The following is a 49,054-nucleotide window of genomic DNA, read 5'->3' as shown; positions in this document are numbered from 1 at the left end:
GCGGGGGACGGCGGCGGCACGGGTCTGTCGGCGGGGCTGACCGGCCCGGCGGGGGACGGCGGCGGCACGGGTCTGTCGGCGGGGCTGACCGGCCCGGCGGGGGACGGCGGCGGCACGGGTCTGTCGGCGGGGCTGACCGGCCCGGCCGGGGACGGCGGGGGCACGCTCTTCGTGGCGCTCGCCCGGCTCACCCGGGACCCGGACCCGTCGCCCCTGCCGGAGCTGGTCTCCGTGGCGGTACGAACCGACGACGGGCGGCACGGGGAGCACGGGGGGCATGGGGGGCGTCGGGGGGACCGTGGGCACCGGGGCTACGAGATGCGGGTGACCTGGTCCGACGGCCCGGCCGCCGCCTTCCGGTTCACGGCCGCGGACGGGCCGTCCGCGGTACCGGTGTGGTCGGTGGCGCCCCTGTGACGGGCCGTTCGCCGTCCGGGCGCCGGCAGCCTCCTCTACGCCGACACCCCGGCGCCGGAGTGCAGCGTCTCGGTGAGCAGGTCCGCGAACTCCACGGGGTGGTCCAGTGTGCCGAGGTGACCGCCCGGGAACGCGGTGATGCCGTTGCCCAGCCGCGCGGCGAGGGACTCGGCCGTCCGGTGCAGGAGCTGACCGCGCGAATCGGAGCCGAAGGCGATCGTCAGCCGGCCCGGCGGCGGGGTGACGGCGGGTGCGTACTGCGTGAACGGACGCAGCACCCGGGCGAGGAAGACGCCCATCGGGGTCGCCGACCCGCCCTCGGCGGGCGGCCGTCCGGGTCCGTCCAGCTGCCGGATCAGCTCCGCCCGGCGCGCCGCCCCGTCGGGCAGGAGCGTCACGCACGGCGGCTCGTGCGCGACCACGTGCGCCAGCCGCCCGGGGTGCCGGGCCAGCAGGTCCAGCGCCGCGATGGCGCCGGAGCTGGTGCCGAACACGAACGCCGGCTCGTCCGCCGGCAGCACGGCGTCCAGCACCCGCCGGGCGCCCTCGCTCCAGTCCGCCACCCGCTGCTCGGCGACCGGCCGGCCGAGCCGGCCGTGCGCGAGGCCCAGCGGGTCGTACGTCACCACGGTGAAGCGGGTCGCCAGCCGCTCGGTCAGCGGGCCGAGCCCCATCGGGTGCCCGGCCCCGCCCGGCACGAGCAGCAGCACCGGGCCGTGGCCCGTGGCGTCGAAGTACGGGGTGTCAGCCATTGCCGTCGCTCTCCCGGGGCCAGTGTTCGAGGGTGATGTGCAGGGCGTCGACCGCCTTGTCCCAGGAGGCCCGCACGTCCCGGTCCGCGCCGAAGCCGCCCGCGCTCTCCAGGACGCAGTAGCCGTGGAAGGTGCTGCGCAGCAGGCGCACCGCGTCCGTCAGGTCCGGCTCGTGCAGGCCGTACGCGCGCAGCATGCCGTAGGTGATCTCCGCGGTGCGGCGCAGCGCCGGGGAGCCGGCGACCAGGGCCTGGTCGATCCGGATCTGGGTGGCCGCGTACCGGCCCGGGTGGCGCAGGGCGTAGTCCCGGTAGGCGCCGGCGAACGCCGTCAGCGCCTCCTTGCCCGCGCGCCCGGCCACCGCGGCCGCGATCCGGTCGATCAGCTCGGCGCCGGCGTACAGCGCGAGCCGGGTGCGCAGGTCCTGCAGACTGCGGACGTGCGAGTACAGACTCGCGTCCCTGACGCCGAAGCGACGGGCCAGCGCGGAGATGCCGACCTGGTCGAAGCCGACCTCGTCCGCCAGCTCGGCGGCCGCCGCCACCAGCCGCTCGGCGGTGAGTCCCACCCGGGCCATATTCCACCTCCTTGGATGCCTAGGTAGAATCCTAGAGTACCTAGGAAAGTCGGTGCGCCCCCGACAGCGTGCGGCCCCGGTCGGTGGTGAGGGCGGCGGCGAAGATCCGGGCGCGGCCGTCCTCGTGGCCCACGGCTATGCTCGCGCGCTCATGGAGCCATCCCGGCTGAGCAGCTGACGGTTCGCGGGAGGCCGTTGCGAGGGAAGTACCGGCTAGTGCTGTGACCGCATAGGTTCACCGGGTTGGCGTTGGCGGGGCCTCGGCCGGTTGGATGTCGTGAGACGTTCAGCTTGAACGACCGGCCCCATGCCGTTCGGGTACGACCGAACGGGTGAGCGCGCCTCCCGCGGGGCTGGTCCCGGGGGTCGTCCTTCGGGCGGGCGATGCGCGGAGTGGCTCCGCCGCGCAGAGGTGGAAGCTCGGCATGCTGGCCGCCCACCCACTTCGTGAACGGAGCACCTCCATGACGCCAAAGTCCGAGACCGAGATCGAGCTGGCTCGAATCGCCAAAATGTCGAGCCGGGAGTACCCGGAGGGCACCTACGCCCTGACCATCAAGCACGCCTACCTCGTCGACATCAAGGGCACCGTCGAGGACGACAACTGCGCCGAGGTCTATGGAACGTTCAGTGTCATCCAGGACGGCAAGAAGTACACCTACTTCACCGCCCCGCAGAAGAGCCCGGCTCGGGTGTGCGAGAAGGACGCCCCGCTCAACCGCGGGAAGCAGGTCGGCGACCTGCCGCGGAACGGCACCTGGGAAAACGACGACAACAACACGATCCTGATCAAGGGCGCCTCGGCAAGCACCGGCTGGGTCCTGGAGGCCGAGCTCCACGACGAGGACACCACCACCAAGGACGACCTGATCTGCAAGGGCCGCAGCGAACTCCTGCGCCCCGGATCCGGCAGGACGACGGCCGGGGTCTGGACCTGCGAAGGCGAGGGCAAGCTCGTCGTCGAATGGGCCATCACGGATGTCGGCGGGCGCGACCTCACCGCCAAGTTCCTCGACAACGACCGCCCCCAGGTGGTCACCAAGCTCCCGGACCTCGGACTTTGGACCCGCCGAATACCCTCCGGCCGCATCCGGTGCCTGGCCCGCCCGGGGTGGTGTCTACAGGGCCTGGGCACCACCGAACAGCCGAACACCCGCAACGTCGAGATCGGTGCGCGCCCGGTGAGGCCGGAGCGGGTGACGCCAGCGTCCGGCGCTGTCGCGGGCGGCGTCGGCGCCGATCCCCAGCACCACCTCGGGCCTCACCAGGACGACGTCGAGCAGCTGGCGGCTGCCCCAGACGGCGGAGAACCTCCTGCCATCCCACGGCTGGCGGTTCCCCAGGCACTGCCAGCCGCCCGGCCACCGCGGTCCGCCCGGCAGCGCAGAGCACCGTGCTGCGGCCAGCGAAGTGCGGCACCTCAACCCGGTCGGCCGCCACGACGTGTAGCACTCTCGCCCAGCGCCGGACCGTCTCGCTCTTGTGAGCGGACAGGTTGTCCAGGATGACGTAGATCGGAGCGCCGTCCGGCCGGGCCGAGGAAGAACCGGGTTGAGCTGTGCTTCGCCCCGACCTACGCGTCTTGGGCCAACCCGATCGAGGCCCATTTCGGGCCGCTGCGGCAGTTCACGGTCGCCAACGCGAACCACCCCAACCATGCCGTCCAGACCCGAGCGCCAGACCCGAGCGCTTCCCGCGTACTTGCGCTGGCGCAACCAAAATACGCGCCATCCCGACGTCCTCGCCGCCCAGCGGCGCGAGCGCGCCCGCATCCGCAGTGAGAAAGGCATCCGCTGGGGCGGACGGATGCGCATCCCGGCGTCCTGACCACCGGAGAAGCGAGCTCCCAGGCGAGCGATAGGGTCACCCGCGTGCGGTCCCGGCGCGGGCCCACCGCAGGCGACATGGGAGGCCCGATGACCACATGGCGGCGGTTCGAACGCCAAGACGTCACGCTCGAATTCTGGGAGATCCGCCAGGAGGGGATCCGCTGCTTCCTTCGCTGGGGCTCCGACCGCACCTCGGGCAAGGGGAGCACGACAATCCTCGACGACGAGGAACAGGCGCGACGCCACGCGGCACGCAAGATCAACGAGCGTCTCCGCAAGGGCTTCACCGAGGTGGAACCACCCTCTGATCCGGCGGAAGCCGAGGCCGGGACACCGGTGCTGGACGTCATCACCAGGGCGGCCGGCCCCTATGCGCCGGTCCCCGAGTTCATGCCGGTCGAGGGCTTCGACCAGGTCTACTGCTGCGCGCGCACGCCCGATCACCCGATGGGCTTCTTCGAGTACTACGTGCTGCGCGAGCAGGGACACACCGCGGTCCGTTTCGCAGTGCGAGCCGGCAGCCACCAGAACGCTGAGGTTGCCGAGTTCCTGGACTTCCTCTGCTCCCGGCGTGACCTCGCCTTCGACGGCCGGTCCCACCACAAGGTGCCGTTGCCGCGTCCGGTCGGGTCCTTCGATTACGCGCTGTTCTGCTCGCCGGCACTGGGCCGGGCCTGTGCTGCGTATCCGGCGGCGGCAGCGCGGGTGGCGACAGCCGTCCCCGTGTTCAACTGCGAGATCGGGGACGAGGACCCTGAGGTACTGGTCGACGCCCGCATCCACGGTCATGCCTCGCTGCCCTGCAGCGACTGGCGACGAGCGCCATATCCCGCCGTTGACCTGCGCTTCGACATCCAGCCGTCGTTCTACCGACCGTCACCGAAGTTCAAGGTCTTCCGTCCGGACGACGTCCAGAAGCTCATGGACGCACTGCCGACGGCATCGCCGCAGAGCTGGCTGGAGGTGCGGTCCTTCCGGGGCGAGACCCTGCGCCTCCAGCCCGACACGACCATGTCCTTCGCTGACGTGCTTTCCGTTCTGACCAACTGAATCGACCTGGCTGTCTCTACCGCGGAGGGCCAGAGCCGGTGAACCTTCTCGGTCACGGCACTAGCCTGCCGAGTGGTAGCGGAGCGGCCGGGACGCTCGGCAGCAGGAGGCGGCTGAGGGTGGAACGGCCGGATGAAGGGGAGTGCCCATGGAGTTCGCTCGCACGTCGATCGGCCTGCTCGCGGCGGTGTCCGTGCCGGCTGGTCTGGGCTGGTACAAGAAACTCCCCGCGTACGGAGTGGCGTTCACTGCACTCTACGGAGCCGTTGTTCTGTTGCCTCAGAGTCGCGGAAGCGTTGCGTGGTCGGCATTGGTCGGCGTCACTCTCTTTGCCATCAGCATGGCCATGTTCATGAGGCCGTGGAGTGGCTCCTCTGTGGACTGGAGCTGGGTCCCGACACCGACCATGACCTACTCCAAGTACTTAGCGGCCGTCGGGGCTGCCGCGACGTCCATTTTTTTGATCTACTTGGGATGGCGCGGAGTTGCGGATCATCTGCGCACGGTGATCAATGGTGACGACCGATTCCTGATCGCTGCCTCAGGTCTGTTGCTGGCGGTGTTCGGATGCCAGTTCATTATCGGCGCAGCCGTGAAGCCGCTCATTTCGGAGATCCGCGAGAAAGTCGCCTCCGGTGACCTCCCTGAGAATGTCAACGAGTTCATCAAGGTGGGTCCTCACGTCGGATGGGTTGAGAGATTCCTCCTCTACTCATTCCTTGTTGCCGGGAGTCCCGAAGCGGCGGCGTTGGTGGTAACGGCCAAGTCGTTTGCGCGTGCCCCGGGCGCGAGGGAGGGCGGAAAGCTGGTTGGGGACTACTATCTGATCGGGACCCTGGTGAGCGTGGCGGCAGCTCTTGCGGCATCTGTCACCACTAGGCTGGCACTTGGTATACCGCCACTATAGGAGATATGCATGGTGCGCGAACATCCTTTCTTTCGGCAACTTATCTCATTGAGTCTTCCGGTGGATGGTTACGTGGTTGCCGGAAGCGGCCCCATGTTCGCGCATGGCCTCAGGCGGGAAATCGGTGATATCGATGTGGTGGCAGGCGGTGCGGCCTGGAGCAGGGCTCTGGAAATGGGGCATCCGGAGGCGGCACCGCTGGGTTTTGCGCAGCACGTAGCCTTGTTCGGCGGAACCATTGAAATCCTGGATGGATGGTTCGGGTATCCCGTCGGGATGTTGATACAAGAGGCCGAGGTCATCGAAGGAATCAGGTTCATGCCGCTGGCGAGGGTGCTTGAATGGAAAGTCAAATTCGTGGATCACGGTATGGGTCGCGAAAAGGATCGGCGTGACATCGAGGTGATCAGGCAACATCTGCGATAGGGGCGTCGTAGGTATGTGTCACGCAGAGAGTGCGGCACGTCAGTCACCGCCGGCCGGCTGGGGGCCGGGGAGGTCCCGGAGCCGTGAGCCGGTCGGCGGTGGGGGGCGGGTGCCGTCGGTCAGTGGGGCTGTGCGCCGGGGGTGAGGGAGAAGACGAACGAGAACCGTGCCGGTTCGGCCCTCAGGTGGTAGCGCGGCAGCGGGCCGGGGCCGCAGGACTGCGAGCCGATGCCGTGCTGTCCGTGGTCGAGGTTGACCCAGACCGCGGGGGCTGAGCCGTCACCGGTGGCGGGGATCAGGTCGGTGCGGTGGGCCGCGGCGTCCAGCTGCTCGGTGGTCCAGCGCCGGGCGGTGAGGAAGAACGCCGGGTCGCCCTCGACGCGCAGACCGCCCAGCTCCGCCCAGCGCACGTCGATCCGGGCGCCGTTCTCCTGGGGGCGGACGTACGGCGTCTGCAGCCCGTCCACCGTCGACTCCCAGCGGCCGACGGCGGCCGCCGCCCGGGTGTCCGGATACGCCTCGCCGGGACCGCCGCCGTACCAGCGCACACGGTCGGCCGCGGCCAGCCCGAAGCGGATGCCGAGGCGGGGCAGCGGGACGGTCCAGTCGCCCTCCGGGACGGTGGACACGGTCAGCCGGAGCCGGTCGCCGTCGGAGGTCCAGCGGTACACCGTCGCCAGTCCCAGCTCGCGGGCGGCCGGCGCCACCCGGGTGCGGACCGTCAGCGCGTCCTCGTCCACGCACACGGCGTCCAGCCGGTGCCGCATCCGGTGCAGACCGAGCCTGCGCCACAGCAGTCCGTAGCGCGTGTCGGACTGCCAGGCCGCACCGTCGTCGTTGTCGGTGGTGGCCCGCCACACGTCCAGGCGCAGCCCCGTGACGGGCACGCCGCCGATGCTCCGCAGCGCCCCGGTCCGGGCGTCGAAGGCGCCCGGGCCGAGGGCGATCAGCCCGTCGCCGCGCACCGGCCGGGCGGTCTGGGCGACGTACGGCACCCGGCGCGCCGTCACCGGGATCTGGCCCCAGGCGACGACGTGGTCCCGCGGCGCCCAGGAAGCGGCGGAGGCGAGCCGGGCCCGCACGGTCCAGTGGGCCTCTCCGGCCGGCGCCCCGGCCGGCACGGCGGGCAGCCGGACCTCGGCGGACTCGCCGGGCGCCAGCGCGGGCACCGGCAGGGTGCCTGATGCCACCGGCTCCCCCTCGACGTCGTACGACCAGGAGAAGGCCAGCGCCGACAGGTCCGCGAAGTCGTACTTGTTGGTGACGCGTACGGTGCCGTCCGTGCCGTCGCCGGTCAGGGACACCGGCTCGATCACCTTCTTGAACTCGATGAGCCCGGGGGAGGGCCGCCGGTCCGGGAACAGCAGGCCGTCGCAGACGAAGTTGCCGTCGTGCAGTTCCTCGCCGAAGTCGCCGCCGTAGGCGAAGCCCAGGCCGGGATGGGCGATGCCGTGGTCGATCCACTCCCAGACGAAGCCGCCCTGGAGCCGCTGGTGCGCCTCGAAGAGCCGCTGGTAGTCGGCGAGTCCGCCGGGTCCGTTGCCCATGGCGTGCGCGTACTCGCACAGCACGAGGGGGAGCCGGCGGCGCCCGAGCGGCCCGCCGTCCCGGCCCAGGCCGATCCGCTCGACCTCGGCGTGGTCCGCGTACATCCGCGAGTACACGTCCGTGTCCCGGCAGGTGGGGTCGCCCTCGTAGTGGAGCAGCCGGGAGGAGTCCCGTCCGCGGATCCACTCGGCCATCGCGGTCAGGCCCCGGCCGGTTCCGGCCTCGTTGCCGAGCGACCAGATGACGACCGACGGGTGGTTCTTGTCCCGCTCGACCATGCGGGCCGCCCGGTCGAGCAGGGCCGGGGTCCAGCGGTCGTCGTCGACGGGGTTGTCCCGCCAGTCCTGCTCGGTGAAGCCGTGCGTCTCCAGGTCGCACTCGTCGATCACCCACAGGCCGTACTCGTCGCACAGGTCGAGGAAGGCCGGGTGCGGCGGGTAGTGGGAGGTGCGGACCGCGTTGACGTTGTGCCGCTTCATCAGCAGCACGTCCTCGCGCATGGCCGCCAGGTCGAGCGCCCTGCCCCTCTCGGGGTGCCACTCGTGCCGGTTGACGCCCTTGAAGAGCAACGGGCGGCCGTTCACCGTGATCAGGCCGTCCGACAGCGCCACCGTCCGGAAGCCGATGCGCAGCGGCACCCGCTCGCCCTCGGTGGCCAGCACACCGTCGTAGAGCCGGGGCGACTCCGCGGACCACGGCTCCACCGGCACGGTCGCCGACTCGCCGGTCCCGATGTCGATGCCGAGGTCCGGCACGGTCACCCGGCCGTCCACGTCGGCGTCCACCCGCAGCGTGCCCTCGCCGGTGGTGTGGTCGTAGGAGGCGCGCACGAAGAAGTCGTGGACGCTGCCCGCCGGGCGGTGCAGCAGGGTCACGTCCCGGAAGATGCCGGGCAGCCACCACTGGTCCTGGTCCTCCAGGTACGAGCCCGCCGACCACTGGTGGACCCGGACCGCCAGGACGTTGCCGGCGGGCTTGAGCAGGTGTCCGACCGCGAACTCGTGCGGCAGCCGGGAGCCCTTGAACTCGCCGAGGTCGGTGCCGTTCAGCCAGACGCGGGCGCAGGACTCGACGCCGTCGAAGCGGAGCACCGAGCCGCCGTCGGCCGGCCAGTCCGCGGGCAGGTCGAACAGGCGCAGGTGGTCGCCGGTCGGGTTCTCGGTCGGGACCCGGGGCGGGTCGACCGGGAACGGGTAGAGGTGGTTGGTGTAGATGGGGGATCCGTGCCCCTGGAGGACCCAGTGGCCGGGTACCGACACCTCCGCCCAGGCACCGGCGTCGTACCCCTCCGTGGCGAAGGAGTCGTCCTCGGCGTCGGCCGTGTCCGACAGTCTGAAGCGCCAGGTGCCGTTGAGCGACAGGGACATGGCGTCGGAGGACGCGTACCAGGCCCGGGGCGGCAGGGCCCCGGATCCCGGCGAGACGTCCTCGACGTAGTCGGTGACTGTGGTGGTGCGCAAGGACATCGGTCTCCTAGCTCAGCCCTTGATGCCGGTCTGCGCGATCCCCTGCACCAGCCAGCGCTGGAGGAAGAGGAACACGAACAGCAGGGGGAGGATGGAAATGACGGTCGCCATGAAGATCAGGTGGTAGTTGACGGTCTGGTTGGTCATGTACGACGACAGCGCGACCTGGACGGTCCAGGCGCTCGGGTCCTGGCCGATGACCAGCGGCCACAGGAAGGCGTTCCAGCCGTTGATGAAGGTGATGGTGGCGATCGCCGCGAAGAAGTTCAGCGAGTTCGGTACGACGACCCGCCAGTACGCGCCCCAGTGGCCGAGCCCGTCCACGCGCGCCGCCTCCTCCAGTTCCTTCGGGAAGCCGAGGAAGTACTGCCGGAACAGGAAGCAGGTGAAACCGCTGAACAGGCCCGGGACGATCAGGCCCCGGTAGCTGTCCACCCAGCCCAGGGACGACACCAGTACGAAACTGGGGACGAAGGTCACCGCCGCCGGGACCATGAGGGTCACCAGGACAGCGTAGAAGACCTTGCCGGCGTGCTTGTAGGGGATGCGGGCGAGGGCGTAGCCGGCCAGTGAGCAGACGAAGAGCGTGCCGGCCGTGTGCAGGACGCCGACGACGAGCGAGTTCCACATCGACCGGCCGAAGTCGACCGTCGGGTCGTCGAACGGCTCGGTGAGGTTGCCCCATCGGATGGGGGAGGGGAAGAACGTCCAGTCCTCGCCGGTGATCTCCGGGTCGGTGGCCAGGGCGTTGCGGACGAGCAGGTAGAAGGGGACGAGGAAGAGCAGCGCGGCGACGCTGGTGGCGAGGTACAGGCCCGTGGAGCTCATCAGCCCGCCGCGCCGGGCGCGCCGGCCGCTGCCGGGTGCGGTCGTGGTCACTTCGGCTCCTCACCCCGGCCGAAGCCCATGATCTTCCCCTGGAACAGGGTGACGACGCAGATCAGCACGGTCAGCACCACGGCACCCGCGCTGCCCTTGCCGTAGTTCTGGTCCTGGCCGAGCGCGGTGTAGTACAGCTCGACCAGCGGCGGGCGGCCCCAGGTCGTCTTGGACAGCAGGTTGAAGAACTCGTCGAAGGCCTGGTAGGCGGCGACGAGCAGCAGCAGGACCACGGCCGTGGAGGTGGCCCGCAGCTGCGGCAGCGTGATGTAGCGGAAGGTCTGCCAGCCCCGCTTGGCGCCGTCGATGGCGGCGGCCTCGTACAGCTCCTGCGGGATGTTCTGGAGTGCGGCCAGGAAGAGGATCATGTAGAAGCCGGACTGGAGCCACAGCCGGGCGGTGATGACGACCAGCCAGTACCAGGGCGGGTCGGGGTTGGCGAGCCAGGCGGTGTTCTCCACGCCGAACAGCCCGAGCACGGTGTTCGCCAGTCCGAAGCGGACGCCGTTGAAGAGGGACATCTTCCAGATGAGCGAGGCGGCGACGTAGCTGCACGCGGTCGGCAGGAAGAACACCGACCGGTAGAACGCCCGCATGAAGCGCAGCCGGTTCACCAGCAGGGCCAGGCCGAGGGAGAGCGCCCAGGTGGTGGGCACGATGAAGGCGGCGAAGATGGTGAAGGTGACCAGCGAGCCGGTGAAGTTGGTGTCCGTCAGGATCTGCCGGTAGTTGTCCAGACCGATGAAATCGCTGGGCGTGACCGTGAAGCGGGCCTCGAAGAAGCTGAGGTAGACGCTCCAGCCGATCGGGATGTAGACGAAGACGATCAGCCCGAGCAGGAACGGGCTCGTGAACAGCCAGAAGTTCGCGGTGCGGCTGCCGCGCAGCCGGCGCCGCGGCCGGGCCTCGGCGGTCGGCGCCGGGGCGGGGCTCGGGAGGCCGCGCGTGGTGGTGGTCGGCATGTCGGTATCCGTCCGGCGGCCTATCCGAAGAGCTTCTTCAGCTCGGCGTTCACCGTCTTGTCGCACCTGTCGAGCGCGGCTTCCGGGTCACCGCCCTTGCGGACGCAGTCGGCGAAGACGTCCTCCGTGGCGGTGATCATCGCCTGGGTCCAGCCGATGTTGTCGAAGTGCCCGTACCGCTGGAAGAGTTCCACGCCCTCGGCCGGCAGTCCCGTCTTGAGCTTGGTCGCCGACCGTGCGATGGAGGTGCGCGGCGGGATGTGGAAGCCGTACGACGTGGCCCAGTCCTCCTGGTACTTCTCCCGCTCGATCCACAGCCACTTCACGTACTCCTTGGCCTCGTCGGCGCGTCCGCCCCTGGCGTTGACGAACATCGACCAGCCGCCGTTGTAGACGGAGGGCTTTCCGGCGTCCGTGACCTTCGGGAACGGCATGATGCCGAGGTCGTCGCCGAGGACCTGCTGGAACTGCGGCATGGCCCACATCCCGCAGAACTGGATCGCGCACAGGCCCTGGTTGAGCGCCGAGGGGTCCCAGAAGTCGGCCGGGGCGTCCAGCAGCAGGTCGCCGCTGGTGAAGAGCGCGCGCAGTTTCCTCAGGCCCTCGATCACGCCGTCCGTGTGGTAGGCGATCTCGTTCTTCTCGTTCAGGGTGTCCGCGCCGGCCGACCAGATCAGCGGGTTGATCACCGCGTGCAGGTCGTTGCCGAGGAACACGCCCTTGACCTTGCTCGTGGTGAGCCTGGCGGCCGCCTCGATCAGTTCGTCCAGGGTGGTGGGCGGCTCGACGCCCGCCTTCTCCAGCAGGGACTTTCGGTAGAAGAAGAACTGCGGGTCGTCGATCATCCGGACGCCGTAGATCTTGCCGTCGACCGTGTGGGACGTGATGTCGGCCTGGTTGAAGTCGTCCTTGACCGGCGCGACGATGTCCGTCAGGTCCGCCACCTGGCCGCTGCGCACGAGCTGGATCTGCGGGTGGAACTCGAACAGGTCCGGCGCCTGCTCGGTGAGCAGGGACGCGAACAGCTTGCTCTCGTAGTTCGCCCCGGTGATCCACCGGGTGGTCACGTCCGCCTTCGGGTACGCCTTCGCGTAGCGCTTGACGGCCTGCTCGGTGCCCGGTTCCCCGTACGCGTGGAAGTACTGGACGAGCTGCCCGCCCGAACCGGAGCCGCCGCCCCGGCCGTTGTTGCCGCCGCACGCGGCGAGCGAGCCCGCGGCGGCCAGGCCCGCGGCGGCCCGGAGTATCGATCGGCGGTCCCAGGTGCTGCTCTGTGCCGACATGCTGACGTCCTTCGCTAGTCCCGGTACGGCTTGCGGCTCCCACGCCCGTCGGCCCGTCGGCCCGTCAGGGGCGTGGTGCGGGACGCTAACCTTCGGCTAAGCCTTCGGCAAGGGGTTGGACGAAGTCCGCGGGAGTTGTTGTACGTGGTTCGGGATCACGAACACCGGTAGGGGAAACGGGAGATGAGGTCACCGGGTCAGGGAGACGGCCGGCGGCCCACGGACGCGTGCGGTCCCCGTCTCGTCACGCGGGCGGTGCCGTGCGGTTCCCCGCGGTGGTCCGCTTCGCCGACCGCTGCCCGGCCGGCCGCAGAGCACCCTCCAGCGCGAACGTGGCCGCGCCGAGGGAGACCGGGTCGGTGGGGATCGGGGAGAGGACGATCTCGGTGGCGGCCAGCGGCCGGCGCAGGGCGTGCCGGGCGACCGCCTGACGGACCTCGCCCAGCAGCGGTTCGCCCAGCCGGGCGGCCACCCAGCTGCTCAGCACGACCACTTCGGGGTTGAGCAGGTTGATCAGGTCGGAGATGCCTGCGCCGAGGTACCGGGCCGTGTCCCTGACGACCTTGAGCGCGACCGGGTCGTCCTCGGCGAGGGCGCGGGCCAGCGCGTCGATGGTGGCGGTCTGGTCCTCGGGGTGCAGCAGCGGCGAGTCCGGGCTCAGTTCGCGCAGGTTCTGCATGATGCCGGGCGCCCCGACGTACGTCTCCACGCAGCCGTTGTTGCCGCAGTGGCACAGCCGTCCGTCCAGCACGAGCGTGGTGTGCCCCCACTCGCCCGCGCTGTTGCTCACCCCCCGGTGCAGTCCGCCGCCGAGGGCCAGTCCGGCGCCGACCCCCGTACCGAGGTTGACCACCACGGCGTCCCCGCGGCCTCGCGCGGCGCCGAACCACAGCTCGGCCACCGCGCAGGCGCGCAGCGGGTTGTCGAGGTGGAGGGGGTAGGCGATGTGCTCGGCGAGCAGGTCGAGCAACGGCACGTCGTGCCAGTCCCAGTTCGGCGCGTACTCCGCCACACCGGTGTCCCGGTCCACCTGGCCCGGCACGCTGACCCCGACGCCGAGCACCCGGGCCGCCTCGACCCCGGCCTGGGCGACCACCGAGCCGACCGCGGCGGCGACGTGCCCGACCACCTGCTCGGGCCGGCTCTCCCCGGGCCGCATGTCCTCGTCGGCGCGGGCCAGTACGTTCAGCGCCAGGTCGAACAGCTCGACGTGGACGTACGTCTCCGCGATGTCCACGCCGATCAGCGCGCCCCCCGACGCGTTGACGGCGACCAGGCCGCGCGGGCGCCCTCCGGCCGAGTCCTCGAACCCCACCTCGGTGATCAGGCGGAGGTCCAGCAGCTCGCCGACGAGTGTGGCCACCGTGGCCAGGCTCAGCCCGGTGGCGGCCGCCAGCTCCTGACGGGAGGTGGGAGACTCGGCGATGATCTGGCGCAGCACCTCGTAGCGGTTCGCGGTGCGGATGTCACGTGACGTGCGCTTCACGCGGCTGCCCTCCCCTCCCGTGCAGACCGGACCGGGCCGGAGCGGCCCGGGCCGGGCCGGACCGGGGGCCGGCCCGGGGAGGCGTCGGCACCGGCGACCGGCACGGCCGTCAGGCTATGAGCTGGGAGCCTGATTCGACAAGGGCTTAGGAAAGGGGCTGGAGGAAGTCCGCTCCGGAGCCGGGGACCACGAAGCGAGGCATCCGGCGGGGGCCCCGGAGCCGGGCGTGCGGCGCGCGGGGCACCGGGGCCGGGCATCCGGCGTGGGGCCCCCGGGACCGGGTGGCCGTGCCGCCGTAGTGCTGGGCAGCCGTACGGCCGTGCAGGGCTGCGGTGCGGGGCACCGGAGCCGGGCCTGCGGCGCCGGGGACGGCAATCCGCCGACGCGGGGCACCGGTCGGGCATCCGGCGACGGCCCCCGCGTCGGGTCCGCGGGCCGTCAGCCGCCGAGCAGCTCCCGCACGAAGGCGTTGGCGAACGTGCCGGAGGGATCCAGGGAGCGCACCAGGGCCCGGAAGTCGCCGAACCGCGGATAGCGCCCGCGCAGCACGGCCGAAGGCGTCTCGAAGACCTTGCCCCAGTGCGGGCGCGGATCGAACGGCGCCAGCACCTCCTCCAGCCGGCGCACCACCGGCAGCACCGCCGCCTCGTCACGCACCCAGGTGAAGTGCAGCGCGACGGAGTCCCGCCCGTGGGCCGGGCTCAGCCACTGCGGGTCGGCGGCCACCGTCCGTACCTCGCAGGTCTGGAGCACACCCGCGACCGCCTCCCGTACGCCGTCGATCGCGTGCAGCGCGTCGAGGGCGTACGGCCGCGGCAGCAGGTACTCGGACTGGATCTCCTCCCCGCTGCTCGGCGTGAACTCCGCCCGGAAGTGCGGCAGCCGCTCGTGCCACGGTCCCGGCACGCCCAGCTGCTCGGTGCAGTTGACCGACGGCATGCCCGGCACCGGGTGCAGCGGGCGGGCCGCGGGCGCCGCCCACGGGAAGTCCACCGCCGGCCGGTCCGTGCGCCGCTTCACCCACACCTGCCGGAAGCCCGGCTCCCGCCAGTCCGTGAACAGGCTCACGCTGTACCCGCAAGCCGCCACGGCCTCGAAATCGAGCCCGGCCAGCGGGAGTCCGGTGTACACCCGCTGTTCCACCCCGTACGCCGGCTCCAGGTCGAGCGTGAGCGCGGTGACGACGCCCAGCGCGCCGAGGGAGGTCACGGCACCGTCGAACCGCGGATCGTCCCGGCCGATCGTGACGGTCGTACCGGTCGCCACGACCATCTCCACCTCCCGGACCGCGGAGGCCAGCGGGCCGTTGCGCACACCGGAGCCGTGCGTGCCCGTGGCCACCGAACCGGCCACCGAGATGTGCGGCAGGGAGGCCATGTTGGGCAGGGCCAGGCCGTGCGCGTGCACCGTGCGGGCCAGTTCGGCGTAGCGGACCGAGCCGGCCACCCGCACCGTGCGCGCCGCCGAGTCGACGTCGATCACCTGCGGCAGCCCGGCGGTGGACAGCAGGACCCCGTCCGGGCCCGGATCGGCTATGCGGTTGAACGAGTGCCCGCTGCCCAGCACCCGCACCCGCGCGCTGCGGGCCACCAGCGCGGCGAGCTCCTCCGGCGTGCGCGGGCGGTGGAACTCCCGCGCGCCGTACGTGACGGTACGCGCCCAGTTCGTGCGCACGCCCGTGCCGTTCCTGGTTCCCGGTCCTGCGGCGTCGGTCATCGGTGTGTCCTCCCCGGCGAGCTGCGTGTTCGTTGACCCTCTCATGCGGTCCGGCCTACGGTAGAAACCGTTTGCGACCCGTGCCGTGCCGAGCCGGAGGAGCACGTCCTTGCCCGAGCGTCCCCAGGCGCTGTTCGCCATGACGGCCCGGAACCTGCCGCACGTCTTCCCGCCCGAGCTGCTGGCGCGGCTGCGCGCCTGTCTGGACGTCGACCCGGCGCTGGTCGCGGAGGACTTCACCGACCCCCGGCCGCGGGAGGCCCTGGCCCGCGCCGAGGTCCTCGTCACGGGCTGGGGCTGCCCCCGCCTGGACGCGGCCGCCCTGGACGCCGCCCCGCGTCTGCGCGCCGTACTCCACGCGGCCGGCTCGGTGAAGGGGTTCACCACGCCCGAGGTCTGGCGCCGGGGCATCCTCGTCTCCTCGGCCGCCGCCGCGAACGCCCTGCCGGTCGCCGAGTACACGCTCGCCGTGATCCTGCTCGCCGGCAAGGACGTCTTCGCCTTCCGCGACCGGCTCCGCGACCGGCGCGCCTTCCCCTGCGGCGGCATCGTCCCCGGCATCGGCAACCACGGCCGCCGCGTCGGTGTCGTCGGCGCCTCCCGGATCGGCCGCCGTCTGATCGAACTGCTCCGCCCCTTCGACCTCGCGGTCTCGCTCGCCGACCCCTACGTGGACGCTCCCGAAGCCGCCCGGCTCGGCGTCCCGCTGCTGCGCCTGGACGAGCTGCTGCGCACCAGCGACATCGTCACGCTGCACGCCCCGCAGACCACCGAGACCCGGCACCTGATCGGCGCGCGCGAACTGGCGCTGATGCCCGACGGCGCGGTGCTCGTCAACACCGCGCGCGGCGCCCTGGTCGACCACGAGGCGCTGGTCGCGGAGCTGCGCACCGGGCGCCTCGGCGCGGTTCTGGACGTCACCGACCCCGAACCCCTGCCGGCCGACTCCCCGCTGTACGACCTGCCGAACGCCTTCGTCACCCCGCACCTGGCCGGCTCCCAGGGCAACGAGGTGGCCCGCCTCGGCCGCACGGTCGTGGAGGAGGCGGAGCGGCTCGTGTCGGGCGAGCCACTCCGGTACCCGGTCGACCATGCGGAACTGAGCCGGACGGCCTGACCGGAAGACGATCGCTCCACGGATTTCGTTGTCTTGCGAGCTCGATTCGCCTTGATCCGCAAATCTCTGGCCCCTATGGCGCGATATCGGTAGCCTCCGGGCATGACCTCGCAACCGCTCCCCAGGGCCCTGCCCGTCACCGACCGCACCCGTCACCGCAGGCTGCGCGAGCAGGGCAGCGTGGAGCGGGCCGACCTGGAAGCGATCCTCGACGCGGGATTCGTCTGTCACCTGGGTGTCGTGGTCGACGGGCGGCCGGTGGTCCTGCCCACCGTCTACGGACGGGACGAGCACCGGCTGTACCTGCACGGTTCGGTGGCCAGCCGGAGTCTCGCCGCGGACACCGCCGTGTGCGTGACGGTCACGCACGTCGACGGGCTCGTGCTCGCCCGGTCCGTGTTCGAGCACGGCGTGAACTACCGCAGCGCCGTGATCCACGGCACCGCCCGGAAGGTCACCGACCCGGACGAGAAGCTGGAGGGCCTGCGCCTGCTGACCGAGCACTCCGCCCCGGGCCAGTGGTCGTACGCCCGTCGTCCGGACCGCAGGGAACTGGCCGCCACCACCCTCCTCGCCGTCAGCCTGTACGAGGCCTCCGTCAAGATCCGCACCGGTGCGCCGGACGACGGCGACGGCCCCGACGCGGAACGCGGACTGTGGGCCGGTGTGCTGCCGCTCACCCAAGCCTGGGGCGTGCCCGTCCCGGACCCGGCGCTGCGGCCGGGGACCGCCGTACCGGAACACATCGCGCGCCGAGCGGGGACCCGGCAGGGGTGAGCCGGCGGCGGGGGCATACGGTGAGGGACGTACGCCTGAGCCGGGAGGAGACGGACGCATGGGCAGTCGTACCGCGCTGGTCGAGGATCTGATGGAGCGCTTCCCGCACGTGCCGAGGGAGGCCGTCTTCAAGGAGGACCTGCTCCGGGGCGGTGTCGCCTTCGACGCGTCCGCGCTCAGCGACAACGAGGGAGGGGACGTCAAGCCGAAGTCGTACTTCATCTTCTCCTTCGACCACGGCACCCTGCCCGAGCTGGGCGAGGCCGCGCTGCGCCGGCCGCCGGAGGAGATCATCCTGACCGGCGGCCCGTACGACCTGCGGCGTACGGTCGTCTCCGTACGGGTCAACCCCGCCTCGCCCTACCGGGTCGCCGCCGACCAGGAGGGGCTGCTCGGCCTGTACCTCGACGGCAGGCGCATCGCCGACGTCGGGGTGCCGCCGATGCCCGAGTACTACCGGCACACCCTCTCCAACGGGAAGTCCGTGATGGAGGTGGCCCCGACCATCCAGTGGGGCTACCTGATCTACCTCACCGTCTTCCGGGTCTGCCAGTACTTCGGCGCCAAGGAGGAGTGCCAGTACTGCGACATCAACCACAACTGGCGCCAGCACAAGGCCGCCGGCCGGCCGTACACCGGCGTCAAGGACGTCGAGGAGGTCCTGGAGGCGCTGGAGATCATCGACCGGTACGACACCCAGAAGGCGTCCACCGCCTACACCCTCACCGGCGGCGCGATCACGTCGAAGGTGGCGGGCCGGGACGAGGCCGACTTCTACGGCCACTACGCCAAGGCCATCGAGGAGCGCTTCCCGGGCCGCTGGATCGGCAAGGTCGTGGCCCAGGCGCTGCCCAAGGCGGACGTGCAGCGGTTCAAGGACTACGGCGTGCAGATCTACCACCCCAACTTCGAGGTGTGGGACCGCCGGCTGTTCGAGCTGTACTGCCCCGGCAAGGAGCGGTACGTCGGCCGGGATGAGTGGCACCGCCGGATCCTGGACTCCGCCGAGGTGTTCGGCGCGCGCAACGTGATCCCCAACTTCGTGGCGGGCGTGGAGATGGCCGAACCGTTCGGCTTCACCACCGTCGACGAGGCCATCGACTCCACCACCGAGGGCCTGCGCTTCTTCATGTCGCACGGCATCACGCCCCGCTTCACCACGTGGTGCCCGGAGCCCACCACCCCGCTCGGCAAGGCCAACCCGCAGGGCGCGCCGCTGGAGTACCACATCCGGCTGCTCCAGGCCTACCGGCAGACCATGGAGGACTTCGGCCTCTCCTCCCCGCCCGGCTACGGCCCGCCCGGCCCCGGCCGCGCCGTCTTCTCCGTCAGCTCCTTCATGGACAGCCTCCCCGCGGACGACTCGGCGGCAGGCCCGGTGGAGGGGCCGGCGGACGACGCGACGGGTGACCCGGCGAGGGGCGCGGGGCGGGCGTCGGAGGCGTCGGCGGCGGTGTGACCCGACCACGGCGAGCAGCCCGGCGGCGTGCCCCGACGGCGCGCCGCCACCCTCGGTAACCGGATGTGAACAGGCCGCTTGTCAGTTGTGTCGTAGACGTGAAAGGCTCTGTGCCCTGCCGTGAGGTTTCCGCAACTCCCTTCCCTACTTGGTGAGTTGGCCTCGCTCGTGGATGCAGGAGTCCCATGCCCGACCTGCCGACCCCCCAGGACGACACCGAGGCCGCGCTGTTCTCGGAGTGCTGGGACGCGGTGCTCTCGTACGCGGACCTGTGCACGTCCGGGTCCCTGACGGCCCATCAGCTGGCCACGGAGGCCTTCGCGCTCGGCATGCGCGAGGTGCGCGCCACGGCCGGCACCCCCGTGCGGGGCGCCGGCCGCCGTACCGCACGGCTGCCGACGATCCCGGTGCTGCTCACCGCCGTACGCGCCACCGCGGCCGGCTGGGAGGCCGACGGGCGGGGGCACAGGCTCGACCCCGACCTGAGGCTGTGGCTCAACTCCGACGGCGCCGCCCGGTTCTCCGGGCCCCCGCTGCGCCGCCCGGTCGCGCTGCGCGGCCTGCGGGACATGCAGGAGGCGGACGCAGCGCTGCTGTGGCTGGCCGAGGTGGAGGCGCTGCCGCTGCCCGCCGTGGCCCGCCGGCTCGGCCTCGCCGCGGACACCGTCGCCGGTGAACTCGACCAGGTCCGCACCCTCTTCCGGGACCGCTGCCACCGCGCCCATCTCGACTCCCCGATCGGCGCGGAGTGCCGCAGCTACGCCCGTCTGCTGGACGCGGTCACCCGCTCGGCCGCCGCCGAGACCCCCGGCGACCTGTCCCGGCACCTCGCGACCTGTGTCGCATGCGCCGAGGCCGCCGCCTGCCTGCGGCTGCACGGCGGCGGGCTGCCCGCCGCGCTGGCCGGCGGGGTGATCGGCTGGGGCGGCCTCGCCTACCTGGAGCGCCGCCGGCGCGCCACCGAGGTCCGCCTCGGCGCGGGCCGCCCCGCCGCCGGCGCCGCCGAACCGCAAGACGGCACGGGCCGCGGCCGCGTCCTGCGCGGCGGGCTGCTGGCCGCAGCGGTGCTGCTGTCGGCGCTTGCGCTCGGTGTGTCGATGATGCCGTTCGGCGGCTCCGGTCCCGGCGCCGCCGCCGCCCACGACGACCGGCAGCCGGTCGCCGACCCGGGTGTCCCGCGCACCCCGCCCGGCACCACCCCCTCCCGCCCCGCCGCCTCCGGTCCCGCCGCCTCCCGTCCCGCCGCGCAGGGCTCACCCGCCGCCCCGCCCGCCAGGGCCGGCGGCGCGGACACGGCCGCGCGCCGCAGGACGGAACCCGATCCCGGGCCCCAGGGCTCCGCCACCACCCACCACGCCGGCCCCACGACCGGTCCCACCACCCGGCCCGCCCCCTGCCGGGTCACGTACGACCTGGTCACCGAGTGGCCCGAGGGCTTCCAGGCCGCCGTCACCGTCACCACCGACCGGGCCCTCACCGGCTGGCAGGTGTCCTGGACCTTCCCCGACGGCCAGCGGGTCGGCGGGATGTGGGACGCCACCGCCGAGCAGAACGGCCCCCGCGTCACCGCCACCGCCGCCGACTACAACGCGACCGTCGCCGCGCACGGCACCCTGTCCTTCGGCTTCACCGGCACCTGGCGGGACGCGAACCGCACACCCACCGGGTTCAGGCTCAACGGCCAGTACTGCTCGACGGCATGAGCCGGGTCGGATCAGGGGCCGACGTGCAGGAAGGCGGCCCAGCGCAACAGATCCGTCGGATCCTGCGCCCGGTGCGCCGCCACCGCATCGTGCAGGGCACGGGCGGCACGCCCGGCGTCCGGCCGACCGCTCCGGTTCACCGCGGAGTAGAAGCGCGCGGCAATGCCGGGAGCCGAACCGTCCAGGATGCTCCACATGGTGGCGACGACGTGGCGGTATCCGGCGCATTGCAGGGTCGACGCGAGGTGCAGCACCTCGTCGGGCAGATTGACCCCGCCGGCCGCCGTCTCGCAGGCCGACAGGTACGCCAGTTCGGCGGAGGGCAGATCCATCTCCAGTAACTCGGAGGCGGCGAGGCGGCCGTCGTACAACAGGAACGCGCTCTGGGCGGGATCCATCAGAGACTGCTCCGCATGGCAGGCGAAGTGCGCCCACGAATGCTCGTGCAGTTGCCGCCGTACGGCCTCGCGTGTCGCCTCCGGCCCGATCAGGTCACTGGCCTGGGTCGCCGCCGGAACGAGACTCCGCAGTGCGCGGTGTTCGCGTTCCACTCCCGGTAAGGCGGCCTGCCCGGGGGTCTCGGGCAGGCCGACGGCCAGCAGACCGCGGAAGGTGCCGCCGTCCGGCTGATCGCGGGCGCGGCGCAGTGCCGCGAGCGTCGCCGTGTAGGAGGAGACGACCCGGCCCGGCACGGTCTGCGCAAAATCTGGGCGTGCCGTACGGTGGCGCGGGTACCGGCCTGCGGCGTGCAGGGGCAGCAGCGCCGCCAGGCCCGTGGGGCACCACCAGAGGCGGGGCAGCCGCTCGGCGTCCCGCCCGGTGAAGTCCAGACGGTCGAGTACGGGCCGGGCGAGGTTCTCCCACAGCCACTCCAACACATCGTGGACGGCGTGCCGGTCTCGCTCCCGGCGCAGGAAGGGCTGGTTGCCCCGGCGGCGGGCGAGCAGCACGTTGAGGAACGTCTGGGCCTGGCGAGCGAGTCCTTCGTCCGTCACTCCGGGCAACTCGACGACCTCGACGGGCTCTGCCGCGCGGATGACCAGGGCATGGCTGGCAAGGCGGCTCACATTGACGACCACGACCGGCCCGCCGTCGGCCGCGGTGCTCAGCTCGGCGTACGGCACGGGCGTGAGAAAGTGCTCGAACCCCTCCAGCCGCCGAGCCTCGGCGAGCAGGTCGTCCCATTCCCGGCACAGTGCGGCCCGCTCCTGCGCCAGCCGTTCCCGGCTCAGCGGGGCGAGCGCGAGCTCACGGGATGCGTCCGCGTCGGCTCCCGTCGTCAGACGTTGTGCGTCCATGCGCTCCCGCACCGACAGGAGGCGCTCGGACAATTCCGGAGCCCGCTCCGCGAGCCGGGACAGATCGCTGCGGGTGTGCAGGAGCTGACTTTGGATGACGGTGCGCCCCTGCTCCAGGACCTCCACCGCCCGGTGCGGCGCACCGGCCAGGATGTGGGCGGCCGCCGCTGTGGAGGCGAGTCCCGGCCACTGGAGCAGGTACTTCTCACGGGCCGCCTGGGGCAATCCGTGCCAGGCCAGTTGCGGCAGCAGCACGGCCGCGTGATCGTAGCCCTCGGCGGCGGACTGCACGTCGCCGAGAAAAGTGGCTGCCGCGCCCCAGGAGGCGCCGGACATGATGCGGTCCTGAACCGTCGCGGTGGGCAGAGCGGCCACGTGCCGCCAGCAGTTGACGGCTTGGCGGAGGTCGGAGGGGTTCCCGCGGTGGGTGTGACGCTCCCGGAGGGCATTGCCGAGCCACAGCCAGGACCGGGCGGCGAAGGTGTCCTCGCCCGGCAGGGACACCGCCTGCCTTGTCAGTGCCACCGCGCGGTCCAGGTCCTCGCGGCTCGGGTCGGGACGGCGGGTGAGGGCCTCCGCCAGCATCGCGAGGTGGGCCCGGCGCGAGGGATGGGCGACCGGCCCGACGGCGAGTGCCGACTCCAGAGTGTGGATCGCCTCCTCCAGGTCCTCCGGTGTCTCGCTGTGGCCGTACCGGGCCAGCAGGCCGTTGGCGAGGTCGGCGAGATGACGTACGTGGTCGGTGTGGGACCGCGGACAGGCCTTCACAGCGTCGCGTGCCAGATCGATCACGGTGGCGAGTTGGGCTGGATCGAACTGCTCCTGGAGCCGGGTGACCAGCACCCGGGCGAGACGGCTCAGCGCCGCGGCCCGGTCGGCGCCGGGTACGTCCGCCGGAAAGGCGGCGACTGCTGCGGTGGTCAGGTGGAACGCACGGTCGAAGTCGGCCGGCTCGAAGGTGCGCTGGTACCGCTGCAGGAAGGCCATGCCCAGTTCGGAACGGGCGACTTCGTCGCCGGTCCCGCCCGACACGGCCTCCGTGCCGATCCGAACGGCCTCGTCGAGATCCTCCGGGCTGCCCAGCCGTTCGTATCGCACCCGGTGCGATACGAACAGGTTCGTCAGACCGCGTCGGTGCAGTTCCGCGTCGCCGCTCGCCTTGTACACCGGCAGGGCCTGCCGCTCCAGCTCGATCGTGTGATTCAGGTCCGCCAAGTCGCCCGTGCGGATGTGACGGAAGAACAGAGCCGTCGCGAGCAGCATGCGCGCCCGGGCGAGGGTTGTTCCCGACGCGGCGCGGAGCAGACCACGCGGCAACTCGACGGACCGGTTCAGGTCTTCGAGATCGTGTTCACGGTCGTACCAGTCGCGCAGCTCCCCAGCGAGACGACTTACCTCGCCCAGGGAGCCCGCGGCTTCGAATTCCGCGGATTCAATCGCCTTCCGGGCGAGTTCCACGGCCTCCTCGAGTTCGGACCTGTCACTCGTCACAGAGGCGTGACGTCCGAGCAGGCATGCCAGGAGGAGCATCCGACGGGGCTGAGCGGCGGTGCCGGGAGGGGTGGCCGCGACACCGCGCCGTCCCTCGGCCACCGCACGGTCCAGATCACGCGCGTTTCCGGTGAGCTCGTGCCGCTCCGCCAGCAAGCCCGACATCTGGACCCAACGGCGCGCGAGTTCGGGGTGCCCGTCGGCTGTCGCCGCGATCGACGCCTCGCGCACGGCGATCGCCTCGTCGAGATCTTCACGTCGTCCCGTGGCACGGAAACGCAGGCCGAGTACCGCTGACAGACGCGCCAGCGTCAGCCCGGGCACGTCCCCTCCGCCCGTCGCCAGGTTCACCGCACACCGGTGGTAGTACACAGCCTGGTCGAGGTGCTCGACGCCCCCGGTCCGCTCGAACTCCTGGCCCAGCCGACGGGCCCGCATGTCCGCCTCGGCGGCCAGCTTCCGGGCGGCGGCGAGAGCCTCGGCGAAGTCGTCCGGGACGAGATCGGGAAAGAGCTGCGCCTTGCTGAGCGACAGTCGCAGCACGATGCCGTAGTCGGCACAAGCGGATGCGATCGGCTCGGCGGCGTGCCTGGCCCGGTGGAGCATGATGAGAGCGTCGAGCGCCGCGACGGACAGGACGCGCTGCCCCGATCCGTTCTCGTACGACATGAGTCGGCGGAGGCGGTCGGCCTCGTTCAGCGCAGCCTCCGCCAAGACCGCGGATTTGTCGCCCAGTTCGTTGTACCGCGCCACACGATCGAGCAGAGCGGTGATGAGGCGGTCACGCACCATGCCACTCTAGTGGCGGGTCCCGACCGTGAAGCCCCCGACGGCGGAGGAGAATGACCGTGACTGTGGCCGAACCGGACCATGACACCGCCGAACCCTGGGCAGCGATCTCGGATTTCATCTGGACCGACCGGGCCTACGACCTGCTGGAGCGGAAGCTGCTGCACGCTGCGGCACAGGTCGCCGATGGCATTCTCACCACCAAGGTGTGGGGCCCGTGCCCCCGTTGCTCGGGACGACTCCACGATGTCCAAGTGCCCACGGCCATCGGTGACGTCGCCGGGAGTCGCGGGGGGACGGAGGAGACGACAGCCATGCCAGAGCCTCGTGTTGTGGTGGTCGACGTCACATGCGGCTGCGGTGTAGCCCACCCCGACGCCCCGGAGGGAACGATGGGTTGCGGGGTCAGCTTCCGGGTGGAGCTCGTTGCCGAAGACGGTCCGGCCTCACCCGAGGGAACGTCGTGACCACGTACCGGCCGCGCAGGCCGTCCGCTGCTCCCTCGGCCTTCGACATCGCCGAGCGGGACGCTTTCGCAGCGCTGTCAGCGGCATCCTTGGACACCGTTCGCACCAGTGCCGAGACTTGGCGCAACGGCCTCACCGCGTTCATCACCCTGGTCACCACAGGCGTGGTGATCAAGGGACGCGACACCACCAGCGCCGTGTCCGCCGAATGGCGGACCGCGCTCACCGTACTGATCGGTGGTGGTCTGCTCGCAGCTCTGGCCGGTCTGTGGCAGGCGTTGTCCGCACAGGCCGGCACCCGTCCTCGGGCAACCACGTTGACTGCGGTGCACAGCCGCCATGGATCCGTCGCGGCGTACAAGGTGGCATTGGCGGCGGCTGCGGCGGGGCGGCTGCGCCGGGCGCAGTACCTGGTCGCGTTGGCGCTGTCATTGCTGCTCGCCGGCATCGTCGTCACCTGGTGGGCACCGGCCGACGCCGGTGACAAGGAGCGCGTCTATCTGAAGGTCAGCCACCGGGGCGGGTCGAGCTGCGGCTCGCTCCTGTCCGCCGACGGCGGCAAGCTCCGGCTGAAGAGCCCGGGACGCCACGCCCCCGTGGTGATCGGGCTGAACACGATCGGCAACCTGAAGCTGGTCAAGCGCTGCGGCTGAAGGCGGATTGCGGCGGCGGGCGAAAATCCGTGGCGCCGGGTGGGGCGCTTCTCTAGGATGAGACGAACAATGAGCGGTGGCCCACTGAGCCGCCGTACAACTGGTGGAAAGTAACGAGGAGGTGTCGACCGATGGCTGTCACTGTGCTGGGCGCTGCCCTCATCCAGGAACTCATCAAGTCCACCTCCGTGGCCACCGGCTGAACCGGCCGCGCACCGCGCGCCCGCCCGGGGCCACCCTTGTGAAGGGTCTCCCTTGACTTCCACCTCTACTGTGTCCACCGCCCTCGCTCCCTACGGCTGGGACGAGAACTGGGCCGACGCCTTCGCGCCGTACGCGGCCGACGGGCTGCTGCCCGGCCGGGTGGTCCGGGTCGACCGAGGTCAGTGCGACGTCGTCACCGCGAGCGGAGTCGTCCGCGCCGACACCGCCTTCGTCACCCCGCACGACCCGATGCGGGTCGTGTGCACCGGCGACTGGGTAGCCGTCGAGCCCGGCGGCAACCCGCGCTACGTCCGCGCGTACCTGCCGCGCCGCACCGCCTTCGTGCGCTCCACCTCCTCCAAGCGGTCCGAGGGACAGATCCTCGCGGCCAACGTCGACCACGCCGTCATCGCCGTGTCCCTGGCCGTGGAACTCGACCTCGGCCGCGTCGAACGCTTCCTCGCCCTCGCCTGGGAGTCCGGCGCGCAGCCCGTCGTCGTCCTCACCAAGGCCGACCTCGTGCCGGACCCGGCCACCCTGGCCCACCTCGTGCAGGACGTCGAGACGACCGCGCCCGGCGTGCCCGTGCTCACCGTCAGCGCCCTGCACGGTGACGGACTCGACGTGCTCGTCGCGCTCGTCGGCTCCGGGACGAGCGTGCTGCTCGGCCAGTCCGGCGCGGGCAAGTCCACCCTCGCCAACGCGCTCGTCGGCGCGGACGTCATGGACGTGCAGGCGGCCCGCGACGTCGACGGCAAGGGCCGGCACACCACGACCACCCGCAACCTGCTGCCGCTGCCCTCCGGGGGCGTGCTGATCGACACCCCCGGGCTGCGCGGCGTCGGCCTGTTCGACGCCGAGGGCGGTGTCGGGCAGGTGTTCTCCGAGATCGAGGAACTGGCCGAGCGCTGCCGGTTCCACGACTGCGCCCACGAGACGGAGCCCGGGTGCGCGGTGCTCCTCGCCGTCGACAGCGGGGAGCTCCCGGGACGGCGGCTGGAGAGCTACCGCAAGCTGATGCGGGAGAACCAGCGGATCGTGGCCAAGACGGACGCCCGGCTCCGGGCCGAGATCAAAAAGGACTGGAAGCGGAAGTACGCCGAGGGCAAGCGGGCGGTGGAGGCCAAGCGGGGGCGCTGGAGGTAGGCGCGCCGTACGCCCGGGCCGGGGGACCGGGTGCGGCTTGCCGGCCGGGGCCGGGGGACCGGGTGCGGCTTGCCGGCCGGGGCCGGGGGACCGGATGCGGCTCGCCCGCCGGGGCCGGGGGACCGCATGTGGCTCGCCGCGGCCGGGGCTCGGGGGGCGGGTGCGGATCGCCGGCTGAGGTTCGGCGGCGGGCGCGGATCACCGGCCGGGTTCGGGGGCGGGTGCGAACCGCCCGCCGGGGCCGCCGCCAGCGTCATGTCCGATTTCCGCTGGCCCGGCCCCGGACCCGCGTCCCACACTGGACCGTGTGAAGGACGAGGACAGCAGGTACGAGGCGGTGCGCAGCCGGGACGGGCGGTTCGACGGCGTGTTCTTCTTCGCCGTCGCGACCACCGGGATCTACTGCCGCCCGAGCTGCCCGGCCGTGACACCGAAGCGGCACAACGTGCGGTTCTTCGCGACGGCCGCCGCCGCGCAGGGCTCCGGGTTCCGGGCCTGCCGGCGGTGCCGGCCGGACGCCGTACCGGGGTCCGCGGAGTGGAACGTCCGCGCGGACGTCGTCGGCCGGGCCATGCGGCTCATCGCCGACGGCGTCGTGGACCGCGAGGGCGTCGCCGGGCTCGCCGCGCGGCTCGGCTACAGCGCACGGCAGGTGCAGCGGCAGCTCACCACCGAGCTGGGCGCGGGGCCCGTGGCACTCGCCCGGGCCCAGCGTGCGCACACCGCGCGCGTCCTGCTCCAGACCACCGACCTGCCGGTCACCGAGATCGCGTTCGCGTCCGGCTTCGCCAGCGTGCGGCAGTTCAACGACACCATCCGGGAGGTGTACGCGGCGACCCCGACCGAGGTACGGGCCGCCGCCCCCCGGGGCCGGGCGGCCCGCCGGGCCGCGCCCGGCACCGGCATCCCGCTCCGGCTCGCCCACCGCGGCCCCTACCAGGCCGGCCCCCTGTTCGACCAGCTCGCGCGGGAGGCCGTACCGGGCGTCGAGGAGGTGACCGGCACCCCGGGCACCCGCACCTACCGGCGCACCCTGCGACTGCCGTACGGCACCGCGCTCGCCGCCGTCCAGGAGCGCACCCGCTGCCCGCGGGCCGGCACCGGAACCCACCCGGGCGGCTGGCTCGACGCCCGGCTGCACCTGACCGACCCCCGCGACCTCACCACCGCCGTGCAGCGGCTGCGCCGGCTGTTCGACCTCGACGCCGACCCGTACGCCGTCGACGAGCGGCTCGGCGCCGACCCCCGGCTCGCCCCGCTGGTCGCCGCCCGGCCCGGGCTGCGCTCGCCGGGCGCGGTGGACCCCCTCGAAGCCGCCGTACACGCCCTGGTGGGGCGCGAGGGGGCGGAGCGGCTGGTCCACCGGTACGGCAAGCTGATCGACGCGCCCCACGGCGGCCTCACCCACCTCTTCCCGGAGCCCGCCGTCCTCGCCGAGGCCGAGCCCGGCGGCCCGCTCGGCGCGCTCGCCGCCGCCCTCGCCGACGGCAGGGTGCGGCTGGACGCGGGCGCCGACCGGTACGACGCCGAGCAGGCCCTGCTCGCCCTGCCCGGCATGGACCCGGCCACCGTCGCCACGGTCCGCGTCCGCGCCCTGGGCGACCCGGACGTCGCCCCGCCCGGTGCCGACGTCCCCGACACCTGGCGGCCCTGGCGGTCGTACGCCGTCCAGCATCTGCGTGTGGCAGGAGAGACGAACCGATGACGAACGTGTACTTCACCCGCCTGGACGCCCCCGTCGGGCCGCTGCTGCTCACCGCCGACCCGGACGGGGCGCTCACCTCGCTCTCCGTGCCCGGGCAGAAGGGCGGACGGACCGTGCAGGACGGCTGGCGGCACGACCCCGGGCCGTTCCGCGCCGCCGCCGAGCAGCTCGCCGCCTACTTCGCCGGCGAACTCAAGGAATTCCGGCTGCCGTTGCGCCCGACCGGTACGGAGTTCCGGCACCGGGTGTGGGCCGCGCTGGACGAGGTGCCGTACGGCGCCACCGCCACGTACGGCGAGATCGCGGCCCGGATCGGCGCGCCCCGCGCGGCCGTTCGCGCGGTCGGCGGCGCCATCGGCGCCAACCCCTTGCTGGTCGTGCGCCCTTGCCATCGTGTGATCGGCGCCAAGGGGGCGATGACCGGGTACGCGGGGGGAGTCGAGCGCAAGGTCCGGCTGCTCACCCTGGAGGGCGCGCTCCACTGAGGCGCCAGGTGCCCCCACGGCCGGGGCCCGACCGGTGCCGGGCCGCCCGACCGGTGCCGGGCCGCCTGGCCGGGTCGGGGCCGGGCGGTCGGGGTCGGCGTCGGGTGGCCGGGGTCGGGTGGCCGGGGTCGGCGTCGGGTGGCCGGGGTCGGGGCCGGGTGGCCGGGTCGGTCCTGCGTCCGTGGCGCGTTGGGCCGGGCGGGTGGACCGTGGCCGATGCTGCGGCGGCGTGGCCCGGCCGTGTGGCACGGTCGCCTCCGACGAGCCGCGTGGGGAAGGGCGGGCACACATGGCCACGGTCGTACGGGTCCTCGCGGTCCTCCTGCCGGCACTGCTGCCGGCCCTCACCGCACCGGCCGTCGCCGAACCGGCCCCGCTGCTCTGGACCGGCAGCTGGGAGACCGCGCCCTCCGGTGCCGCCGCCGCGCTGCCCGGCGCAGCCGTCCGCAACGTCGTCCATCTCAGCGTCGGCGGCCTCGCCGTCCGCGTCCGGCTCAGCAACCGGCTCGGCACCAGGCCCCTGCGCCTCGGCGCGGTCACCGTCGCGCTGCGCCGCGCGGCCGGCCCCGACGCCGTGCCCGGCACCCTGCGCACCGCCACTTTCAGCGGCGCCGCCGAGGTGACCGTCCCGCCCGGCGCGGACGTGGTCACCGACCCCGTGCCGCTGCCCGTGCCGGCCGCCGCCGACCTGCTCGTCACCGTGTACACCCCGGGCGACTCCGGGCCCGCCACGTACCACCGCACCGCGCTCCAGACCAGCTACCTGGCCCCGTCCGGCGCCGGCCGGGCCGACGACGAGGACGGCGCCGCCTACACGGCGACGACCAGCCGCTGGTACTACGTCGTCGGGGTCGACGTCCGGGGGACCGCCTCGGGCAGCGTCGTCGCGTTCGGGGACTCGCTCACCGACGGCAACGGCTCCACCCCCGACGCCAACCACCGCTGGCCCGACCGGCTCGCCCAGCGGCTGCGCTGGTACCGGGTCGGCGTCCTCAACGCCGGTATCGCCGGCAACCGGCTGCTGCGCGACGGCACCGGACCGAGCGCCCTGGCCCGGCTGGACGCCGACGCCCTGGACCGGGCCGGGGTACGGGCCCTGGTCGTCTTCGAGGGCATCAACGACATCAAGGGCACCCCGGAGGCCGGCGACGTCACCGCCTACGCGGACGCCTACCGCACCCTCGTGGCCCGCGCCCACGCCCGCGGCATCCGGGTCGTCGGCGTCACCCTCACCCCGTACGGCGGCTACGGCGCCTGGACCGCAGCCCGGGAGTCGGTACGGCAGCGGGTGAACGCCTTCATTCGCACCGGCGGCGCCTTCGACGCGGTCGCCGACGCGGACGCCGCCGTCCGCGACCCGGCCGATCCCACCCGCATCCTGCCCGCCTACGACCCCGGCGACCACCTGCACTTCAACGACGCCGGCATGACCGCCGTGGCCGACACGGTCCGCCGCTCGCTGTCCCGCAGGCTGCTCATCCCCGCGGCACCGCGTCCGGCCGGGCCCCGGCGGCCGGCCCAGCGTGTCGAGGAGCCGCCGGTCGGCCGGGACCTTCCCGGGCCGCCCGGCCCCGCTCCCCGCTCCCACGGCCCGGCCGCACCCGGGTCGTCATCCCGGCCGGCCGCTCCGGCCGCCGCACGGTCCTGAGGCCCCCGCCGGGCTGTGCGGTTCCGCTCGCGCCGGTTGTCGTACGCCTGTTCAGCCCCTCACTCGAAACGCCCTTCGGCGGGTCCCGACGCGTCGAATTTTCCCGATGCCCCGTTTTCATCCGGCCCGTGCGGTGGACAATCAGGGACATGAGCCAGCAGGGGGGAACGCCCGCCCGTCCCGAGGACGACTGGTGGGGGCAGCTGTACGACGACTCCGCCCAGGACACGGGTTCCACGGCGGCGGCCGATTCCCTGGACGACCGCTTCGCCTCGGCGCGGAACACGGTGGCAGGACGGCCGGCGGTCCCACCGGCACGGGCCCCGGCCCCACCCGTGCACGCGTCCCCCATGGGGGCGGCTCCCGTGGAGGCGCCGGCCGGGGGCGCGGCCCCGGCGGACGGGTCACCCGGGGATGCGGCTCCCGTGGACGCGGAACCCGTGAGGGTGGCCGGCGCGGACACGGTTCCGGTGGAGCCGGCCCGCGCGGACACGGTCCCCGGGCAACGGGCCCCCGCGCCACCCGCCCCCGTGCAGCCGGCGGTGCCGGCGCAGCGCACCGCGCCGGTGACGCCGCAAGGCCCGCCTCCGCCGACGGGCCCGCCCGCCGAGCCGTCTGCGCCCTCTCCACCCGCTCCGGCCGCCGACCGCCTCCCGTCGGAGCCGGTCCCCGCCTCCGTCGACCACGTCGCCGACCGCCTCCCGTCGGGCCCGGTCCCCGCCTCCGTCGACTACGTCGGCTCCGGTCCTCCCACCTACGACCCGGAACCCACCGCGCTTCCCCTCGCCGATCCGGACGGGCTGGCCGAGCTGGTACCGGACACCGTGCTGGACGGCGCCCGGTACGGGGCGTGCACGCTGCGGGCCGTGTCGCTGCGCGGGGACTCGGCGCGCTACCGGGGCGAGCCGCGCCGGGACGCTCTGCTCACCGCGCGGTTCGGGACGGGTGGACAGGCGCTGGTGCTCGTCGCCATGGCGACCGGCGCGCGGGCCGCACCGGGTGCGCACCTGGCGGCCGCGGAGGCGTGCCGGTGGATCGGACAGGCGGTCGGCCGCAGCCACCAGCGGCTCGTGGAGGACATCCGGGCGGCCCGGCGCGGCGACCTGAAGTCGGGGCTGCACCGGCTCACCGACCGCAGCCTCGGCAGGCTCCGGGCGAGCGCCGCCGAACAGGGCGTCGACCCCGAGGAGTACACGGTGGGCCTGCGCTGTCTGCTGCTGCCCGCCGACCCGGACTGCCGTACCCGCGTCTTCTTCGGCGTCGGCGACGGCGGGCTGTTCCGGCTGCGGGACGGCGCCTGGCAGGACATCGAGCCGCAGGTGACGGCCGACGGCGCCGCGGGCGGCCCCGTGGTCGGCTTCGGCTCACCGCCGGAGCGCACGCCCGCGGGCGACCGGCCCACGATGGACCTCGGCATCCCGGCCCCGCCGAGCCCCTTCGAACCGGCCTCGGGTCCGGGTCCGGCCCCGGCACCGCCCCGCGCCCCGTTCCGGTTCCGTGCCTCGGTAGCCCGTCCGGGTGACGCCCTGGTGATGTGCACGGCCGGTCTCGCCGAACCGCTGCGCGGCGAGGCCGCGCTCTGCGCCTACCTGGCCCGCCGCTGGTCCGGCCGCACCCCGCCCGGCCTCGCCGCCTTCCTCGCCGACGCCCAGGTGCGGGTGAAGGGCTACGCCGACGACCGTACGGCGGCGGCCGTGTGGGAGGCGTAACCGCGGTCCCTGTGGATTGATGGAACGGCAGGACGTATCCCGGGACAGCGAAGGGGCAGGCGGGCCATGGCCAAACAGAGCGTCGCCGAGCAGTTCGTCGACATCCTCGTCCGTGCCGGGGTGCGCCGCCTCTACGGTGTCGTCGGCGACAGCCTCAACCCGATCGTGGACGCCGTGCGCCGCAACGCCGCCATCGACTGGATCCACGTGCGCCACGAGGAGACCGCCGCCTTCGCGGCCGGCGCCGAGGCCCAGATCACCGGGCGGCTGGCCGCGTGCGCCGGCTCCTGCGGCCCGGGCAACCTGCACCTGATCAACGGACTGTACGACGCCCACCGCTCCATGGCCCCGGTCCTCGCCCTCGCCTCGCACATCCCGTCGAGCGAGATCGGCCTCGGCTACTTCCAGGAGACCCACCCCGACCGGCTGTTCCAGGAGTGCAGCCACTACTGCGAGCTGATCTCCAGCCCGAAGCAGATGCCCCGCCTGCTCCAGACCGCCATCCAGCACGCGGTCGGCCGGAGCGGGGTGAGCGTGGTGTCCCTGCCGGGTGACATCGCCGCTGAACCGGCCCCCGAGAAGTCCGCGCGGAGCGCCCTGGTCACCTCCCGGCCCACGGTCCGTCCCGGCGACGCCGAGATCGACCGGCTCGCGGAGATGATCGACGCGGCCGGCAAGGTCACCCTGTTCTGCGGCAGCGGCACGGCCCGGGCCCACGCAGAGGTGATGGAGTTCGCGGGGAAGATCAAGTCGCCGGTCGGACACGCGCTCAGAGGCAAGGAGTTCATCCAGTACGACAATCCGTACGACGTCGGCATGAGCGGCCTGCTGGGCTACGGCGCCGCCTACGAGGCCACCCACGAGTGCGATCTGCTGATCCTGCTCGGCACCGACTTCCCGTACAACGCGTTCCTGCCCGACGACGTGCGCATCGCCCAGGTCGACGTACGGCCCGAGGTGCTCGGCCGCCGCTCCCGGCTGGACCTCGCCGTTTGGGGCGATGTGCGCGAGACGCTGCGCTGTCTGATCCCGCGCGTCAAGGAGAAGACCGACCGGCGCTTCCTCGACCGGATGCTGAAGAAACACGCGGACGCGCTGGAGGGCGTGGTCAAGGCGTACACCCGGAAGGTCGACAAGCACGTCCCGATCCACCCCGAGTACGTGGCCGCCGTACTGGACGAGGTCGCCGACGGCGACGCCGTGTTCACGGTGGACACCGGGATGTGCAATGTGTGGGCCGCCCGGTACGTCTCGCCCAACGGCCGTCGCAGGATCATCGGTTCGTTCTCCCACGGGTCGATGGCGAGCGCGTTGCCGATGGCGATCGGCGCCCAGTTCACCGACCGCCGGCGGCAGGTGGTCGCCATGTCCGGTGACGGCGGGTTCTCCATGCTGATGGGCGACTTCCTGACGCTCGTGCAGTACGACCTGCCGGTCAAGGTGGTGCTGTTCAACAACTCCTCGCTCGGCATGGTGGAGCTGGAGATGCTGGTCGCGGGACTGCCCTCGTACGGCACCGCCAACACCAATCCCGACTTCGCCGCCGTCGCCCGGGCGTGCGGCGCCCACGGCGTGCGGGTGGAGAAGCCCAAGCAGCTCGCCGGGGCGCTCAAGGACGCCTTCCGGCACAAGGGGCCGGCACTGGTCGACGTCGTCACCGACCCCAACGCCTTGTCGATCCCGCCGAAGATCAGCGCCGAGATGGTCACCGGGTTCGCCCTGTCGGCCTCCAAGATCGTGCTGGACGGCGGGGTGGGCCGGATGCTCCAGATGGCCCGCTCGAACCTGCGCAACGTGCCGCGCCCCTAGAGCGCCCCCGCGCGGCGGGCTCAGTCCGTCAGCGGTACCCACCCGCGCCGGCCCCCGTCGGAGCCGTACCAGTAGCGCGGCAGGCCCTCGGCGGCGCTGGTCCGGAAGGGCCGGCCGTGGTCGTCGACGCGGACGGTTCCGGTGCGGCCCTCGGCGGACCAGTCAAGCTCCAGGTACCAGCGGCAGTCGCAGGCGCCGGTACGCGCCTTGACCAGCAGCTCCTCCGGGTCCTTGGCGGAGACGCGGTAGGGCGGCGGCTCGACGGGCCGCCGCGTGCCCCGCTCCGAGGCGGGGGCCGGGTGCGCGATCGGGCGGTCCTTGTCCAGGTCGACGGTGAAGTGGCGGGGACTCATGTCGCCACCGCACCCCTGGGCCATGGAGTAGGCGTTGCCCCGTACGGGTGCCGCGCGCCCGACGACCCGCACCCGCAGCGCCTCCAGGACGACGGCGGTGTCGGACGTGCCCTGCACCGTGATCCGGACCTCGGTCTCGTTCCCGTGTACCGCGCCCTGGGCCGCCGCCCAGACACCGGCGTCCTGGGGGGCCGGGGGCGGGGGCACGCTGTCCGGCTCCCCGGCGAGGACGTAGTCGTGGTCGCAGCCCAGTTCCCAGACCTGGTCATCGGTGGTCCAGGTGAACGGGGCGGCGGCCGGCGCCGGTTCACCGTCGCGGGGGACCGCCGGGGGGCCGCCCGGAGAGGCCGGGGCGGAGCCACGGGGTGGGGAGGAGGACGAGGGAGACGAGGGGGACGAGGGAGACGAGGGGGACGAGGGGGAGGTGCCGGGGGTAGCCGCGGGACGGCCGGGTGGTGAGGTCGGCCGGCCGTCCGGGGCCGCCCGGATCCCCGCCCCGGCCGTCGCGGACCGGCCCGGGGCGGAGGGGCCCGGGGCCGACGGGTCCCTCTCGGAGTACAGGGCCGCCGACACCCCGCCGAGCGTCATCGTCAGCACGGCCGCCACACCGACGGCCAGGGTCCGCCGGCCCTGGTACCGGGACCGGCGCGCGGACGGCCCGGCACCGGTGTCCGCCGCTCCGGCACCCTCGGCTCGCACCCCCGCACCCTCGGCCCGCACGCCCTCCGGCCTTTCGATCGGCGCGCCCCCGCTCTCCGCCCGCGCCCCCGCGCTCCCGGCCCGCGCGCTCCCGGCCCGCGCGCTCCCGGCCCGTACGTCCGCGCTTGCGTCCGGCGCGCCCCCGTTCTCGGCCGGCCCCCCGACCGCCGTGTCCGCCGTGCTCGCTGCGGCTGCCGTACCCGGCGTGCGCGGTCGTTGCCGGGACGCCAGTGCGCGGAGCCAGCGGCGGTGGAGGTCCAGGCGCTCCTCCTCGGTGGCGCCGCAGAACGCGGCGAGACGCTCCACGGGTGCGAAGTCCTGCGGCACCGCCTCGCCCGCGCAGTAGCGGTGCAGGGTCGAGGTGTTCATGTGCACGCGCCGGGCCAGCGAGCCGTAGCTGCGCCCCGTCCGGTCCTTCAGCTCCCGCAGCAGCGCCGCGAACTCCGCGACGTCTCCGCCGCGCCGGTCCTCCTCGGCCGACACCGTTCCCCCGCCCCCGTATCGTCGTCCCACCCGGGACACGCGTCCCAGGCATCCCTGTATCTGCACGTCAGGAAGGGTGGGATGGTTCCAGGGCCGGTGAACGTTGCGGGCGTTGCCGGGGAGTGCCGATGCTCATGGGGCACGACCGACCAACCACTCGCCGGAAACGGGGAAACGCACATGACCGACACGACCGGGCACCGCCGCATCCGTACGCGCCGCGCCGCCCTCACCGCCGCACTCGCCCTGGCCCTCGGGCTCGGCGCCACCGCCCAGGCGACCGCCGGCGGACCGCGCACGATCGGCGGGAAGCCGACGGACCCGATCACGCGGATCGCCGACTTCTACGGCGCCTACATCGACGCGCAGCACGCCCCGGACGGCGGCCGGCTCGCCACCGAGCTGCGCAAGCACTACATCGACGCGTCCTACCTGAAGAAGCTGAAGGCCTGGGAGGACAGCCACCACGCCGACGGCGTCCTGCGCGCCCAGAACGTCCCGGTCGCCTGGCGGGTGACGGACAACGGCACCGCCGACTACACCGAGGCCGGCATCACGCTGACGTGGGGTGACGGGAAGACCACCAAGCTCGTCGTCGACATGACCCGCGGCAGCAAGAAGATCTTCCACATCGGGACGAAGGGCGTCGAGGCCGGCTAGGCCCCGTGGACGCGTCACACGCTCGTCATCGGGGAGTGACTTTCGGCCACTTTCACGACCCGTGACGGTATGCCGACCGCGCGTGCCGGACGCAGCTGCGCCGCCCCCACGGGGCGTCAGTTGTGTCCAGCGGCGGGCCGGGCACCCACACCTCGGGGGACGACGGGTTCCCGGCCCCTGCCCCGGTGCCCCGGGGCCGTGGCCGAACCACCGGCCATCGGGCACACGGCAGGACTGCCCCGGAGCCCGTTGGGCAAGCATCCCCCCGTGAACGTGTTCGACCAGGAGGGGCAGGGTCCAGCGGCGTGCGGGCGGGGGTCATGAAGAGGCAGGCGCGAGGGGGCGGTCCCGTGACCATCGGGGCCTCCTCGGCGAAGACGGGGGAAGAGGCCGACACCATCACGGAACACGCGCGGCGGCTGAGGCGCAGACTCGGCAGGGCGGACCTCAGGGCGGTACCGGAGGCCCGCCGGGAGCTGCGCGAACTGCTGCGGCACTGGGGCAAACCCGGCCGCTCGGAGATCGCCGAACTGCTCACCAGCGAACTCGTCACCAACGCGCTCGTCCACACCGACGACGACGCCGTCCTCACGGCGGTCGTGGTCCCCGGCGGACTGCGCGTGGAAGTACGGGACTTCGTCGCCCGCAGACCCGAGGTGCGGGCACCGGGCACGGACGAGGACACCCATGGCCGGGGCCTGGTGCTGGTGCAGTCCCTCGCCGACGCCTGGGGCGTACGGCGGCACGGGGTGGGCAAGTCGGTGTGGTTCGAACTCGACGCCGAGGCGGCTTGAGGGGGAGCGGTGACGGGGCGGGGGCGTGACCCGTCCGGTCACGCCCCCGCCCCGTTCCAGCGGTCCCGCCGCGGTGCCGCTCGTCAGCCGAACTGCTGCTCCAGGTCCTTGAGCTTGCGCTCCAGGGAGTCCAGGCGAGGCAGGGCCATGGTGTCGTCCTCCGCGGTGAGGTCGACGGTCACCGGCTCAGCTTTGCCGCGGACCGGCTGAAGGGAGGGCCGAGCGCGAACGGGCAGCTGCTCCGCGGTCGATATGGCAGGCTCCGCGGTCGCCGGCGCGGGTCCGCGCTCCACCTGTACCTCGACCTCCCGGCCGGCACCCCGGCCGACGAAGCCGCGGTGGCCCCGGCTGATCGCCTTGAGCTGGGCGCGCTCCACCCGCTGCTGGTCGCGCCGCCGCTGCCGGGCCTCCTCCTTCTGCCGCTTGTCCTCGCGGACCTCCTCGACCGCCTCGTCGAGGCTGCGCACGTTCTCCAGGAGCATCAGCGACCACGCCTTGTAGGTCTCGCGCGGGGCCCGCGCCCAGCGGACGATCCGGATCTGCGGCAGCGGGCGCGGCACCAGGCCCTGCTCGCGCAGCGCGGCCCGGCGGGTCTGCTTCAGCGCCCGGTCGAACAGCACCGCCGCCGACAGCGACATGCCGGAGAAGAACTGCGGAGCACCGGCGTGCCCCGCGCCGCGCGGCGCGTGCACCCAGTTGAACCAGGCCGCGGCCGCGGCGAACAGCCATACCAGTATCCGGGAGCCGAGGGCCGCGTCACCGTGGCTGGCCTCGCGCACCGCCAGGACGGAACAGAACATCGCCGCGCCGTCCAGGCCGAACGGCACCAGGTACTGCCAGCCGTCGGTCAGCCCGAGGTTCTGTTCACCGAATCCGACGAGGCCGTGGAAGGACAGGGCCGCCGCCACCGCCGCACAGCAGAACAGGAGCACATAGGAGACCGTGCCGTAGATGGCCTCCTTGCGCCTGCGGCGCTCCTCGCTGCGCTCCCAGGAGTCGTCCGCGCTCGCGTTCTCCCCGGAGGAGCGCTTTCCGCGCGCGAGCACCGCCACCGCCGCCAGCATGCCCAGGAGCAGTACGGCGCCGGGAAGCAGCCAGTTCAGCGATATGTCGGTCAGTCTCATCAGGGGTCCCTTGCATTGGGATAGGGCGTAACGCCCGCCATAGTGGCCCACTCCCGACGGCCCTCAGGGGGTTTCGGGGCAAGAGGCCGCCAATAAGGTGCAAGGGGATGCCCAGGGCGGCGTTCTGCTCGAACTGCCGCGTGAGGGGCGGGAGTTGAGTTCGAATAAGACTACCCGTACGGGTGGTTCCGCGGAAAGTTCCCGCGACGGGTGAGGACCTTGTGAACAGGCGGACGGTCCGGCGGCGATCCTAGTGGACGCGCGACCGCGCTACGGACCTGACCGTCCGTCAAGCCGCGGACGCGGCGGTGAGTTTGGCGACGCGCGCACGGTCGCAGGTGCGCGGACACGTCGCACAGGTGTCCTGCGGGCGAACGGTGTAGAACATGCAGCAGCTCGCCCGGTCCCGGGTGGCGACCGGCGCGCCGTCCGGACCGGCCAGCACCCGGAACCCGGCGGACCCGGCGTACGGCAGGGTCGCCCCCGGCAGCAGCAGCTCCAGCTCCCGTACGGCCCGCGCGGCCTCCCGCTCGCCGAGCAGCCCCGCGACGTACCACAGCCCCTCCACGACCTCGTCGGTCGCCATGCCCCACAGCGCGCGCCCCCGCCGCCGCATCCGGGGCCCGAAGGCGGCCAGTACCGGCTCCAGGTGCTCGGCCACGGCCGCTCGCACCTCGGCGCGCAGGGCCTCCTCGTCCGCCACGACGACGGTGCCGGGCAGCGCGGCGGCGGGGTCGCCCGGCAGCAGGGCGACCGTTCCCGGGCGGCGCACGGCCATCCGGCCGGCCGCGCGGTCGTACGAGACGTGCGTCACGGGCAACCGGGGCACCCTGCGGTGCAGGAACCACGGGACGGTGATCAGCAGGCAGGCGGACCAGGCGTAGCGGTGCAGGCCGAAGCTCGCGACCACGTCCGGACGCGCCGGCCGGCCGTAGTCCCGCACCACCTGGGCCGCGTCCCAGGCCAGGAAGGCGTCCAGCTCCGCGCCGCCGGCCGCGAGCCCGGCGGCGCCGACCCAGCCGCCGCCCCGGGGCGCCGGGTCGTCCGGGCCCAGCTCGGTCACGGACAGTCCCGGGAAGGCCGCGGCGAGGCGGTCGTACGCGGCGGTGAGCGGCGAGGCCGCAGCGGGCATGGCGGAACCACCGATCCTTGGACGCGTCCTGATCGCGGACTGGGTTGCACAGGTAAGCCTTACCTTACCCGTCCTCGAAGGAGTTTGAACTGTCGCCCGGTGCGCCTAAGGTGCTTGACGGACAAGCGACAACCCGTCGTTAATGACCCCAAGTACCGACAAGCCGCCAGGAGGACCCGTGAAGCAGGGCGTGCAGGGCTCCGCGGGTGCGCAGGTCGCCGCCCGGGTGCCGGCGCAGCAGCGCCCGGCGGACGCCTCGCCCGGCCGGGAGCGGGACGCCGCGGTGCCGGGCGCGGCGCGCGGCGAGCACACCCACGGGGAACGGCCGCTCGCCGCGCCGCGTGCCGCGGTGCGGCGCTCGTCGGTGCGCGGGCAGATCCTGGACGCCCTGCGCACGGCGCTGGCCACCGGCGAGCTGAAGCCGGGCGAGGTCCACTCGGCCCCAGTGCTCGGCGAGCGCTTCGGCGTCTCGGCCACGCCCGTGCGCGAAGCCATGCAGCAGCTCGCGTCGGAGGGTGCCGTCGAGGTGGTGCCCAACCGCGGCTTCCGGGTGCTGGAACGGGGGGCGCGGGAGCTGGCCGAGCTGGCGGAGGTGCGCGCGCTCATCGAGGTGCCGGTGATGCTGCGGCTCGCCCGTACCGTGCCGGCCGAGCGGTGGGCCGAACTGCGGCCGCTCGCGGAGGAGACGGTGCGCGCGGCCGCCACCGGCTGCCCGGCGGCGTACGCGGAGTCCGACCGTGCCTTCCACCGGGCGCTGCTCGGACTCGCCGGCAACGCTCAGCTGGTCCGGATCGCCGAGGACCTGCACCGGCGGTCGCAGGGGACCGCGGTGCAAAGCGGCCGGAGCGAGCTGATCGCCGACGCGGCGGAGCACACGGCCCTGCTGGACGCGCTGGCCGCCGGGGACGCGGAGGCCGTGCGGCGCCTGGTGGAGAAGCACCTCATCGACACCGCCTGAGCCGCCCCGCGACACCACCGTCACGACACGGGCCGCCTCCCGGGCGCGGCGGGCGTGCCCCGCACGGCGCGCGGGGAACCGCGCGACCGGCCACGACGAGCCCGCCCCGGACGGCGACCCCCGGGGCCACCTCCCCGCACGCCCCCCGCCCCCGGCGGCGACCCCCGGGGCCACCTCCTCGCACGCCCCCGCCCCCGGCGGCGACCCCTGGACCCACCTGCACGCCCCTGCCGCCGGCCCCCCTACGCCGTCGCCGCCCCCGGAGCCGGTGGTGCCAGCTGGCGGGCCAGCCAGGTGGGTACGCCCCCCAGCAGCCGGAACAGGCGGCGGGCCTCCTCCCGCAGCCGGGACGCCTCGGGCTCCTCCTCCGTGTCGGCCAGGGACACCAGCGCCGGGGCCGTGCCCACCAGGTAGCCCAACTCCTCCCGGATCCGCAGGGATTCGGCGAAGCCCCGCCGCGCCTCGGCCACCTCGCCGTCCCGCAGGGCGAGTCCGGCCAGGTGGCGCCAGGTGAAGGAGAGCAGCAGGAGGTCGGCGTGGCCGGCGGCGCCCGCGTGGGCCCGGCGGTACGCGGCGCGAGCCCCCTGCGGGGAGCGGGTCAGGTTCTCCGCGAGCAGGCCCCGGCGGAAGTCCAGCAGGGCCCTGCCCGCGGCCCCGGGCGGGATCAGCGCCGCCGCCCGGCCCAGCGCGGCCCGCGCCTCGTCGGCCCGGTCCCGTACGCCGTGCAGCGTGGCCGCGTAGGCGAGCTGGCCGCGCTCGCAGGCCGCCGCGCCCCGCTCCTCGTCGCTGTGCGCCAGCGCCTCCGCCGTCCGCAGGGCGTCCTCCGCCTCCTCCCAGCCGCGCTCGGTGTACAGGCACCGTTCGACCAGCAGGGCGGCCCGCTGCAACGCCGGGGCGGGCCGGTCGGCCGGCAGCAGGGCCGCCGCGTCGGCCCAGCAGGCTCGGCTGCGCAACCGCCATACCGCGGTCTGGAGCGGATCGTCACCGGTGGTTCCGTTACCAGACATGGCGGTATGCGCCACGTTGCCCTCCCCGAGCACGCCATCGAGCTGTTGAGTGGTGGCGGCATTCCAGCACCAATCCCGGGGCCCGGCCAAGAGGGTGGGTGAAAGATTTCACAAAGTAGTGGGGTGCGGGCGTGACCGGGTTTCGCCCCCGCACGCCCCCGGCGACCTCAGCTCATGCGCAGCGCGAGGAAGAAGTCGAGCTTGTCCTCGAGCCGCGAGAGGTCCCGTCCCGTCAACTGCTCGATCCGGCCCACCCGGTAGCGCAGCGTGTTGACGTGCAGGTGGAGCCGGGTGGCGCAGCGGGTCCAGGAGCCGTCGCTGTCGAGGAACGCCTCCAGGGTCGGGATCAGCTCGGCCCGGTGCCGGCGGTCGTAGTCCTTCAGCGGGTCCAGCAGGCGGGCCGTGAAGGCGCGGCGGACATCGTCCGGCACGAAGGGGAGCAGCAGGACGTGGCTGGCCAGCTCCTGGTGGCCGGCCGCGCAGACCCGGCCGGGCCGGGCGGCGGCCACCCGGCGGGCGTGCCGGGCCTCCTCCAGGGCGCCGCGCAGGCCCTCCGCCGAGTGAACGGCCGCGCTGACGCCGAGGGTGAGCCGCCCGTCGCCGTCCAGGCCCGCCGACAGCGGCTCGCGGACCGACTGGAGCAGGGCGTCGGCCAGCAGCCCGGTCTCCGAGCCGTCGTGTTCGGAGGAGACCGCGGGCAGCGGGACCAGGGCGATCGCCTCGTCGCCGGTGTGCGCGACGGCGATCCGGTCCAGCGGCTCGGGGCCGGTCGCCAGCGGGTCGACCAGCACCTCCTCCAGCAGGGACTGGGCGACCGGGCCGCCCTCGACCCCGTCCCCGTCCCACTCGACCCGGGCCACGACGACCTGCCAGTGCGGGGCCGTCCCGAGGCCGGGCAGCAGCACCGGCGCGGCGACCCGCAGCCGGGCCGCGATCTCGGCGGGCGCGGCGCCCGTCTGGACCAGCTCCAGCACCTCCTGGGCGAGCCGGCGCCGGACCGTGCGGGCCGCGTCCCGGCGGTCCCGCTCGACGGCGATCAGCTGGGTGACGCCCTGGAGCAGGTCCAGACGCTCCTCGGGCCAGTCGCCCGCGTCCGCCTCCACGGCCAGCAGCCAGTCCGACAGGACCGTCTCGCGCACATCGCGGGAGCCCTGCGGGGAGCGGCCGGAGGAGCGGATCGGGAAGAGCGAGTACGTGGCCCCGTGCAGCAGCAGCCGGTGCGGGCCGCGGCGGCCGGTGCGGGCGGCCGCCAGGTGCTCGGCGGCGAGCCGGGTGCAGGTCTCGGCGGGCAGCGCGGGGCCGGCCTCCTTGGAGCCCGCGATCAGCCGGCCGGTGGGGGAGAGCACCCAGGCCCGCAGGTCCAGGTCGGTGCCGAGCAGGTCCAGGACCACGTCCGGGCCGCCGCCCGCGGGCCCCGAGGTCATCATCCGGCGGTGCCGGTCCACCACCGCCGCCAGGTCCCCGGCGCGCTCGCCGGACACCTGCCGGACCACGTGCTCGGTGATCGTCGCGAACGCCACCGACTCGTGCACCGCGAACAGCGGCAGCCGGTGCCTGGCGCAGGCCAGCACCAGGTCGTCCGGCACGTCACCCAGCTCGGCCTCGCCGGCCGCCAGGGCCGCGACCCCGGCCTGCACCAGGATCCGCACGAAGGGCTCGGAGTCGGCGGCGTTCCGGCGCCAGGCCAGGCCCGTCAGCACCAGTTCGCCGCCGGAGAGGTAGCGGCTCGGGTCCCGCAGGTCGGTGGTCATGACCCCGCGTACCGCGCGGTCCAGCTCGTCCTCGCCGCCGAGCAGCCGCAGGCCCAGCGCGTCGGTGTCCAGCAGTGCGCGCAGCCGCATCTCGTCGCCGCCGTTCTTTTGTCTCGAAACCTACGATGGATCTTGGAGGGGGTGAGGGCAGCCTGCCGAAGCCACCCGGAACCGGACGCCCGGGGGCGCGTTCCGGGGCCTCCGCGCTGTTTCCCGCGTTTCCCGGGGAAAACGGAGAGGTTACCGATGACCCCCGTTCATACGAATCTACAAGATGCTCAGCCTGGCCAGCGAACTCCTTCATGGTTTCGGTGACTGACCCCGCCGGAGTACCGGGCGGTGTACTGAGTCCACTCCGCGTTAACAGGACATGAACGAGCCGGGCCCGCCGCACACGGATTGGCTCAATCTGTACGACTCACGAGACGAAGAAGAGAGCCGGTCATGGACTTCCTTCGCCCCGCCAGCTGGGAGGAGGCGCTCGCCGCTAAGGCCGAGCACCCCACCGCTGTGCCGATTGCGGGTGGCACCGATGTGATGGTCGAGATCAACTTCGACCACCGCCGGCCCGAGTACCTCCTCGACCTGAACCGCATCGGTGACCTCTACGAATGGGAGGTCGGCGAGGACACCGTACGGCTGGGCGCCTCCGTCCCGTACAGCAGGATCATGGAGAACCTCCGTGCCGAGCTGCCGGGCCTGGCGCTCGCCTCCCACACGGTCGCCTCCCCGCAGATCCGCAACCGCGGCGGCGTCGGCGGCAACCTCGGCACCGCATCGCCCGCCGGTGACGCCCACCCCGCCCTCCTCGCGGCCGGCGCCGAGGTGGAGGTGGCCTCGGCGGCCCACGGCACCCGGCTGATCCCGATCGACGCGTTCTACACGGGCGTCAAGCGCAACGCGCTCCAGCCCGACGAGCTGATCCGCGCCGTCCACGTCAAGAAGGCGGACGGCCCGCAGCAGTACTCGAAGGTGGGTACCCGCAACGCCATGGTCATCGCCGTGTGCGCCTTCGGTCTCGCCCTGCACCCCGAGACCCGTACCGTGCGCACCGGCATCGGCTCGGCCGCCCCCACCCCGGTGCGGGCCAAGGCCGCCGAGGAGTTCCTGAACGCGGCCCTGGAGGAGGGCGGCTTCTGGGACAACGGAAAGATCATCACCCCGTCGGTCGCCAAGCAGTTCGCGGACCTGTGCTCCGCCGCCTCCAGCCCGATCGACGACGTCCGGGGCACCGCGAGCTACCGCCGGCACGCGGTCGGCGTCATGGCCCGCCGGACGCTCACCTGGACCTGGGAGTCGTACCGCGGCGCCCGCCGCGCCTCGGAGGGAGCTGCGTAATGCGCGTCAACTTCACTGTCAACGGACGTCCGCAGGAAGCCGACGACGTCTGGGAGGGCGAGTCCCTGCTCTACGTCCTGCGCGAGCGACTCGGCCTGCCGGGCTCGAAGAACGCCTGCGAGCAGGGCGAGTGCGGCTCCTGCACCGTGCGGCTGGACGGCGTTCCCGTCTGCTCCTGCCTGGTCGCGGCCGGCCAGGCCGAGGGCCGTGACGTGGTGACCGTCGAGGGCCTCGCGGACTACGCCAGGCAGCGCGGCGAAGGCGGCTGCGCGACCGGCGCCTGCGGCACCTCGCTCCAGGACGCCCGGCAGTGGCAGGCCAAGGGCACCGACTCGCAGACCGGCGAGGGCACCGAACTCTCCACGATCCAGCAGGCGTTCATCGACGCCGGCGCCGTGCAGTGCGGCTTCTGCACCCCGGGTCTGCTGGTCGCCGCCGACGAGATGCTCGAACGCAACCCGAACCCGACCGACGCCGACATCCGCGAGGCCCTGTCGGGCAACCTGTGCCGCTGCACGGGCTACGAAAAGATCATGGACGCGGTCCGCCTCGCGGCCGCCCGCCAGTCCGAGGAGGTCTGACGATGCCGACGAACGGCGCCCCTACGAAGATCACGCAGGGCTCGCAGACCAAGGGCGGCATCGGCGAGTCCACGCTCCGCCCGGACGGCACCCTCAAGGTCACCGGTGAGTTCGCCTACTCCTCCGACATGTGGCACGAGGACATGCTGTGGGGCCAGATCCTGCGCTCCACCGTCGCCCACGCCGAGATCGTGTCGATCGACACCTCCGAGGCCCTGGCCATGGCCGGCGTGTACGCGGTCATGACGTACGACGACCTGCCGACCGAGGTGAAGAACTACGGCCTGGAGATCCAGGACACCCCGGTCCTCGCCCACGGCAAGGTACGCCACCACGGCGAGCCGGTCGCGATCGTCGCCGCCGACCACCCGGAGACGGCCCGCCGCGCCGCCGCGAAGATCAAGGTGGAGTACAAGGAGCTGCCCGTCATCACCGACGAGGCCTCCGCGACCGCCCCGGACGCGATCCTCGTCCACGAGGGCCGCGACGACCACCACGCCGGACACGTGCCGCACCCGAACATCGTGCACCGCCAGCCGATCGTCCGCGGCGACGTGGCCGAGGCGCGCAAGCGCGCGGACGTCATCGTGGAGGGCGAGTACACCTTCGGCATGCAGGACCAGGCCTTCCTCGGCCCCGAGTCCGGCCTCGCCGTGCCGGAGGAGGACGGCGGTGTCCACCTCTACATCGCCACCCAGTGGCTCCACTCCGACCTGCGCCAGATCGCGCCCGTCCTCGGCCTGCCCGAGGAGAAGGTGCGCATGACGCTGGCCGGCGTCGGCGGCGCGTTCGGCGGCCGCGAGGACCTGTCGATGCAGATCCACGCCTGCCTGCTGGCGCTGCGCACCGGCAAGCCCGTGAAGATCGTCTACAACCGGTTCGAGTCCTTCTTCGGGCACGTCCACCGGCACCCGGCCAAGCTCTACTACGAGCACGGCGCCACCAAGGACGGCAAGCTCACCCACATGAAGTGCCGGATCGTCCTGGACGGCGGCGCGTACGCCTCCGCCTCCCCGGCGGTCGTCGGCAACGCCTCCTCGCTCTCGGTCGGCCCGTACGTCGTCGACGACGTCGACATCGAGGCCATCGCCCTCTACACCAACAACCCCCCCTGCGGCGCCATGCGCGGCTTCGGCGCGGTCCAGGCGTGTTTCGCCTACGAGGCGCAGATGGACAAGCTGGCCGCGAAGCTGGGCATGGACCCCGTGGAGTTCCGGCAGCTGAACGCGATGGAGCAGGGCACGATCATGCCGACGGGCCAGCCCGTCGACTCGCCCGCCCCGGTCGCCGAACTGCTGCGCCGCGTCAAGGCGATGCCGCTGCCGCCCGAGCGCCAGTGGGAGTCCAGCGAGGGCGCCGACGTGCGCCAGCTGCCCGGCGGCCTGTCCAACACCACGCACGGCGAGGGCGTCGTCCGCGGCGTCGGCTACGCGGTCGGCATCAAGAACGTCGGCTTCTCCGAGGGCTTCGACGACTACTCCACCGCCAAGGTGCGCATGGAGGTCATCAACGGCGAGCCCGTCGCGACCGTGCACACCGCGATGGCGGAGGTCGGCCAGGGCGGTGTCACCGTCCACGCGCAGATCGCCCGCACCGAGCTCGGTGTCACCCAGGTGACCATCCACCCGGCCGACACCCAGGTCGGCTCCGCCGGCTCCACCTCCGCCTCGCGTCAGACGTACGTCACCGGCGGCGCCGTGAAGAACGCCTGCGAGCTGGTCCGCGAGAAGGTCCTGGAGATCGGGCGCCGCAAGTTCGGCTCCTACCACCCGGCCTGGGCGACGGCCGAACTCCTCCTGGAGGGCGGCAAGGTCGTCACCGACGGCGGCGAGGTCCTCGGCGACCTGGTCGACGTCCTGGAGGGCGAGGCCGTGGAGGTCGAGGAGGAGTGGCGGCACCGGCCGACCGAGGCCTTCGACCTGCGCACCGGCCAGGGCAACGGACACGTCCAGTACTCCTTCGCCGCCCACCGCGCCGTCGTGGAGGTCGACACCGAGCTCGGCCTGGTCAAGGTCGTCGAACTGGCCTGCGCCCAGGACGTCGGCAAGGCGCTCAACCCGCTCTCCGTCGTCGGCCAGATCCAGGGCGGCACGACCCAGGGCCTGGGCGTGGCGGTGATGGAGGAGATCATCGTCGACCCCAAGACGGCCAAGGTCAGGAACCCCTCCTTCACGGACTACCTGATCCCCACCATCCTCGACACGCCGACCATCCCGGTCGACGTGCTCGAACTCGCCGACGAGCACGCCCCGTACGGGCTGCGCGGCATCGGCGAGGCCCCGACCCTGTCGTCCACCCCGGCCGTCCTCGCGGCGATCCGGAACGCGACCGGGCTGGAGCTCAACCGCACTCCGGTACGGCCCGAGCACCTCACGGGAACCGCGTAACACCCCACAGCTCTCCGGGCGGCGCAGGGAACGTCACACACTCCGCCGCGCCGCCCGGGGAAACCCCTTTGAGTTCCGCACCGCTCGCGGTCCTTGAAGTACCAGGAAATTCGTTCGTCTCGGGCCGTCCCCCGGGTCGTCCATTCCCAAATCCCGTGCCGGTAAAGGCCGTCGCACGGGTGCCCCTGTGAACCTTGGGAGATGGCACCATGACCCAGCAGTCAGTGGAGCCCAGGACCGCAGCCGATGACGCGGGCGACGGCAGCCGCGTCCCGGCGGGCCGGTCCTGGCTCGACAGGTACTTCCACATATCCGGTAGAGGATCCTCGGTCGCGCGTGAGGTGCGCGGCGGCATCACCACCTTCATGGCGATGGCGTACATCCTCCTGCTCAACCCCCTCATCCTGTCCGGCAAGGACGCGGCGGGGGACACGCTCGGCCAGAAGGCGCTGATCACCGCGACCGCGTTCGCGGCGGCCTCCACCACGCTGCTGATGGGTTTCGTCGGCAAGGTGCCGCTCGCCCTCGCCGCCGGCCTCTCCGTCTCCGGCGTCCTGTCCTCGCAGGTCGCCCCGGAGATGACCTGGCCGCAGGCCATGGGCATGTGCGTGATGTACGGCGTGGTCATCATGCTGCTGGTCGTCACCGGCCTGCGCGAGATGATCATGAACGCGATCCCGCTCGCGCTCAAGCACGGGATCACCATGGGCATCGGCCTGTTCATCGCCCTCATCGGCTTCTACAAGGCCGGCTTCGTGCACCAGGGCAAGGCCACCCCGGTCAGCCTCGGCCCCGCGGGCGAACTCGCCGGCTGGCCCGTGCTGCTCTTCGCCGGGACCCTGCTGCTGATCTTCATGCTCCAGGCCCGGAACATCCCCGGCGCCATCCTCATCGGCATCGTCTCGGGCACCGTCGTCGCCGCCGTCCTCAACGGCCTCGGCGTCATCGACCCGAAGCAGTGGGCGAACGGCGCCCCCGAACTGCACGGCAGCGCGGTCTCGATGCCCGACTTCTCACTCTTCGGGGACGTGGAGTTCGGCGGCTGGGGCCAGGTCGGCGCGATGACGGTCGGCATGATCGTCTTTACCCTCGTCCTCGCCGGCTTCTTCGACGCGATGGCCACCATCATCGGCGTCGGCACCGAGGCGAACCTGGCCGACGACAAGGGCCGGATGCCCGGCCTGTCGAAGGCGCTGTTCATCGACGGCGCCGGCGGCGCGATCGGCGGCGTGTCCGGCGGCTCCGGCCAGACCGTGTTCATCGAGTCGGCCACCGGCGTCGGCGAAGGCGCCCGTACCGGCCTGGCCTCCGTCGTGACCGGCCTGTTCTTCGCGGCCTGCCTCTTCTTCACCCCGGTCACCGCGATCGTCCCGCAGGAGGTGGCCTCCGCCGCCCTGGTCGTCATCGGCGCCATGATGCTGATGAACGCCCGCCACGTGGACTGGGCCGACCGCGCGACGGCCGTCCCGGTCTTCCTGACCGTCGTGCTGATGCCGTTCACGTACACCATCACCTCCGGTGTGGCCGCGGGCGTCATCTCCTACGTCGCCATCAAGGCGGCCCAGGGCAAGGCCCGCGAGATCGGCGCCTTCATGTGGGGCCTGACGGCCATCTTCCTGGTCTACTTCGCCCTCCATCCCATCGAGGGCTGGCTGGGCGTGCACTAGCCCGCCCCGTCCCCCGTCCTGTGCACCCGACCCCGATAGGAGACCGACAGATGCTGGACATCGCCGACGAGCTGAACCGGTGGGTCGAGCAGGGCCGTGACTTCGCCGTCGCCACCGTGGTGGCCGTCGGCGGCAGCGCCCCTCGCCAGCCCGGCGCCGCCCTCGCGGTGGACGCCGACGGCACGGCGATCGGCTCGGTCTCCGGCGGGTGCGTGGAGGGGGCCGTGTACGAGCTGTGCCGGCAGGCGCTGGAGGACGGGGAGACCGTCCTGGAGCGCTTCGGGTACAGCGACGAGGATGCCTTCGCCGTCGGCCTGACCTGTGGCGGCGTCATCGACATCCTCGTCACCCCGGTCCGGGCG

General features: G+C 72.9%; 38 protein-coding genes and 2 pseudogenes (1 of these 40 only partly in view). 26 read left to right on the top strand and 14 right to left on the bottom strand.

The genetic code is table 11. The features are described 5' to 3' along the window. A pseudogene (locus tag ABZ576_RS20805) lies at positions 1-417 on the top strand (hypothetical protein); the annotation flags it as partial. Positions 418-452: 35 nt separating this feature from the next. Here ABZ576_RS20805 and ABZ576_RS20800 read toward each other — a convergent pair. Both ABZ576_RS20800 and ABZ576_RS20795 read right to left on the bottom strand, forming a co-directional pair. Then, positions 453-1,169: an alpha/beta fold hydrolase gene (locus ABZ576_RS20800; RefSeq protein WP_360742498.1), complete on the bottom strand. Its 717-nt coding sequence runs from the start codon at positions 1,167-1,169 to the stop codon at positions 453-455. Beyond that, on the bottom strand, positions 1,162-1,746 hold the full coding sequence (locus ABZ576_RS20795; protein ID WP_360742495.1) for a WHG domain-containing protein: 585 nt from the start codon (positions 1,744-1,746) through the stop codon (positions 1,162-1,164). Before ABZ576_RS20795 ends, ABZ576_RS20800 begins: the two co-directional genes overlap by 8 nt. A 425-nt stretch (positions 1,747-2,171) precedes the next feature. Between ABZ576_RS20795 and ABZ576_RS20790 the strand changes: the two genes are divergently transcribed. From ABZ576_RS20790 to ABZ576_RS20770, 5 genes and pseudogenes are all read left to right on the top strand, one after another. Beyond that, positions 2,172-3,254, top strand: a complete 1,083-nt coding sequence (locus ABZ576_RS20790) for a hypothetical protein (protein ID WP_360742492.1) — start codon at positions 2,172-2,174, stop codon at positions 3,252-3,254. 33 nt (positions 3,255-3,287) lie between these two features. Continuing rightward, a pseudogene (locus ABZ576_RS20785) lies at positions 3,288-3,573 on the top strand (IS630 family transposase); the annotation flags it as partial. Positions 3,574-3,662: 89 nt separating this feature from the next. Then, entirely contained in the window at positions 3,663-4,625 is a 963-nt protein-coding gene (locus ABZ576_RS20780; RefSeq protein WP_360742489.1) for a WGR domain-containing protein, read from the top strand. A 148-nt stretch (positions 4,626-4,773) separates the two neighbouring features. Next, positions 4,774-5,532 (top strand): hypothetical protein, encoded by a 759-nt coding sequence (locus ABZ576_RS20775; RefSeq protein ID WP_360742486.1) that lies wholly within the window; start codon positions 4,774-4,776, stop codon positions 5,530-5,532. Positions 5,533-5,541: 9 nt separating this feature from the next. After that, entirely contained in the window at positions 5,542-5,958 is a 417-nt protein-coding gene (locus ABZ576_RS20770; RefSeq protein ID WP_360742483.1) for a hypothetical protein, read from the top strand. Positions 5,959-6,077: 119 nt separating this feature from the next. On the opposite strand, the gene ABZ576_RS20765 is transcribed toward ABZ576_RS20770, so the two are convergent. From ABZ576_RS20765 to ABZ576_RS20740, 6 genes are all read right to left on the bottom strand, one after another. Further along, a complete protein-coding gene (locus ABZ576_RS20765; RefSeq protein ID WP_360742480.1) occupies positions 6,078-8,972 on the bottom strand; it encodes a glycoside hydrolase family 2 TIM barrel-domain containing protein in 2,895 nt (964 codons plus the stop codon). A 12-nt stretch (positions 8,973-8,984) separates the two neighbouring features. Beyond that, positions 8,985-9,851: a carbohydrate ABC transporter permease gene (locus ABZ576_RS20760; RefSeq protein WP_360742477.1), complete on the bottom strand. Its 867-nt coding sequence runs from the start codon at positions 9,849-9,851 to the stop codon at positions 8,985-8,987. Further along, entirely contained in the window at positions 9,848-10,813 is a 966-nt protein-coding gene (locus ABZ576_RS20755) for a sugar ABC transporter permease (RefSeq protein WP_360742474.1), read from the bottom strand. Before ABZ576_RS20755 ends, ABZ576_RS20760 begins: the two co-directional genes overlap by 4 nt. A gap of 20 nt (positions 10,814-10,833) precedes the next feature. Next, positions 10,834-12,096 (bottom strand): extracellular solute-binding protein, encoded by a 1,263-nt coding sequence (locus ABZ576_RS20750; protein WP_360742471.1) that lies wholly within the window; start codon positions 12,094-12,096, stop codon positions 10,834-10,836. 244 nt (positions 12,097-12,340) lie between these two features. Beyond that, positions 12,341-13,582 (bottom strand): ROK family transcriptional regulator, encoded by a 1,242-nt coding sequence (locus ABZ576_RS20745; protein WP_360742468.1) that lies wholly within the window; start codon positions 13,580-13,582, stop codon positions 12,341-12,343. Between the two features lie 438 nt (positions 13,583-14,020). After that, a complete protein-coding gene (locus ABZ576_RS20740; RefSeq protein WP_360742465.1) occupies positions 14,021-15,298 on the bottom strand; it encodes an FAD-binding protein in 1,278 nt (425 codons plus the stop codon). A 109-nt stretch (positions 15,299-15,407) separates the two neighbouring features. Here ABZ576_RS20740 and ABZ576_RS20735 point away from each other — a divergent pair, with 109 nt between their 5' ends. From ABZ576_RS20735 to ABZ576_RS20720, 4 genes are all read left to right on the top strand, one after another. Further along, on the top strand, positions 15,408-16,415 hold the full coding sequence (locus tag ABZ576_RS20735) for a hydroxyacid dehydrogenase (RefSeq protein ID WP_360742462.1): 1,008 nt from the start codon (positions 15,408-15,410) through the stop codon (positions 16,413-16,415). Positions 16,416-16,517: 102 nt separating this feature from the next. Continuing rightward, a complete protein-coding gene (locus ABZ576_RS20730) occupies positions 16,518-17,192 on the top strand; it encodes a pyridoxamine 5'-phosphate oxidase family protein (RefSeq protein ID WP_360742459.1) in 675 nt (224 codons plus the stop codon). Positions 17,193-17,250: 58 nt separating this feature from the next. After that, the gene (locus tag ABZ576_RS20725) at positions 17,251-18,651 is read left to right on the top strand and encodes a radical SAM protein (RefSeq protein ID WP_360742456.1); all 1,401 of its coding nucleotides are present in this window, start codon (positions 17,251-17,253) and stop codon (positions 18,649-18,651) included. A 185-nt stretch (positions 18,652-18,836) separates the two neighbouring features. Beyond that, positions 18,837-20,354: a cellulose-binding domain-containing protein gene (locus tag ABZ576_RS20720; RefSeq protein WP_360742453.1), complete on the top strand. Its 1,518-nt coding sequence runs from the start codon at positions 18,837-18,839 to the stop codon at positions 20,352-20,354. Positions 20,355-20,365: 11 nt separating this feature from the next. Here the strand turns inward: ABZ576_RS20720 and ABZ576_RS20715 are convergent, their stop codons facing one another. After that, positions 20,366-23,935 (bottom strand): CHAT domain-containing protein, encoded by a 3,570-nt coding sequence (locus tag ABZ576_RS20715; protein WP_360742450.1) that lies wholly within the window; start codon positions 23,933-23,935, stop codon positions 20,366-20,368. Between the two features lie 56 nt (positions 23,936-23,991). Between ABZ576_RS20715 and ABZ576_RS20710 the strand changes: the two genes are divergently transcribed. The 8 genes from ABZ576_RS20710 to ABZ576_RS20675 all read left to right on the top strand — a co-directional run bounded on the left by ABZ576_RS20710 (position 23,992) and on the right by ABZ576_RS20675 (position 33,758). After that, positions 23,992-24,399, top strand: coding sequence for a hypothetical protein (locus tag ABZ576_RS20710; protein ID WP_360742447.1), 408 nt, complete (start codon positions 23,992-23,994; stop codon positions 24,397-24,399). Then, on the top strand, positions 24,396-25,052 hold the full coding sequence (locus ABZ576_RS20705) for a hypothetical protein (RefSeq protein WP_360742444.1): 657 nt from the start codon (positions 24,396-24,398) through the stop codon (positions 25,050-25,052). The genes ABZ576_RS20710 and ABZ576_RS20705 overlap by 4 nt, the downstream gene beginning before the upstream one ends. A 255-nt stretch (positions 25,053-25,307) precedes the next feature. Then, positions 25,308-26,402, top strand: a complete 1,095-nt coding sequence (gene rsgA / locus ABZ576_RS20700; protein WP_360742441.1) for a ribosome small subunit-dependent GTPase A — start codon at positions 25,308-25,310, stop codon at positions 26,400-26,402. A 307-nt stretch (positions 26,403-26,709) separates the two neighbouring features. Continuing rightward, complete coding sequence (locus ABZ576_RS20695; protein WP_360742438.1) at positions 26,710-28,107, top strand: AlkA N-terminal domain-containing protein; 1,398 nt, start codon at positions 26,710-26,712, stop codon at positions 28,105-28,107. Beyond that, on the top strand, positions 28,104-28,592 hold the full coding sequence (locus tag ABZ576_RS20690; RefSeq protein WP_360742435.1) for a methylated-DNA--[protein]-cysteine S-methyltransferase: 489 nt from the start codon (positions 28,104-28,106) through the stop codon (positions 28,590-28,592). The genes ABZ576_RS20695 and ABZ576_RS20690 overlap by 4 nt, the downstream gene beginning before the upstream one ends. Positions 28,593-28,881: 289 nt before the next feature. Beyond that, entirely contained in the window at positions 28,882-30,240 is a 1,359-nt protein-coding gene (locus ABZ576_RS20685) for an SGNH/GDSL hydrolase family protein (RefSeq protein ID WP_360742432.1), read from the top strand. 149 nt (positions 30,241-30,389) lie between these two features. Continuing rightward, on the top strand, positions 30,390-31,949 hold the full coding sequence (locus ABZ576_RS20680) for a protein phosphatase 2C domain-containing protein (RefSeq protein ID WP_360742429.1): 1,560 nt from the start codon (positions 30,390-30,392) through the stop codon (positions 31,947-31,949). 66 nt (positions 31,950-32,015) lie between these two features. Further along, on the top strand, positions 32,016-33,758 hold the full coding sequence (locus ABZ576_RS20675) for a pyruvate dehydrogenase (protein WP_360742426.1): 1,743 nt from the start codon (positions 32,016-32,018) through the stop codon (positions 33,756-33,758). A gap of 20 nt (positions 33,759-33,778) precedes the next feature. Here the strand turns inward: ABZ576_RS20675 and ABZ576_RS20670 are convergent, their stop codons facing one another. Next, positions 33,779-35,359 (bottom strand): helix-turn-helix transcriptional regulator, encoded by a 1,581-nt coding sequence (locus ABZ576_RS20670; RefSeq protein ID WP_360742423.1) that lies wholly within the window; start codon positions 35,357-35,359, stop codon positions 33,779-33,781. A 114-nt stretch (positions 35,360-35,473) separates the two neighbouring features. Here ABZ576_RS20670 and ABZ576_RS20665 point away from each other — a divergent pair, with 114 nt between their 5' ends. Next, positions 35,474-35,953: a hypothetical protein gene (locus tag ABZ576_RS20665; protein WP_360742420.1), complete on the top strand. Its 480-nt coding sequence runs from the start codon at positions 35,474-35,476 to the stop codon at positions 35,951-35,953. Between the two features lie 350 nt (positions 35,954-36,303). Then, positions 36,304-36,747 (top strand): ATP-binding protein, encoded by a 444-nt coding sequence (locus ABZ576_RS20660; RefSeq protein ID WP_360742417.1) that lies wholly within the window; start codon positions 36,304-36,306, stop codon positions 36,745-36,747. Positions 36,748-36,830: 83 nt separating this feature from the next. Here ABZ576_RS20660 and ABZ576_RS20655 read toward each other — a convergent pair whose 3' ends face one another. Then, a complete protein-coding gene (locus ABZ576_RS20655; RefSeq protein ID WP_360742414.1) occupies positions 36,831-37,871 on the bottom strand; it encodes a DUF2637 domain-containing protein in 1,041 nt (346 codons plus the stop codon). Between the two features lie 289 nt (positions 37,872-38,160). Beyond that, positions 38,161-39,003: a (2Fe-2S)-binding protein gene (locus ABZ576_RS20650; RefSeq protein ID WP_360742411.1), complete on the bottom strand. Its 843-nt coding sequence runs from the start codon at positions 39,001-39,003 to the stop codon at positions 38,161-38,163. Positions 39,004-39,181: 178 nt separating this feature from the next. Between ABZ576_RS20650 and ABZ576_RS20645 the strand changes: the two genes are divergently transcribed. After that, positions 39,182-39,961 (top strand): GntR family transcriptional regulator, encoded by a 780-nt coding sequence (locus ABZ576_RS20645; RefSeq protein ID WP_360742407.1) that lies wholly within the window; start codon positions 39,182-39,184, stop codon positions 39,959-39,961. Positions 39,962-40,203: 242 nt separating this feature from the next. Here the strand turns inward: ABZ576_RS20645 and ABZ576_RS20640 are convergent, their stop codons facing one another. Continuing rightward, complete coding sequence (locus tag ABZ576_RS20640) at positions 40,204-40,968, bottom strand: hypothetical protein (RefSeq protein ID WP_360742404.1); 765 nt, start codon at positions 40,966-40,968, stop codon at positions 40,204-40,206. A gap of 167 nt (positions 40,969-41,135) precedes the next feature. Further along, positions 41,136-42,809 (bottom strand): PucR family transcriptional regulator ligand-binding domain-containing protein, encoded by a 1,674-nt coding sequence (locus ABZ576_RS20635; RefSeq protein WP_360742401.1) that lies wholly within the window; start codon positions 42,807-42,809, stop codon positions 41,136-41,138. A gap of 354 nt (positions 42,810-43,163) precedes the next feature. On the opposite strand from ABZ576_RS20635, the gene ABZ576_RS20630 reads away from it, so the two are divergent. The 5 genes from ABZ576_RS20630 to ABZ576_RS20610 all read left to right on the top strand — a co-directional run. Further along, complete coding sequence (locus ABZ576_RS20630) at positions 43,164-44,057, top strand: FAD binding domain-containing protein (protein WP_360742398.1); 894 nt, start codon at positions 43,164-43,166, stop codon at positions 44,055-44,057. After that, entirely contained in the window at positions 44,057-44,638 is a 582-nt protein-coding gene (locus tag ABZ576_RS20625) for a (2Fe-2S)-binding protein (protein WP_360742395.1), read from the top strand. Before ABZ576_RS20630 ends, ABZ576_RS20625 begins: the two co-directional genes overlap by 1 nt. Before the next feature lie 2 nt (positions 44,639-44,640). Then, positions 44,641-47,025 (top strand): molybdopterin cofactor-binding domain-containing protein, encoded by a 2,385-nt coding sequence (locus tag ABZ576_RS20620; RefSeq protein WP_360742392.1) that lies wholly within the window; start codon positions 44,641-44,643, stop codon positions 47,023-47,025. Between the two features lie 209 nt (positions 47,026-47,234). Continuing rightward, positions 47,235-48,692, top strand: coding sequence for an NCS2 family permease (locus ABZ576_RS20615; protein ID WP_360742389.1), 1,458 nt, complete (start codon positions 47,235-47,237; stop codon positions 48,690-48,692). Positions 48,693-48,742: 50 nt separating this feature from the next. Further along, a protein-coding gene (locus ABZ576_RS20610) for an XdhC/CoxI family protein (protein WP_360742387.1) crosses the window boundary here: on the top strand, positions 48,743-49,054 show its 5' end (the start). The gene runs 840 nt beyond the window's last position; 312 of the gene's 1,152 nt are visible here — the first part of the coding sequence; the start codon lies at positions 48,743-48,745; its stop codon lies beyond the right edge, outside the window.

The organism is Streptomyces sp. NPDC013455, from assembly GCF_040632975.1.
GTDB lineage: Bacteria > Actinomycetota > Actinomycetes > Streptomycetales > Streptomycetaceae > Streptomyces.
Note: the sequence above shows the minus strand (reverse complement) of the source record. Positions and strands in the feature narration are given on the sequence as shown.

Bases quoted from the DNA above. Each gene is read 5' to 3' on its own strand.
- ABZ576_RS20780 (WP_360742489.1), top strand. From the start codon at position 3,663: ATGACCACATGGCGGCGGTTCGAACGCCAAGACGTCACGCTCGAATTC.
- ABZ576_RS20625 (WP_360742395.1), top strand. From the start codon at position 44,057: ATGCGCGTCAACTTCACTGTCAACGGACGTCCGCAGGAAGCCGACGAC.
- ABZ576_RS20650 (WP_360742411.1), bottom strand. From the start codon at position 39,003: ATGCCCGCTGCGGCCTCGCCGCTCACCGCCGCGTACGACCGCCTCGCC.
- ABZ576_RS20615 (WP_360742389.1), top strand. From the start codon at position 47,235: ATGACCCAGCAGTCAGTGGAGCCCAGGACCGCAGCCGATGACGCGGGC.
- ABZ576_RS20685 (WP_360742432.1), top strand. From the start codon at position 28,882: ATGGCCACGGTCGTACGGGTCCTCGCGGTCCTCCTGCCGGCACTGCTG.
- ABZ576_RS20665 (WP_360742420.1), top strand. From the start codon at position 35,474: ATGACCGACACGACCGGGCACCGCCGCATCCGTACGCGCCGCGCCGCC.
- ABZ576_RS20795 (WP_360742495.1), bottom strand. From the start codon at position 1,746: ATGGCCCGGGTGGGACTCACCGCCGAGCGGCTGGTGGCGGCGGCCGCC.
- ABZ576_RS20765 (WP_360742480.1), bottom strand. From the start codon at position 8,972: ATGTCCTTGCGCACCACCACAGTCACCGACTACGTCGAGGACGTCTCG.
- ABZ576_RS20730 (WP_360742459.1), top strand. From the start codon at position 16,518: ATGACCTCGCAACCGCTCCCCAGGGCCCTGCCCGTCACCGACCGCACC.
- ABZ576_RS20715 (WP_360742450.1), bottom strand. From the start codon at position 23,935: ATGGTGCGTGACCGCCTCATCACCGCTCTGCTCGATCGTGTGGCGCGG.
- ABZ576_RS20790 (WP_360742492.1), top strand. From the start codon at position 2,172: ATGCTGGCCGCCCACCCACTTCGTGAACGGAGCACCTCCATGACGCCA.
- ABZ576_RS20635 (WP_360742401.1), bottom strand. From the start codon at position 42,809: ATGCGGCTGCGCGCACTGCTGGACACCGACGCGCTGGGCCTGCGGCTG.
- ABZ576_RS20620 (WP_360742392.1), top strand. From the start codon at position 44,641: ATGCCGACGAACGGCGCCCCTACGAAGATCACGCAGGGCTCGCAGACC.
- ABZ576_RS20725 (WP_360742456.1), top strand. From the start codon at position 17,251: ATGGGCAGTCGTACCGCGCTGGTCGAGGATCTGATGGAGCGCTTCCCG.
- ABZ576_RS20800 (WP_360742498.1), bottom strand. From the start codon at position 1,169: ATGGCTGACACCCCGTACTTCGACGCCACGGGCCACGGCCCGGTGCTG.
- ABZ576_RS20720 (WP_360742453.1), top strand. From the start codon at position 18,837: ATGCCCGACCTGCCGACCCCCCAGGACGACACCGAGGCCGCGCTGTTC.
- ABZ576_RS20640 (WP_360742404.1), bottom strand. From the start codon at position 40,968: ATGTCTGGTAACGGAACCACCGGTGACGATCCGCTCCAGACCGCGGTA.
- ABZ576_RS20770 (WP_360742483.1), top strand. From the start codon at position 5,542: ATGGTGCGCGAACATCCTTTCTTTCGGCAACTTATCTCATTGAGTCTT.
- ABZ576_RS20690 (WP_360742435.1), top strand. From the start codon at position 28,104: ATGACGAACGTGTACTTCACCCGCCTGGACGCCCCCGTCGGGCCGCTG.
- ABZ576_RS20750 (WP_360742471.1), bottom strand. From the start codon at position 12,096: ATGTCGGCACAGAGCAGCACCTGGGACCGCCGATCGATACTCCGGGCC.
- ABZ576_RS20755 (WP_360742474.1), bottom strand. From the start codon at position 10,813: ATGCCGACCACCACCACGCGCGGCCTCCCGAGCCCCGCCCCGGCGCCG.
- ABZ576_RS20740 (WP_360742465.1), bottom strand. From the start codon at position 15,298: ATGACCGACGCCGCAGGACCGGGAACCAGGAACGGCACGGGCGTGCGC.
- ABZ576_RS20655 (WP_360742414.1), bottom strand. From the start codon at position 37,871: ATGAGACTGACCGACATATCGCTGAACTGGCTGCTTCCCGGCGCCGTA.
- ABZ576_RS20630 (WP_360742398.1), top strand. From the start codon at position 43,164: ATGGACTTCCTTCGCCCCGCCAGCTGGGAGGAGGCGCTCGCCGCTAAG.
- ABZ576_RS20680 (WP_360742429.1), top strand. From the start codon at position 30,390: ATGAGCCAGCAGGGGGGAACGCCCGCCCGTCCCGAGGACGACTGGTGG.
- ABZ576_RS20675 (WP_360742426.1), top strand. From the start codon at position 32,016: ATGGCCAAACAGAGCGTCGCCGAGCAGTTCGTCGACATCCTCGTCCGT.
- ABZ576_RS20775 (WP_360742486.1), top strand. From the start codon at position 4,774: ATGGAGTTCGCTCGCACGTCGATCGGCCTGCTCGCGGCGGTGTCCGTG.